Origin of the sequence: Nocardiopsis protaetiae, from assembly GCF_045446735.1 — a bacterium.
Lineage (GTDB): Bacteria > Actinomycetota > Actinomycetes > Streptosporangiales > Streptosporangiaceae > Nocardiopsis > Nocardiopsis protaetiae.
In genome coordinates this window covers 1-48411 of the sequence record NZ_JBJJBV010000035.1, presented here as the reverse complement: position 1 = coordinate 48411, position 48411 = coordinate 1, and the positions used below count along the sequence as shown (strand labels likewise).

The window sequence follows — 48411 nt, the reverse complement described above, 5'->3', positions numbered from 1 at the left end:
GGCGGCGGTCCGGGCGCTCTAGGCGGCCTTGACCGCCTCGACGGCCTTCATGATCCGCTTGTCGGACACCGGGTAGGCGGTGCGGATCGCCCCCTGGGCGAACAGGCTCACCCGGTACTCCTCCAGCATCCACCGCAGCTCGGTGACGTCGGGGTCGGCGGCCCGGCCGGGCTTGAGCGCGCCCGTGGCCCTGGCGACGGCCTGGCGCATCTGCTCGACCTTGGACATGCCGATCTGGTCGCGGCGCGGGTTCTCCGGCAGCTTCTCCAGCCGGTACTCGATGCCGCGCAGGTAGCGGTGCAGGTCGTCCAGGCGGGCCACCCCGGTGGCGGCGACGAACCCGTCGCCGACCAGGGAGCCGAGCTGGCCCTGGACGTCGTTGAGCGAGGGCAGGACGGCCAGCGACGTGGTGCCCTTGACCTTCTTGGTGATTTTGCGCCACAGCACCAGGGCCCGGGCGGCCCTGGGCAGGATCTCGGCGACGGTGTCCCCCAGGTCGGCGCGGATGCGCTCGGCCAGGGCGGCGAAGTCGTCACCGTTCCACACCGGTCCGCCCTCGCGGGCGAGCAGGTGGTCGACGGCGGCCGCCTCGGCGTCGGCGAGGAGCTTCTTGACGGACCCGTAGGGGCTGTCGGCCAGGGCGAGCTTGTCGGGGTTGTTGAGCCCCTTGCTGACCACGGCGGCCGGGGAGGGCAGGTTGAGCAGCAGCAGCCGCCGGGTGCCCAGGCGCATGGCGGCCCGCTGTTCGGCCTCGGTGTCGAAGATGCGCACGGCGACGCTGTCGCCCTCGTCGACCAGGGCCGGGTAGCCCTTGACCTTGGGGCCCAGCGCCTTGCGTTCCAGGGTGCGCTCCAGCGGACCGAAGTCCCACGTGGTGAGCCCCTTCTTCTCCACGCCCTTGGCCTCGGCGGAGATGGCCTCGCGCAGGCGCGGTTTGAGCTTGGCGCGCAGCCGCTCCAGGTCCTTGTCCTCGGCCAGGGCGCGTCCGCGGTCGTCCACGGCGCGGAAGGTGATGCGCAGGTGGTCGGGAACCCGGGTGAGGTCGAAGGCGTCGGCCCCGATCCGCTCCCCCGCCATGCGGGTCAGCTCGGCGGCCAGCGCCGCGGTGAGCGTCCCCTCGTAGGGGGTGAGCCCGCCCAGGGCGCGGTCGGCGTTGTCGGGGACGGGGACGAAGTTGCGGCGCAGCGGTTTGGGCAGGGACCGGATGAGCGCGGTGACCAGTTCGGGGCGCAGGCCCGGGATCTGCCAGTCGAAGCCGTCGGCCTCGACCTGGTTGAGGACCTTGAGCGGGATGTGGGCGGTGACGCCGTCGGAGTCGCTGCCCGGCTCGAACTGGTAGGTGAGCGGGAAAACCAGGGCGCCCTGGCGCCAGGTGTCGGGGTAGTCGTCCTCGCTGACGGTGGCGACGCCGTCGTTGATGAGGTCCTCGCGGGTGAAGTCGAGGAAGGTCGGCTGCTCGTGGCGGGTCTTCTTCCACCAGGCGTCGAAGTGGGCGGCCGAGACGACGTCGGCGGGCACGCGCGCGTCGTAGAACCGGAACAGGGTCTCGTCGTCCACGACGATGTCGCGGCGGCGGGCCCGGTGCTCCAGGTCCTCGACCTCGTCGAGCAGGGCGCGGTTGTCGCGGAAGAAGTGGTGGCGGGTGTCCCAGTCGCCCTCCACCAGGGCGCGGCGGATGAACAGGTCCCGGGACATCTCCGGGTCCACCCTGCCGTAGGACACCTTGCGCTGCACGACGATGGGCACCCCGTAGAGGGTGACGCGCTCGTAGGCCATGACGGCGCCGCGCTTGCGCTCCCAGTGGGGTTCGCTGTAGGTGCGCTTGACGATGTCCCCGGCGAGTTCCTCGGCCCACTCGGGTTCGATGCGGGCGACCATGCGCCCCCACAGTTTGGAGGTCTCGACGAGTTCGCCGGCCATGACGAAGCGGGGCTGTTTCTTGAACAGCGCCGAGCCGGGGAAGATCGCGAAGCGGGCGCCGCGGCCGCCGAGGTATTCGTGCTTCTCGGGGTCCTTGAGGCCGACGTGGGACAGCAGCCCGGCGAGCAGGGACATGTGGACGGCGCGCGGGTCGGCGGCCTCGGGCCGCAGCGGCGGCACCTCCACGTCCATCTGCCGCAGGACCTGCTTGAGCTGGCCGTGGATGTCCTGCCACTCGCGTACGCGCAGGTAGTTGAGGAACTCCTCGCGGCACATGCGGCGGAACTGGTTGCCGGACAGCTCCTTCTGCTTGTCGCGCAGGTGGTTCCACAGGTTCAGGTAGGCGAGGAAGTCCGATTCCTTGTCGGTGAACCGGGCGTGCGCCTGCTGGGCCTGCTGCTGTTTGTCGGTGGGGCGTTCGCGCGGATCCTGGATGGACAGCGCGGACGTGATGACCAGGACCTCGGCCAGGCAGTCGCGTTTCTCGGCCTCCAGGACCATGCGGCCCAGGCGCGGGTCGACCGGCAGCTGGGCCAGGCGGCGGCCCAGCGGGGTGAGGCGGCGCTTGGCGCCGGTGGGGTCGGGGTGCAGGGCGCCGAGCTCGGTGAGGAGGTTGACGCCGTCCTTGATCTGGCGGTGGTCGGGGCCGTCCACGAACGGGAAGGCGGCGACGTCGCCCAGGCCCAGGGCGGCCATCTGGAGGATGACCGAGGCGAGGTTGGTGCGCAGGATCTCGGGGTCGGTGTACTCGGGGCGGGACAGGAAGTCCTCTTCGGAGTACAGCCGGATGCAGATGCCCTCGGAGACGCGGCCGGAGCGGCCCTTGCGCTGGTTGGCGGAGGCCTGGGAGACGGCCTCGATGGGCAGGCGCTGCACCTTGGTGCGGTGGGAGTAGCGGGAGATGCGCGCGGTGCCGGGGTCGATGACGTACTTGATGCCGGGGACCGTCAGGGAGGTCTCGGCGACGTTGGTGGCCAGGACGATGCGGCGGCCGGTGTGGGAGGACCAGACGCGTTTCTGCTCGGCGACCGAGAGGCGGGCGTAGAGCGGCAGGATCTCGGTGTTGCGGAGTTTCTGCTTCTCCAGGGCCTCGGCGGTGTCGCGGATCTCGCGTTCGCCGCTGAGGAAGACCAGGACGTCGCCGGGGTCCTCGCGGGAGAGCTCGTCGACGGCGTCGAGGATGGCCTGGGTCTGGTCGCGGTCCGTGCCCACCCGTCGCCCGCCACCACCCTCAACGGACGCCTCCGGCGCGGCACCTCCCCTGGGATTCTTCTCCTCGGGGTCGAGGATGTCCTCGGAGATGGGCCGGTAGCGGACCTCGACCGGGTAGGTGCGGCCGGACACCTCGACGATGGGGGCGTCGTCGAAGTGGCGGGAGAACCGCTCGGGGTCGATGGTGGCCGAGGTGATGACGACCTTGAGGTCGGGGCGCTTGGGCAGCAGCTGCTTGAGGTAGCCCAGCAGGAAGTCGACGTTGAGGCTGCGCTCGTGGGCCTCGTCGATGATGAGCGTGTCGTAGGCGCGCAGCATCCGGTCGTGCTGGATCTCGGCCAGCAGGATGCCGTCGGTCATCAGCTTGACGAGGGTGTCCTCGCCGGAGGTGTCGGTGAAGCGCACCTTGTAGCCGACGGTGGCGCCCAGCGGGGTGCCGACCTCCTCGGCGATGCGCTCGGCGACGGTGCGGGCGGCCAGCCGGCGGGGCTGGGTGTGCCCGATGGTGCCCATGACGCCGCGGCCCAGCTCCAGGCAGATCTTGGGCAGCTGGGTGGTCTTGCCCGACCCGGTCTCGCCGGCGACGATGACGACCTGGTGGTCGCGGATGGCCGCGGCGATGTCGTCGCGGCGGGCGCTGACCGGCAGCGACTCGGGGTAGGTGAGTTCGGGGACGGCCTCGCGGCGCAGGTCCACGCGCAGGTGCGCCTCGTCGACGTCCTTGGCGATCTGCATCAGGACGGAGGCGCGGCGGCGCTCGTCGCGCATCTTGGCGAGGCCGTCGATGCGGCGGCGCAGCCGGTGCCGGTCCGCGGGCATGAGGTCGCGGAGCCGGGAACGGAGGTGGTCCGCGGCGGGCGCGGGCGTGGTGGTGCTCATCAATAGTCAAGGGTAGGAGGGGCGGCAACCGGTTTTCCCGGAGGCCGCACGGAAACGGGTACGGCGGGGGTGCCGCGTGCCCACCGGATCAACGCCGGGCCGGCCGCCGTTGTTCCTGGTCTCCGTCGGATAACGGCTCCGGTCTGTACCGCTACAAGGCCTAGCATGGGGATATGCCCCACGACACACGTACCGTGCTGTTGGCCTCGGCCACCGCCCTGCTGGACGGCGGCGGCGTCGAGGCGGTGACACTCCGGGAGGTCGGCCGACTGAGCGGGGTGTCCCACATGGCCCCCTACAAGCACTTCGAGGACAAGGAGTCCCTGTTGGCGGTGATCGCCTCCAGGGAGATGGACCGGCTGGCCGCGCTGGTCAACCGTGCCGCCGACGCCCCGAACGACCCCGGCGGGACGCTCCGCTCCGTCCTGCACGCCTACGTCTCGTGGGCGCTGGAGCACCCGGTCCGCTTCCGGTTGATCTACGGCGGCCCGTGGACCGGTCCGCGGCCCGAGCTGGAGCAGGCGGCCGGCCGCACCTCCAAGGTGATGTCGGACGTGGTGCGCCAGTGCCAGAGCCGGGGGGAGATGCCCGACCGCGACCCCGAGCGGTGCACCTGCCTGCTGCTGGCCGCGGTGCACGGCGCCGTCCAGTTGGAGCTGGCCGGGCACCTCACCACCGGGACCGACCCGGACGCCATCGTCGACGACCTGCTGGACCTGCTGCACGCCACCCGCTGACCGCGCTCCACCCGCTAGGGAGCGCGGCCGCCCCGGTCACCCTGTCAGAATCCGGCCCCCGCCGGGAACACCGTGAACGTTCCCGGCGGGGGCCTTCGCGTTCATCATCGAGGTATGAACACGCTCTCAGGCCTGGCCCCCTTCGTCGCCCGCGTCGCGGACGTGGAGCTGGAACCCGACCCCCTGGACCCGGAGCAGGTCGTGGCGGGCGACCCGCGCGTCTCCTCCTGCACGCTGTGGGAGTCGGCCGACGGCTCCCAGAGCCGGGGCGTCTGGCAGATCACCCCGGGCACGGTGACCGACACCGAGGCCGACGAGGTTTTCGTAGTGCTGAGCGGGCGCGCCACCGTGGAGGTGGAGGGCGGCCCGGTCATGGAGGTCGGCCCGGGCGACGTGTGCCTGCTGCGCGCGGGCGACCGGACCCGGTGGACGGTGCACGAGACGCTGCGCAAGGTGTACCACGTCACCGCCTCCTGACCCCGGGCGCCCACCACCGCCCGGCTCCCGCCGCGGGGGCGGCGGGGGCCGGGCACCGTCACAGGCCGCGGGCGGTGAGGTGTTCGTGGAAGAGGGCGCCGACGAGGTCGACGTGCCCCTCCAGCATGGTGAAGTGGTCGCCGGGGACGTGCAGGACCTCGTGCTCGCCCGTCCAGGTGAACGGGGCGAGCGGGTGCCCGTCCCGGTCGACGGTGGGCTGCTCCGGGCGCAGTTGGAGAACCGGGGTCTTCACCGGTTCGGGCCGCCAGTCCTGGAACAGCCGCAGGTAGGCGCCCATGGCGGTGAGGCGGACGCCGTCCATGATGCCGATCATCTCCGCGCGTTCGACCACGCCCGTCTCGATGGTGGGCAGGCCCGACACGTCCAGGTCGACGGGGTCGGGGGTGTCCATCAGGGCGGTGAGCACCGGCAGCGGGGCCTTCTTGCGGTCCCGGTCGCGGAAGAACCTGCTGCGGCCCCTCCTGCGGGTGCGGCGGGCCTCCAGACGGCGCACCACCTCGTGGGCGACCCAGCCGCCGGAGGAGCGGCTGACCAGGATGTAGGGGTCGTCTCCCGCGCATTCGGCGACGGCGTCGGCCAGGAGCTCGGCGGCGGCGTCGATGCTCTCCGGGAGCGGTTCGCCCTCGCCGAACCCGGGTTGGGCGATGACGTCCACCCGGCGGTGGCCGCGGATGTGCCCGGCGAACCGGGCGAACTCCTGGACCCCGGACACCATGAGGATCGACGGCAGGCAGATGAGCCGGGTGGCCTCACCCTCGCGGGACAGCCGGACCGGGACGCGGGGCGGCCCGTCGGCGGCGCCGGTGAAGGTGGGCCGCATCCGGGAGGCGGACCACAGCAGGTCGAGGCCGTCGGCGATGCGCCGCCTGCGGCAGGCGTCCACGAACAGGTCGACCAGTCCGTCGGCGGCGGGGCGCCCGCCCTCGTGCGGGGCCGGTTCCTCCTCGACGGTGAGCTCGGACACCAGGTGGGCGGCCAGTGCGTCGGGGGTGGGGTGGGCGAACGCCAGCCCGGCGGGCAGCCGCAGGCCGGTGGCGGCGGCGAGCCGGTTGCGCAGTTCGACGGCGGTGAGCGAGTCGAAGCCCATTTCCAGGAACGGGGTGTCGGCGGCGACCTCGGAGGCGTCGGTGTGGCCCAGGACTTCGGCGGTCATGGCCAGGACGCGGGTGAGGGCGGTCTGCGGGCGCCGTTCGGCGGGGGTGCGGGCCAGGGCGGAGCGCAGGTCGGCTGCGGCCGGTCCCGCGCCGCCGGCCCGGCGGCGCGGTGGCCGGACCAGGCCGGAGAGCATGGTGGAGACGGTGCCGGTGCGGGCGACCCGGGCGCGGGCCCCGGCCAGGTCCAGGGGGACGGGCAGCAGGTGGGGGCGGCCGGTGGCCAGGGCGGCGTCGAAGAGGGCGAGCCCGTGGCCGGTGGGCATGGGTCCGGCCAGTCCGAGGCGGGCGTAGCGGCCGATGTCGCTGTCGTCGAGGCGGGCGGTGCCGCCGCCGCGCCGGGCCCACATGCCCCAGGACAGGGACACGGCGTGCAGGCCGCGGGCGCGCCGCCGGTGGGCGATCGTGTCGGTGTAGGCGTTGGCGGCGCTGTAGTGGGCCTGGCCGGGGCTGCCCAGGGTGCCCGCGGCGGAGGAGAACAGGATGAACGCGGCGCTGTCGGGAAGGAGCTCGTCCAGGTGGTGGACGGCGTCGACCTTGGGTCGCAGGACCCGGTCGACGGCCTGGGGGGTGATCGAGGTGAGCAGGGCGTCGTCCAGGGCGGCGGCGACGTGGACGACGGCGGTGATGTCGTGGTCGGCCAGCAGGGCGGCGAGCCGGTCGCGGTCGGCGGTGTCGCAGGCGGCCAGGGTGGTGTGGGCGCCGCGGTCGGCCAGGTCGGCTTCGAGTTCGGTGGCGCCCTTGGCGTCGCGGCCGCTGCGGCTGACCAGGAGCAGGTCGCGTACGCCGTGGTGGTCGACCAGGTGGCGGGCGATCTCGCCGCCCAGGGTGCCGGTGGCACCGGTGACCAGGACGGTGCCGGTCCCCAGGTCGAGGGGGGTGCCGGTGCGGTCGGTGCGGGCCAGGCGGGGGGACAGCGCTTGCCCGGCGCGGACGGCGACCTGTTCGTGGCCGCCGGTGAGGGCGGTGACCAGGACGGGGGCGCTGCGGCCGGGGTCGTCGGTGTCCACGATGGCGAACCGGCCGGGGTGTTCCTGGGCGGCGGCGCGCACCAGCCCCCACAGGGGGGCGTGGACGGTGTCGGGGACGTCCTCGCCGTCGGCGGCGGCCACGGCCCGGTGGGTGAGGACGACCTGGCGGGCGTTCTCGGTGCGGGGATCGGCGAGCAGCCGCTGCACGGCGGTGACGGTGTCCTTGACGGCGGCGCGTACGTCGGCGGGTCCGGGGTCGGTCGGGGGGACCAGCCGGGCGAGCAGGACGCGGTCGGGGGCGGGTGCCCCGGCGTCGAGCGCGGCCAGCAGGGCGTGGGTGTCGGGGTGGGCGCGGACGGTGTGCCCGGCGGCGGTGAGCGCCGAGGCGGTGTCGAACAGGTCCTCGCCCAGGACCGCCCACACCTGCCGGCCGGGGGTCGTCGCGGCGGTGGGGGCGGGCCCCCAGGCGATGTGGAAGAGGTCGTCGGGGCCCGCCCCGCCCCTGCCCGGGGCGGCGGCGGGTGCGCGCAGGACCAGGGAGTCGACGGTGGCGACGGGTGCTCCGGCGGAGTCGGCGAGCAGCATCGCCACCTCGTCGGTGCCGGTGGGTCGGATGTGGACGCGCAGCCGGGTGGCCCCGGTGGCGTGCAGGGTGACGCCGCTCCAGGTGAAGGGCAGCCGTACCCCGTCGCGGGGCATCCAGGGTGCGCAGCCGACGGCGTGCTGGGCGGCGTCGGCCAGGGCGGGGTGCAGCCCGAACCGGGCGGCGTCGGCGTGGTGGGCCGGGGGCAGGTCGATCTCGGCCCACACCTGGTCGCCGCGGGTCCAGGCGGCGGTCAGTCCGCGGAAGGCGGGGCCGTAGGCGTAGCCGACGGCCTCCAGGGCGGGGTAGAGGTCGGCGGTGTCCGCGGGTTCGGCCCCGGCGGGCGGCCAGGCGGTGAGGTCGGCCGGTGCCGTGGCGGGTTCGGGGGCCAGGGTCCCGGCGGCGTGCCGGGTCCAGGGGCGCTCCCCCAGGTCGGGGGCACCGGGGTCGCCCGCGGGGCGGGCGTGCACGGTGACCGCCCGGTGCCCGTCGCCGTCGGCGGCCTCGACGGCGACCTGGACCTGGACGGCGCCGGTCTCGGGCAGGACCAGGGGTGCCTGGACGATGAGTTCGGCGACGTGGGGGACGCCGAGCCGGTCGCCGGCGGTGAGCGCCAGGTCGAGGAAGGCGGTGCCGGGCAGCAGCACGGTGTCGCCCGTGGCGTGGTCGGCCAGCCAGGGCTGGGCGGTGCGGGAGAGCCGCCCGGTGAACAGGACGGTGCCGGTGTCGGCGAGCGGCAGGGCGGCGCCGAGCAGCGGGTGCTCCTCGGTCTCCAGTCCGGCGGCGGACACGTCGCCGCGGGGGCCGGTGTCGGCCAGCCACAGGCGGCGGCGCTGGAAGGCGTAGGCGGGCAGGTCGACGGTGCGGGCGCCCTCGCCGAACACGGTCGTCCAGTCGGGGGCGGCGCCGTGCGCGAACGCCTCGGCCAGGGCGGTGAGCAGGCGTTCGGTGCCGCCCTCGTCGCGGCGCAGGGTGCCCTGGGCGGCGGCGTTGGCGCCGGTCTCGGCGATGGTCTCGGTGATCGGGACGGTGAGCACCGGGTGGGCGCTGACCTCGATGAACCGGGTGTGTCCGGCGGCGAGCAGGGCCTCGGTGGCCTGCTGGAAGCGCACCGTGCCGTTCAGGCCCGCGTACCAGTGCCCGGCGTCGGCGGGCCGGTCCAGGAGGCCGCCGGTGACCGGTGTGTACAGGGGGGTGTCGGGGGTGCGCGGGGTGAGGTGGGCGAGTTCGGCGAGGAGGTCGTCGCGGACCGCCTCGGTGTGGGGGGTGTGGGAGATGAGGCGGTCGGCGAACAGGCGGGCGCGCACGCCCTGTGCGCCGCACGCCTCGATGAGGCGGGCGACGGCGTCGCGGTCGCCGCCCACGACGGTGGTGCCGGGGCTGTTGACGACGGCGATGTGCAGGTCGCCGCCCGTCTCGGAGAGCAGGGGTGCCAGGTCGGCGGCGCCCTGGGAGACCACGGCCATGGCGACGTCGCCGGTGAGCCTGCCGAGCAGGCGGCTGCGCACGGCGATGACCTCGGCGGACTGTTCCAGGGTGAGGGCGCCGGCGATGTGCGCGGCGGCGACCTCGCCCTGGGAGTGGCCGATGACGGCGTCGGGGTGGATGCCGTGGGAGCGCCACAGGGCGGTGAGGGCGATCATGACCGCCCACAGCAGCTGGGGGACGATGTCGGCGCGGTCGGGGTCGGGTGCGCCGGGGCGGCCGAGCAGGACGTCGGTGAGCCGCCAGTCGTTGTGCGGGGCCAGGGCGCTCTCGCAGGCGGCGATGTGTTCGGCGAACACGGGCGACTCGGTGAGCAGGGCGCGTGCCATGCCCTCCCACTGGGAGCCCTGGCCGGGGTAGACGAACACGGTGCGGCCCTCGCGGGCGCGGCCGCGTGCGGTGCCGGGTTCGCGGGCGGCACCGGTGGTGCCCGCGGCCGTGGCGGCTCTGGAGGCCAGCGTGTCCAGACGGGAGAGCAGGGTGGGCAGGTCGGCGCCGACGACGGCGGCGCGGTGGGCGTGGGCGGTGCGGTGGGCGGCCAGGGTCCACCCGATGCCGGCCGGGTCCGCGTCGGGGTGGGCGGTGACGTGGTCGTGCAGGCGGCGGGCCTGGTCGGCGAGGGCGTCGGCGGTGTGCCCGGACAGCACCCACGGCACGGGGGCGGGGGCCGTTCCCCCGGGGAGCAGGGTGACGCCCTCCCGGGCGGGCTCGGGCTCGGGCGCCTGTTCCAGGACGGTGTGGACGTTGGTGCCGCTGGCCCCGAACGCGGAGACCCCGGCGCGGCGCGGGGCGCCGGTGTCGGGCCAGGGCCGGGCCTCGGTGAGCAGCCGGACCCCGCCGGTCTCCCAGGCGACGTGCGGGGTGGGCTCGGCGACGTGCAGGGTGGGCGGCAGCACCCCGTGGCGCAGCGCCTGGACGGCCTTGATCACCCCGGCCACCCCGGCGGCGGCGCCGGTGTGCCCGATGTTGGACTTGAGGGAGCCCAGCCACAGGGGTTCGCCGGTGCGGTCGCGGCCGTAGGTGGCCATGAGCGCCCCGGCCTCGATGGGGTCGCCCAGCCGGGTGCCGGTGCCGTGCGCCTCGACCAGGTCGACGTCGGCGGGGGTCAGCCGGGCGTCGGCCAGGGCGGCGCGGATGACCCGCTCCTGGGCGGGTCCGCTGGGCGCGGTCAGCCCGCTGGAGGCCCCGTCCTGGTTGACGGCGATCCCGCGCAGCACGGCCAGGACGCGGCGGCCGTGGCGGCGGGCGTCGGCGAGCCGTTCCAGGACGATCATGCCCGCGGCCTCGCCCCAGCCGGTGCCGTCGGCGTCGGCGGAGAACGCCTTGCAGCGGCCGTCGGCGGCCAGCACGCCGTGCCCGTCGAAGGACACCCAGGGGGTGACCTCGGTGTACACCCCCGAGCCTCCGGCCAGGGCCAGGGAGGACTCGCCCGAGCGCAGGGAGCGCACGGCCAGGGCGATGGCGGTCAGCGAGGAGGAGCAGGCGGTGTCGACGGTGACGGCGGGGCCCTGGAGCCCCAGGGTGTAGGACACCCGTCCGGCGGCGACGGCGGGCATGCCGCCGAGCATCCGGTAGCCGACCAGGCCGGGCGGCGACTCCTGGACGGGCGGGCCGTACCCCTGGCCGACCAGGCCGACGAACACCCCGGCGGGGGTGTCGCGCAGGGAGTCGGGGACGATCCCGGCGTGTTCGAGGGCCTCCCAGGCGGTCTCCAGGACGAGCCGGTGCTGGGGGTCCATGGCCAGGGCCTCGCGGGGGTTGATCCCGAAGAAGGCGGGGTCGAAGTCCCCGGCCTCGGCGAGGAAGGAGGCGGAGCGGACGTAGGTGGAGCCGGGGGCGTCGGGGTCCGGTGACAGCAGCCGTTCCAGGTCCCAGCCGCGGTCCTCGGGGAAGGGACCGAGGGTCTCGCGGCCCTCGGCCACCAGGTCCCAGAGGGCCTCGGGTCCGGCGGCTCCGGGGACGCGGCTGCCGATGCCGACGATCGCGATCGGCTCGTGGTCGCGCTCTTCCAGCTCTTCGACCCGGGTGCGGGCCTGGCGCAGGTCGACGGCCATTTTTTTGACCAGTTGGCGAAACTTGTCCTCATTCGTCATGCGTGTGCTCTCACGGTCGTCGGGTATCCGGGGTCAGGAGATACCGAACTCCTGGTCGATGAGGGCCAGGAGCTGGTCGTCGGTGGCCTGGTCCAGGTCGGTGCCGGCGCTCTCGGGCGCGGCGTCGACCCGGCGCAGCAGGCCGCGCAGCCGGTCGGCGAGTTCGCGGCGTACGCCGTCGGGGACGGGGCCCGTGTTCTGGGCGGCCGCCACCGCGCCCTCCAGCCGGGCCAGCTCGTCCAGGAGCGGCAGCGGCGGCGGGGCGGCCCGGGTTTCGAGCAGCCCGTAGACGTGCTCGGCCAGGGCGGCGGGGGTGGCCCGGTCCAGGACCACCGTCACGGGCAGGTCCAGGCCGGTCAGACCGTTGAGGCGGTTGCGCAGCCGGACGGCGCCCAGCGAGGTGCCGCCGGCGTCGAGGAACCCGCGCAGCGGTTCGACGTCCTCGGGCCCCCGGTGGCCCAGGACGGCGGCGGTCTCGGTGCGGACCAGGTCCAGGACGGCCCCGGCCCTCTCGTCCGCGGAGGAGCCGGCGGGCGGGGACCAGGTCTCCTCGGCGTCCTCGGACCCGATCGCGCCGGAGGCGGGTGCGATCGCCGCGGCGGGCGCCGCGGGGCCCCGGTCGCGCCAGTAGCGGCGGCGCTGGAAGGCGTAGGTGGGCAGGTCCACGGTCCGGGCGCCCCCGCCGAACACGGTCGTCCAGTCGGGGGCGGCACCGTGCGCGAACGCCTCGGCCAGGGCGGCCCGGAAGCGGTCGAGGCCGCCCTCGTCCCGGCGCAGGGTGGACACGGCGGCGGCGTCGCGCACCCCCTGGGCCTCGAAGGTCTCCAGCAGCGCGGGCGAGAGCACGGGGTGCGGGCCGACCTCGACGAACAGGTCGTGGCCGTCGGCGAGCAGGGCCGTGACCGCGTCGTGGAAGCGGACCGGTTCGGCGAGGTTGCGGTACCAGTAGGCGGCGTCCAGCTCCCCCTCCCCCGCCACGGTCCCGGTGAGGCAGGACAGGAACGGGATCTCCCCGGCCCGGGAGGAGATGTGGGCCAGGTCGGTGTGGATGCGCTCGCGCAGCCGGGCGACGTGCGGGGTGTGGGAGGCGTAGTCCACCGCGACCAGGCGGGTCCGCACCCCCTGCTCGTCGTACTCCTTGACCAGGTGGGCGACGGCCTCGGGCTCGCCCGCCACCACGGTGGAGGACGGCCCGTTGACGACGGCGACGTGCAGGTCGGCGCCGCGGCCCGCCAAATCGGCGCGGACCCGGTCGGCGGGCAGCGCCACCGACGCCATCGCCCCGGTCCCCGACAGTTCCAGGACGGCGCGGCTGCGCAGCGCGACCACGGCGGCGGCGTCCTCCAGGGACAGCAGTCCGGCGACGCAGGCGGCGGCGACCTCGCCCTGGGAGTGGCCGACGACGGCGTCGGGGCGCGGCCCGTGGGAGCGCCACAGGGCGGCGAGGGCGACCATGACCGCCCACAGCACCGGTTGGACGACGTCGACGCGGTCCAGGGAGGGGGCGCCGGGGGCGCGGCGCAGCACGGCGGTCAGGGACCAGTCGGTGTGCGGGGCCAGGGCGCGTTCGCAGTCGGCGATGGTGTGGGCGAACACCGGGGAGTCGGCCAGCAGGCCCGCGGCCATGTCGGCCCACTGGCCGCCCTGGCCGGGGAACACCCACACGGTGCGGCGGTCGGGGCGGGCGCGGCCGGTCACGGCGCCGGGGGCGGGGCGGCGCTCGGCCAGCGCCGACAGCGACGCCAGCAGGGTGTCGCGGTCGCCGCCGCAGGCGACGGCGCGGTGCTCGAAGGTGTCGCGGGCGGTGGCCAGGGTCCACCCGACGTCGACCGGGTCCAGGCCGGGGTCGGCGGCGACGCGGTCGCGCAGCCGGGCGGCCTGCCCGGCCAGCGCGGCGGGGGTGCGGGCCGACAGCGGCCACAGCACCGTCCCGGGGGCGGGGGTGCGCTCCGGTTCCGGGACGGCGGGGGCCTGCTCGACGACGATGTGCGCGTTGGTGCCGCTCATCCCGAACGAGGACACCGCGGCGCGGCGCGGGGCGCCGTCGGGCCAGGGCCGGGCCCGGTCCAGCAGCCGGACGGTGCCCTCGGACCAGTCGACGTGCGGGGTGGGCTCGTCGGCGTGCAGGGTGGGCGGCAGCACCCCGTGGCGCAGCGCCAGCACCAGCTTGATCAGCCCGGAGATCCCGGCGGCGGCCTGGGCATGGCCCAGGTTGGACTTGAGGGAGCCCAGCCACAGCGGCCGGTCGGGGGTGTGCGCCCGCCCGTAGGCGGCGATGAGGGCCTGCGCCTCGATGGGGTCGCCCAGCCGGGTGCCGGTGCCGTGCGCCTCGACCAGGTCGACGTCGGCGGGGGTCAGCCGGGCGTCGGCCAGGGCGGCGCGGATGACCCGCTCCTGGGAGGGGCCGTTGGGTGCGGTCAGCCCGTTGGAGGCGCCGTCCTGGTTGACGGCGCTGCCCCGGATCACGGCGAGCACGGGGTGCCCGGCCCGGCGGGCGTCGGAGAGCCGTTCCAGGACGACCATGCCGGCGCCCTCGGAGAAGCCGGCGCCGTCGGCGCCGGCCCCGAACGCCTTGCAGCGGCCGTCGGGGGCCAGACCGCGCAGGTGCGTGAACTCGGTGAGGATGCCGGGCTGCGCCATGACGGTGGCCCCGCCCGCGAGCGCGAGCGAGCACTCCCCGGTACGCAGTGCCTGCACGGCCAGGTGCACGGCCACCAGCGACGAGGAGCAGGCGGTGTCGACGGTGACGGCCGGGCCGGTCAGGCCCAGGGTGTAGGAGAGGCGGCCGGAGGCGACGCTGGTGGTGGTGCCGCTGACCGCGAACCCGTCGTCGGGGGCGTCGGTGAGGGAGGGGCCGTACTCCTGGGCGATGGCGCCCACGTAGACGCCGGTGTCGCTGCCGGCCAGCGAGGACGGGACGATGCCGGAGCGTTCCAGGGCCTCCCAGGCCGTCTCCAGCAGCAGTCGCTGCTGGGGTTCCATGGACTCGGCCTCGCGGGGGGAGATGCCGAAGAACTCGGGGTCGAAGTCGGCTGCCCCGGTCAGGAACGCGCCCCGGGACATGGCCGAGCGGGGGCGGCCGGGGTCGTCGCCCAGCAGGGACTCCAGGTCCCAGCCGCGGTCGGCGGGCAGCGGGCCCAGCACTTCGCCGCCGCGTTCGAGCAGGTCCCACAGGGCTCCGGGGCCGTCGATGCCGCCGGGCAGGCGACAGCCCAGGCCGACGACGGCGACCGGCTCGGGGGCCCGGTCCAGCTGTTCCTGGAGGCGTTCGTTCTTCTTGAGGGCCGAACGCAGGGCCGTGACGAGTTTGGCGGTCTGGTCGCTATCGGTGGCCATCAACGGTCTCCTGTTCGCCTTCGGTGAAGGGATCGTCGTCTCCGTGCAGGGCGAGGTCGAGCAGACCTTCCACGTCCATGTCGTCGATGCGGCTGTCCTCGGTGCTCTCGGGGACCTGGGAATTCCGTGGTGCGGGGGCGGGCTCCGGCTCCGCGGGGAAGAGCGCCTCCGCGACGAAGCGGGCCAGCGCCCGGGGGGTGGGGTGGTCGAAGACCGCGGTGGCGGGCAGCCGCAGGCCGCAGGCGGCCCCCAGGCGGTTGCGCAGTTCCACCCCGGTCAGGGAGTCCAGGCCCAGTTCCTTGAAGGGCCGGTCGGCGGGCACCTCGGCGGCGCCCTCCACGCCCCGGCCCAGGACGACCGCGGTGTGCTCGCGCACGGCCGCGACCAGGGTCCGCTCCCGTTCCGCGCCGGAGAGCCCGGACAGGCGGGCCGCCGACAGCGGCGGCTCGGCGGCCGCGGGTCCGGCCGCCGCCTCCTCCCGGCCGCCGGTCAGCTCGCGCAGGATCGGCAGGTCGGGGGCGGCCTCCAGGTCGAGCAGGGCGGGGGCGAGCACCGTCCGGTCCAGGTAGAGGGCGGCGTCCATGCGGGCCAGGGCGCGGTCGGTGGCCATGGGCAGCAGGCCGCCGCGGCCCAGGGTGTCCAGGTCGCCGTCGTCCAGGTGGCCGGTCATCCCGCTGGCCTCGCCCCACAGGCCCCAGGCCAGGGACAGGGCGGGCAGGCCGCGCTGGCGGCGGTGGTGGGCCAGGGCGTCACAGAACACGTTGGCGGCGGCGTAGTTGGCCTGTCCGGCCGAGCCCAGGGTGCCGGTGATCGAGGAGAACAGCAGGAACGTGCCCAGGCCGTGGCCGGCGGTGAGCTCGTGCAGGTTCCAGGCGGCGTCCACCTTGGGCCGTAGGACCGCCTCCACCCGGGTGTCGTCCAGGGACAGCACGGTGGCGTCGTCCAGGATCCCGGCGGTGTGCACGACGGCGCCCAGCGGCCGGTCCAGCGATCCGAGCAGCCGGGCCAGGGAGTCCCGGTCCGCGGCGTCGCAGGCGTGCACCTCGACGCGGGCGCCCAGGGCGCGCAGCTCCTCGGTGCGGGCGTCCTGGCCGTCGGCCCCGGCCCCGCTGCGGCTGGCCAGGACCAGGTCGCGGACGCCGTACCAGGTGGCCAGGTGGCGGGCCACCCGGTGGCCGAGGGTGCCGGTGCCGCCGGTAATGAGGACGGCGGAGCCCTCGGGGAAGGGGGCGGGGACCCGCAGCACGGTCTTGCCGATGGTCTCGCCGCGCTGGAGGGCGCGCAGCGCCCGGTGGGCGTCGCGGATGTCGTGGACGGTGGTCGGCAGCGGGCGCAGCACCCCGGAGGCGAACAGCTCCATGACGCGTTCGAGCATCTGCCCGATCCGCTCGGGCGGGACCTCCGGAAGGACGAACGAGTGGTAGCCGCGGCCGGGGTGGGCGGCGGAGACCTCCGCCTCGTCCCGGACGTCGGTGCGGCCCATCTCCACGAACCGGCCCCCGGCGCCGGCCCCGCCGCCCGGTGCGCGCAGCAGGCCCAGCGAGGCGTCGACGAACTCGCCGCTCAGGGAGTTGAGGACCACGTCGAATCCGCGTCCGCCGTTGGCGGCCCGCAGGGAGGCCGCGAAGTCCAGGGTCCGGGAGGAGGCCAGGTGCTCGTGGGGGACCCCGTATTCGACGGCGACCTTCCACTTGTGCGGGCTGGCGGTGCCGAACACCTTGGCGCCCATGTGCCGGGCGAGCTGGACGGCGGCCAGCCCCACCCCGCCCGCGGCGGCGTGGATCAGCACGCTCTCCCCGGGCCGGACGGCGGCGACGTCCACCAGGGCGTGGTAGGCGGTGAGGAAAACGACGGGCACGGCCGCCGCGTCCTCGAAGCCCCACCCCTCGGGGATGCGTCCCAGGCGCCGCCGGTCGGCGACCGCCACCGGGCCGAACGCCGAGCCGAACATCCCGGCCACGCGGTCGCCGGGGGCCAGGTCGGTGACCCCGGGGCCGACCTCCAGGACGGTCCCGGCACCCTCCAGGCCGATGCCGTGGTCGTCGGGGACCATGCCCAGGGCGACCACGACGTCACGGAAGTTGACCCCGGTGGCGCGCACGGCGACGCGGACCTGGTGCTCGCCCAGCGGGGAGGCCGCTTCGGGGGCGGGCACCGGGGCGACGGAGTCCAGGGATCCGGGGGCGGTGGCGGCCAGCCGCCACAGCGGTCCGGGCGGCACGAGGTCGCCCTCCTCGGCGGCGGGCACCAGTCGCGGCACCAGGACCCGGCCCGAGCGCAGCGCGACCTGGGGTTCGCCGAGCGCGGCGATCCGGGTGAGCACCCGGTGGGAGTCCTCCGCGCCGTCGGAGTCGACGATCACGAGGCGGTCGGGGTGCTCGCGCTGGGCGGAGCGGAGCAGGCCCCACACGGAGGAGGCGGCCAGGCCGCTGAGCTGGTCGTCGGGGTGGGTGACCACCGAGCGCCAGGTGACGAGCACGAGGCGGGCGTGGGCGGTGCGCGGGTCCGACAGCCAGGTGCGCACCGAGGCCAGGGCGGAGGACAGGCCCTCGCGGACGGCGTCGGGCAGCGGCCCGTGGTCGGTGTAGACGACGCGGGCGGGCAGTTCGGCGTAGACGACGCCGGGTACCGGGCCGTCGGGGGACAGGCCGTCCAGGGACGGCAGGTCGGTGGGGATGACACCGTCGGCGCCGGGGCCGTCGATCTCCTGCCAGTGCACCCGGTACAGGTCGGGTTCCTCCTCGGGGGCAGAGGACAGGGCGGCCGGGTCGACCGGGCGCATGGCCAGTTCCTCCACCGACAGCACCGGGGCCCCGCTGTCGTCGGCGCAGACGAGCCGGTAGCGGCCGCCGTCCAGGTGCTCCACGAGGGTGCGCAGGACGCGCGGCGGCGAGGCGAGGGGGGCGGTGCGCACCCCGCTCCAGGCGAACGGCACCAGGGGGGCGCCGCCGCCGGGGGCGTCGTGCAGCAGGACCGCGTGCAGGGCCGCGTCGAGCAGGGCCGGGTGAGGTCCGGTGAACGGTCCCGGCGCCGTGCCGTCGGGCAGGGCGGTCTCGGTGAGCAGCGCGCCGTCGAAGCGTCGCCACACCCGGCGCAGGCCCCGGAAGACCGGGCCGTAGGCGTAGCCGCGGCGCAGCAGCCCGGCGTAGGCCTCGTGCTCCTCGAACCCGGCGTCGACCACTCCCCCGCCGGGCCAGTCCCGGGCGAGTTCCGGAACCGGTGCGGAATCGGCAGAACCGGGAACGCCGGGAGTGTCGTTGGTCATTGCGGGGGCGTCCGCGGTCAGGCTCCCCGAGGCGTGGCGGGTCCACTCCCCGCCGGGTGGCCGGGTGTGCAGGGTGAACCCGCGCCGTCCGTCGGGGCCGGGTGCGGAGACGGTGGCCTGGAGGTCGGTCGTGCCGCCGCGCGGGAGCAGGACCGGGCTCTCCAGGGTGAGGTCGGCCAGGTGCGGGGTGCCGGTGCGGGCCCCGGCGTGCAGGGCCAGCTCCACCAGGGCGGTGCCGGGCAGCAGGACGCGGCCGAGCAGCCGGTGGTCGGCGGCCCAGGAGGGGGCGTCCGCGGCGGCGGCGCCGGTGAACACGGTGTCGCCGCCGGCCAGCTCCAGCCCGTCGTCCAGCAGCGCGGCGGGGGCGGCCGGGGCGGGGGCCGCGGCGGGTTCGGCCCAGTGGCGGCGGCGCCGGAACGGCAGGTCCGGGGGCGGGACCGGGGCGCCCTCGTCGGCGACGCCCTCCAGGATCAGGTGGGCGTTGGTGCCGCTGATCCCGAACGAGGACACTGCGGCACGGCGGGGGCGGCCGGTGTCGGGCCAGGGTTCGGCCTCGGTGAGCAGCCGTACGCCGCCGCCGTCCCAGTCCACGCGGGGGGTGGGCTCGTCGGCGTGCAGGGTCCGGGGCAGGTGGCCGTGGCGCAGTGCCTGCACGGTCTTGATGACCCCGGCCACCCCGGCGGCGGCCTGGGCGTGCCCGATGTTGGACTTCAGCGAGCCCAGGCGCAGGGGCTCCTCACGATCGGCCCCGTAGACGGCGATGAGCGCGGCCGCCTCGACGGGGTCGCCCAGCCGGGTGCCGGTGCCGTGCGCCTCGACGGCGTCGACCTCGCCGGGTCCGACCCCGGCCGCGGCCAGGGCTGCGCGGACGACGCGCTCCTGGGCGGCGGGGTTGGGCGCGGTGAGCCCGTTGGAGGCGCCGTCGGAGTTGACCGCGCCACCGCGGAGCAGGGCCAGCACGGGGCGGCCGCCCCGGCGGGCGTCGGAGAGCCGTTCCAGGACGATCATCCCGGCGCCCTCGGCCCAGGCGGTGCCGTCGGCCCCGGCGCCGAACGCGCGGCAGCGCCCGTCGGGGGACAGTCCGCGCTGGGCGGAGAACTCCAGGAACATGCCCGGGGTGGACATCACGGTGACGCCCCCGGCCAGCGCCATGGAGCATTCGCCCCGGCGCAGCGCCTCGGCGGCCTGGTGGATCGCCACCAGGGAGGAGGAGCAGGCGGTGTCGATGGTCAGTGCGGGGCCGTGCAGGCCCAGGACGTAGGCGATCCGCCCGGAGGCGACGCTGGCGGTGGACCCGGTGAGCCGGTACCCGCCGTCGCCGCCGGTGGCCGGGTCGGCCAGCCGGGGCCCGTAGTCGGAGGGCATCGCGCCGACGAACACGCCCACCGGTTCGCCGCGCAGCCGCTCTGCGGTGAGCCCGGCCCGGTGGACGGCCTCCCAGGAGGTCTCCAGCAGCAGCCGCTGCTGGGGGTCCATGGCGTCGGCCTCGCGGCGGGAGATCCCGAAGAAGTCGGCGTCGAACAGGTCGGCGTCGTAGAGGAACCCGCCCCGGCGGGTGTAGGTCCGCCCGGGGGTGCCGGGTTCGGGGTGGTAGAGCGCGTCCAGGTCCCAGAAGCGGTTGTCGGGGAAGTCTCCGGTGGCGTCCACGCCCTCTTCGACCAGCCGCCACAGCGCTTCGGGCGAGGACGCGCCGCCGGGCAGCCGGCAGGCCATCGCGGTGATCGCGATGGGGTCGTCCTCGACGGCCGGGGCGGGGGCCGCGGTGCGCTCCGGCGCCTGCGGACGGGACGGCTCCCGGACCGCGGGGGCGGTCCCGCCGCCCACGGTCACCTCGTCGCGGCCCAGCTCCCCGGCGAGGTGGCGGGCCAGTGCCGCCGGGGACGGCTGCTCGAACAGGGCGGCGTCGCCCAGCCGGACGCCGGTGGCCCGGTCCAGGGCGTCGCGCAGCTCCAGCAGCATGATCGAGTCGAAGCCCAGGTCGCGGAAGGCGCGGTCCTCCTCCCCCGGGGCCAGGGCCGCGCGGGACAGCACGCGGGCCGCCTGCCCGGTGACCAGTTCCAGCACGGGGGCGGTCCGCTCGGGCGGGGCCGGGGCCTCTTCGGGCCCGGTCGACCAGTCCACCGCCGTCCCGGCGTGCGCGCCGACGGCGGGCCAGAAGCGGCGGCGCTGGAAAGGGTAGGTCGGCAGGTCGGTGCGGCGCGCGCCGGTGCCCTCGAACAGCCGCGGCCAGTCGACGTCCACCCCGGCGGTGAAGGCGCGGGCGGCGGCGTTGAGCAGCTGCGTCTGGTCGCCCTCCCCCCGGCGCAGGGTGGTGAGGACGTGGCCGGACACCCCGGCGCGCTGGAGGGAGCCGCGCAGGCCGTGGGCGAGCACCGGGTGCGGGCCCACCTCCAGGAAGACCCGGTACCCGTCGGCGACCAGGGAGTCCACGGCGTCGGCGAACCGCACGGGGTTGCGCAGGCCCGCGTACCAGTAGTCGGCGTCCAGGGCCCGTCCGCCCAGCGGGGCGCCGGTGAGGGTGGAGTGGAAGGGGACCTTGGGTGCGCGGTGGCGCACCCGGCCCAGGCTCTCGGCGATCCGGCCGCGGATGAGCTCCACGTGCGGGGAGTGGGAGGCGTAGTCCACTTCGACCAGGGCGGCGTGCACGCCCCGGTCGGCGCAGTGCTCGACCGCGTCGCGCACCGAGCGGGGCGCGCCCGAGACCACCACGGAGGCGGGCCCGTTGACCACGGCCACGTGCAGGTCGGGCAGGGAGCGGGTGAGCTCCTCGGCCTCGTGCGGCGGGACGCCCAGGGAGGCCATGCCGCCGGTCCCGGCGAGCGCGGTCAGGGCCTGGCTGCGCAGGGCGACGACGCGGGCGGCCTCCTCCACCGTCAGGGCGCCCGCCACGCAGGCGGCGGCCAGCTCGCCCTGGGAGTGGCCGACCACGGCGGCCGGGCGCACGCCCAGTGTCTCCCACACCTTGGCGAGGGAGACCATGGTCGCCCACAGCACCGGCTGGATCACGTCGACGCGCGCCCGGGAGCCGGTCAGCGGCGGGGCCTGCGGCTCACCGCGCAGCACCGAGGACAGGGACCAGTCGACGTAGGGGCCCAGGGCCAGCTCGCACTCGCGGATCCGGGCGGCGAACGCCTGGGCCAGCGGCCCGTCGGCCTCCAGCAGGTCGCGGCCCATGCCGACCCACTGGCCGCCCTGGCCGGGGAAGACCAGGACCGGTCCGGGGCCGTCGACGGCGGCGACGCCCTCGGGGCGCACCGACTCCAGTTCGCGGGTGCCGCCCTCGCCGGGGGCGAACACCACCGCGCGGTGTTCGAACACGTCGCGGGTGGTGGCCAGGGAGTAGCCGACGTCGCGGGCCTTGAGGCCGGGCCGGGCGGACACGTGCGCGTGCAGGGCGGAGGCCTGGGCGCGCAGTGCCTCCTCCGAGCGCGCGGACAGCACCCAGGGGACCGGGGCCAGGGTGCGGGTGGGGTCCGGTTCGCCGGCGAACCGGGCGGCGGGGGCGGGCCCCAGCACGAGGTGGCAGTTGGTGCCGCCCATGCCGAACGAGGACACCCCGGCCAGCGGGGCGTGTCCGGGCCAGGGCTCGCGGCGGGTCTGCACCGCCAGGCCCAGGGCGTCCAGATCGATCCCGGGAGCCGGTTCGGTGAAGTTCAGGGTGGGCGGGATCTGCTGGTGTTCCAGGGCCAGGACGGTCTTGACCAGGCCGGCGATCCCGGCGGCGCCCTCCAGGTGGCCGATGTTGGTCTTGACCGAGCCGACCCGCAGGGGTTCGCGCCGCCCCGCTGCGAAGACCTCGCCCAGGGCGGCGGCCTCCACCGGGTCGCCGGTGGGGGTGCCGGTCCCGTGCAGTTCGACGTAGCCGATCCGGTCGGGCCCCTGGCCCGCGTCGGCGTGGGCGGCGCGGATGACCTCGGCCTGCCCGCGGACGGTGGGCCGGGTGAGGAAGGAGTCGCCGCCGGCGTGGTTGACGGCCCCGCCGTGCAGGACCGCGTGGACGCGGTCGCCGTCGGCCAGGGCGCGGCCCAGCGGTTTGAGGAGGACCGCGGCGCCGCCCTCACCGCGCACGTACCCGTCGGCCCCGGCGTCCAGGGCGCGGATCCGGGCCCGGGGCGAGAGGCCGCCGAACCGGGCGACCTGCTCGGTGCTCTCGGGGACCAGGATGAGGTTGACCCCGCCGGCCAGGGCGAGGTCGCTCTCGCCGCGGCGCAGGCTCTCCATGGCCAGGTGCACGCCGACCAGGGCGGAGGACTGGCCGGAGTCCACGGTGAGGCTGGGGCCGCGCAGGCCCAGGAAGTGCGAGACCCGGTTGGCGATCATGCCCCGGTGGGTGCCGGTGAGGGTGTGGTGGGTGATGGCCTCCGCCCCGCCCCGGTCGTGCAGGAGGGCGTAGTCGGAGCCGATGGCGGCGGTGAAGACGCCGACGCGGGAGTCGCGCAGGGCGCCGGGGGCGGTGCGGGAGTTCTCGACGGCCTCCCGGCCCAGTTCGAGCATGAGCCGCTGCTGGGGGTCCATCGCCAGGGCCTCACGGGGCGAGATCCCGAAGAAGTCGGCGTCGAAGTACTCGGCGTCGTGGAGGTAGCCGCCCCAGGCCGGGCCGCGTTCGGGCGATCCGCCGCCGAGCCGGTCGGGCGGCGGGGTGATGGCCTCCCGCCCCTCGCCGAGCAGGCGCCAGAAGGCGTCGGGGGTCCCGGCGCCCGGAAGGCGGCAGGCGATACCGATGATCGCGATGGGCTCCCAGGTACCGGGGTCGGGGGTCCCGGTCGGTCCGCCGTTCATCGTTGCCCTTCCCTTTCGACTGCCCTCTCCTGCCCCGGCGCCTTTCCGCGTCCCGCGACACTGCCCGTGCACCTGCACGGGAACGGTGTTGTGGGCATGGGAAATCCGGACACTGGTAGACACCGGAACCCGTAATCTCAAAGATTCACAGCAACTACCTCATGGAACGACATTCGGGGCCAAACAGGAACCAACCAGATGGAGGGTAACGCTTGCCCTTGAGCACTGACAACCAGGTGACCTTTTTCGGACAGAGGGATTCGGTCCGACATGTACGGAGTTAATGCAAACGCAACCGTTTCCGGACCATCGGAAAACGACAGGGAAAACACGTTTCGGACAGCAGAGAAGGCCCGGAGCCCTTGAGGACCCCGGGCTCTCGCTCCCGCCGCCGGACGGTCAGTCGCCGTGGCGCGCCCGCACCTCGGCGATGTACGCCAAGGCCTTCTGCTCGTCCAGCATCCAGTTCTTGTAGTCGGACGGGAAGTCCCACCCCTGGATCCAGCGGTCCGCGACCTCCTGGTACTGGACCGAGGCGGCCAGGATGTTCATGATGTGCTCGGGCAGGGACTGCTCCACCATCGTGGACGCGAACTCCGCCCACATCTGGTTGTCCTGTCCGAATTCCCAGAAGCGGTCGAAGGCCCCGACCATGAAGTCCTCGTCGAACGGCTTGTCGCCGTGCTCGATGATGCTCTCCAGGTAGGCCTCCGCGCAGCGGGTGGAGTTGTTCCAGCTCTGCCCCACGAACGGGTCCATGGTGACGACCACGTCGGCCATCCCGATGGCCAGCCCGCCGGAGGGGAGCCGCCCCACCGGGTTGCGCACCTGCGGCGTCAGGTCCTCCACGATGGTGCTGCGGCCGTCCACCAGCGCGGCGTCCTTGGACCGCTCGAAGAACTCCGGCGCGTACTTGCGCATGAGGTCCTTCATCCGGCGCAGCTGCTCCTCCGGGCCCGGCCGGTCGGGCCAGGCGTCCATCGGGCCGCCCTTCTTGTCCACCAGCAGCAGGTTGTGGGCCGGGCCCTCCTGGGTGAGGATCGGGATGAGCATGATGTTGCCCGCCTCCTCCGTCACCCCGAACCAGCCGATGTTCTCCCCCTCGCCGGGGTGCGGAGGCCACAGGTCGTAGACGTAGGCCTGGGCCAGGGCCCGCGGCCGCGTCCCGCTGAACCGGCTCGTGTCGTGGTCGAAGAGCTGGCCCAGCTCCCCGTGGCCGACCGCGACGATGATCAGGTCGAACATCCGCGAGAAGTAGTCCAGGTCGGTGACGGTGACCCCGTGGATCACCACCTTGCCGCCCCGGTCCTCGAAGAACTCCAGCCAGTCCGCCATCTTCACCCGGCGGTCGACCGCCACGGTGTAGCCGTTCCCGGGGTGGGAGCGGCCGCTGATGGCGGTGATCGGCTGCCCCTCGCGGAAGACGGCCAGCTTCTGTTCGCGGATCTGCGGGGAGAGCGCGCTCCAGAAGTCGAGGTCGAACTTGCGCTCGTACTCCAGTGCGGTGGGGAAGGTGAACTGGGTGATCGAGGGACGTCCGGTCCGGATCTCCAGCGAGGACTGCCCCGTGATCACCGTGACGTCGTAGCCATGGGTGAGGAGCCCATGGGCCAGGTGCAGGCCGGCGTGGCCCGCGCCGACGATGAGGATCTTGCGCATGTGTCGCTTACTTTCCTGGGGGATCTAGGGGAGGACCGGGGGGAGCACGCCTGGGCGGCCTCCCCGCCCGTCAGGCGACGGGCTCACTGGCGCGGTTGTGCTCCAGGGCGTACCGCAGGAGGGCCTTGAGGACCTCTCCCCCGGACAGCCGCTGGCGGGCGTCGAAGTCGATGATCGGGACCTCGGGGCTGACCTCCAGGGCTTCGCGGACCTGCTCGGCCGTGTAGTCCAGCTGCCCCTCGAACCGGTTCAGCGCCACGATGTAGGGGATGCGCTTGTTCGTCTCGAAGTAGTCGACGGCGTCGAAGGAGTCCGCCAGACGACGGCAGTCGACCACGACGACGGCGCCCACGGCACCCCTGACGAGATCGTCCCACATGAACCAGAACCGTGCCTGGCCCGGTGTCCCGAACATGTACATGACGAGTTCGTCGTCGATGGTGATGCGGCCGAAATCCATCGCGACGGTGGTGGTCGTCTTGTCGGGGGTGATCGAGGTGTCGTCGTGACCGATGCTCGCCTCGGTCATGATCGCCTCGGTGGTGACAGGCGGGATCTCCGACACCGAGCGCACCAGAGTCGTCTTGCCGGCGCCGAAGCCCCCGGCGATGACGATCTTGCTCGACATCTTCTTGCGATTGGACCGCTTGTCACTGGAAAAGTCGTTCGAGACCACGAAGAGCCCTCTCCAGAACCTGGTTTTCCGATGGACTGCTGCCGGTGATGGTCGGGTGAATGTACACCAGGTCCTGCTCGGCCAGGTCACTGACCAGGACCTGGGTGACACCCAGGGGGATGCCCAACTCGGCCGAGATCTCGGCGAGCGACCGGGTCTCCCGGCACAGCTTGTAAATACTGATCGACTCCGGCATGAGGGTGCCAGGGGGCTCCTGCCCGGGCTCGGATGTCGAGACCAGGGTCTGCACCATCAGCGGATGCCGGGACCGCGTCCGCCCACCGGTGAAGGTGAACGGGCGAACGCGGTTACTCCTTCGCCTGCGGAAGCTCATTGACGTGGCAACCTCATTCCTGCCGAACCGTAACGGGTCACCGTCGTCAGTTCTGGATGACTTCGCGCAGCTGCGAGCGCAGCTGCGGCGTGAGCACGTGGGCGACGTTCTCGACGAGCTTGGCCATCTGGAAGCCCACGATCTTCAGCTCGGTCCCGGGGGCGGTGAGCACCGCCATGCAGGAGCCGTCGCTGATCGCCATGATGAACAGGTGTCCGTGGTTGAAGCGCACGAGCAGCTGCTCGCACTCCCCGCGCTGGAAGAGGCTCGCCCCGCCCACGGCCAGGCTGTGCAGGCCGCTGGCGATGGCGGCGAGCTGCTCGGCGTGCTCCTCGGGGAAGTCGCTGGAGTGGGTCAGGACCAGACCGTCGGAGGAGACCACGACGGCGTGCTCGACACCGCGCACGTCGCGGACGAACCGGTCGATGATCCACGAGAAGTTCTCAACACTGTCGTTCACGGATTCAGTCATGCTCTACCTGCCTGGGCCGAGTGTCTTAGGGGTTCGGGGGATCTGCCCGCGCACCGGGGGGTGCGCGCCGGGGGTACGGCCGCTCATGCCTTGGCCTCTCCGCCCGTGTCGTCCGTGGTTCCGTCGAGTTGCTCGCCCTCCAAGGCGGCGCGTTCGCCTTCGAGGAAGTCTCCCAGTTCGTCCCGGATCTGCTCGGCCCGGGCCTCCCCGGTGAGTTTGGGGGGGGTGTCCTCGCGCGCCGGGGCCGCCGCGCCGGGGTCGGGGCGCGGCATCATGCGCAGCGGGGAGCCGTGCGGGGTGGCGCTGCGCCGGGGCAGGCCGGCCGCGGTGACGGCGGAGTCGCCCCGGCCGGTGCCCGTTCCGTTGCCGGTGTCCGCCGGTGCGGTGCCGTTGACGGAGGCGGGCGGAGCGGCGACGGGGGCCGGGCGGGAGGAGACGGTGCCCGACGGGATCGTCGAGGTGCGCGACTGTCCCGGGGTCCGCGGCGTGGCCACGCGCAACAGCTCCTTGGGGATGATCACGTAGGCGCTCACCCCGCGGAAGGCCCGGGATTCGAGCTTGGCCTTCAGCCCGTGCTTCTTGGCGATCCGGCTGGCGACGTAGAGGCCCATGTGCCGGGGGACCTCCTCGTCGAGCACGGGCTCGCCGGACAGGCGCTCGTTGAGTTCGGCGAGCTGCTTGTCGGGGATGCCCACGCCCTCGTCCTCGACGATGACCATGAGGCGGCCGTCGTCCATCTCCTGGCCGCTGATGACGACCTGGGAGTGCTCGGGCGAGTTGGCGGTGGCGTTGTCGAGCAGTTCCGCCAGGAGGTGGCTGATGTCGTCGGCGGCCATACCGGTGATGGAGATCTGCGGGAGCTTGCCCAGCATGACGCGGGGGTAGTCCTTGATCTCGGACACCGCGGCGCGGGAGACGTCGAGCAGCGGGACGATCTCGTCGTGGGCGTCGGATTCACCGCCGTCGTGTCCGGTGAGCACCAGGAAGTTCTCCCCGTTGCGCCGCATCCGGGTCGCGAAGTTGTCGATCTGGAAGAGCTTTTCGAGCAGGTCGGGGTCCTGGGCGTCGGACTCCAGCTCCTCGACCATCTCCAGCAGGGCGTCGACGAGGGAGAGGTCGCGCATGGCCAGACCCGCCAGCGCCTCGTTGAGCAGGCCCTCGCCGCTCTCGGACACCAGGGCCGCGGCGGTCGCGGGGTCGAGGGTCGGCACGGCCTCCCCGGCCACCGCCTCGGGTGCGGCCTCCTGCCCGGCGGGGGCGGTCTCGGCGGGCGGCGCCTCGGCCGCCGCTTCGGCGGCGGGCTCCGCGGTGACGGTGTCGGCGGCGGCCTCCCCGACGGCCGGGGCCTCCTCCTCCGGTTCGGCGCGGGTGATCGCCTTGTCCTCGCGGACCTCGGTGGCCGACGCCTGCTCGGCGAACAGGGTGGCGGCGGAGTCGGCGGTGATCACCTGCGGGGGCTGCCCGGCGGTGAAGACGATGACGTGCTGGACCGGCTGGCCGTAGGGGTTGGCCTGCCCCGGGTAGAACACCGGCTGGCCCTGGACCACGTAGCCGGGCGGCTGGAAGGGCGCCGGGTAGACGTTGGGGTAGGGCATCGGCTGCGGCACGGGGGCCGGGTACACCGGGTACGGGTAGGCCATGGGCGGCTGCGGGTAGGGGTACTCGCCCTGGGGGTGGGCGGGCGGCGGGTTGCGGTAGGCCTCCGGCCGCGGGGCGCGGGGGTCGGGCCCGTACCGGTGGTCGGCGCCGTAGGCGTCGCGCGGGGCCTCGCGGTGGTCGCGCACCGGGTAGGGCTCCCGGTAGGGGTTGCCCCGCGGGGCCCGGCGGGGCTCCCCGTAGCGGGCCTCGTCCGCACCGTACTCCGGGCGGGACGTGTAGTCGGCGCGGCCGGCGACGCGGTCGGCGTACCCCGGGTCGTAGGTGCGCCCCCGGGGCGCGGGGGCCTCGTAGCGGTCGGGTTCGGCGCGCTCGCGCCAGGCGTCCGGGCGGCGGCGCCCGTCGGGGGCGGGGCCCGGGTCGGCCGCGGCGTGCTGCTCGGCACGGGGTTCGCGGTAGGGGCCGCCGTCCTCGGAGGGGCGACCGCGGCGGTCGCTCCGGGCGGGCTCCCGGCGCGCGGGCTCGGGCAGCGGTGACTCCGCTGAGGAGGATGCAGGGGTGAATGACACAGGGGCCTCGAATTGCTCCGTGTGGGGGGGCTCCGACGCGCCACCGGCGGGGGGCGCTCCCGGTTCCTCGGACGCGGGCGGGGTCTGATGCACCGGGGCCTCCTCCTCGGACGCGGTGTGCTCCGGCGGAGCGGTGACTTCGGGTGTGCGCGGCTCGGGCTCGTCGAGGCCGACGCCGCGCCATTGGCCGACGGGGGTGGCATCGGGTGCGACGTCGTCGATCTCGACGCGCCGGACCGCAGTGTAGGGGTTGGGGGCGCCGGTACGCGGGGTCGGCCGGTAACCGTTCTCGGCGGAGCCGGAGAAGGGGCCGACGGGCCGTTCCACCGAGGGGACGTCCGCGGGGGCGCTCTCGCCTCCGCCCGCCGTCGTCTCCCCCGTCAGGGGGGAGGCGGTGTGCCGGCCGCCGTCCCGGGCCGCCGGGCGGCCGGGGTCCTGCGAGTGCGGATGCACGGGCTGATGCACGGGATTTCCTTGCTCGGTCTCCATGGAGCGGGTTTCCTGGATACGGACCATACGATAGATGGCCCGGCGGAAACGCCCCTCACGCCTGTTTGCGGGCTCCTCCTCGGCCGACGCCTTCGCCCCGTCCTCGGGGGATCGGGGGACGGAGCCGTCCGCCGGCGGCGGCGCCTGTGCCACTGTCTCGTCTCCTCGGCTCGGGTGGGCGGTCCGGCCCCGCTCTCGCGGCTCGGGGTCGGGGACCCATTGCCGGGGACGGCACCCTCGGCCCGCACAATTCCTGCACTTCCACCGGTAATCGTCGTTCGATTCGCCAGACTAACAAAGGTGGGCCGTGTTGGCAGAAGAATCGGAGAAGCACCGGAAAAGGGGTCTGTGTATCACCTGTGACCAGGGGTGATAAGAACGGTACTCATACCCGAGAGACGAAGCATTGTTTGGGTTTGTTGGGATTTGCCCAGCTCGGGACCAATGTCATTTTCCGGTCAGTGTCCTCTTGGAGAACTCCCCCGGCGAGGCCCGGGATTCACTCGGCCTCCGCGTTGACGAGGGCCACCCGGTTCCCCCAGGGCTGCACGTTCTCGTGGACGTCCTGGTGGGCCTCCCCGATCTCGTCGAACCCCACCACCGAGGTCACGCAGGGGTCCAGCATCCCACGCTCCACCAGCCCGATGACCGCCCGGCAGTCCGCGGTGGAGGCGAAGTGCGAGCCCTGGAGCCGCTTGAGCCGCATCCACAGGAAGCGCAGGTCGATCTCGGAGCGGTACCCCGACGTCGCACCGCAGGTCACGACCATGCCCTCGTTGTCGCACAGGTACATCGAGGTGGGCAGGGTGTCCGCGCCGCTGTGCTCGAAGACGATCCTGGGATCGCGCCGCTCCCCCAGGACCTCCCAGAAGCGGCGGCCGAAGGACCGCACTCCGGCGAGCCAGGCGGCGTGGGCCTCCCCGTCCCGCTCGTCCGGCATCCTCCCCCAGTGGTCGAACTCCGTGCGCAGGATGGTCCCGACCGCCCCCAGCTCCCGGCACACCCGCGCCCGCTCCTCCCCCGAGACCACCGCCACCGCCCGGCCGCCCGCGTTGCGGACCAGCTGGATCGCGAAGGAGCCCAGGCCCCCGGCACCGCCCCAGACCAGGACCGGGTCGCCGGGCCGGACGGTGTGGGGGTACCAGCCGAAGAGCTGCCGGTGGGCCGTGGCCGCGGTCGCCAGGAAGCCCCCGGCGACCGTCCAGGGCATGCCCGCCGGCTTGGGGTGGCACTGGACGTCCCGCACCAGGCAGAACTGGCCGAAGGAGCCGTGGTTGGACTCGTAGCCCCAGGCCCGCATGCTCCGCGACGCGGCCGGGTCCCGGCCGGTGCGGATGTCGTCGGCGCGTTCGTCCCAGTCCCCCGGGGACAGGATCACGTGGTCGCCCACCTCGACCCCGCGCACCCCCGGGCCCACCGCCCAGACGATGCCCGCGCCGTCGGAGCCGCCGACGTGGTAGTCCTCGGGCTCCCCCGCCTTGCGGCGGGCGGCCACGACGTCGGCGGGGCTCCCCAGCGAGGCCCACACGTTGTTGTAGTTGATGCCGGCGGTCATCGTGTAGACGAGGACGCGTCCGGGCCCCACCCGGGGCACCGGGACGACCTCACGGGCGAAGGCGCTGCGGGGCTCCCCGTAGCGCTCGGGCCGGATCGTCATGGCGTGCATGCGGGCGGGCACGTGCCCCGGCGGCGGCATCTCGCCGAGGTCGTAGAGGTCCTTGGGCTCCTGGGGCATGACGGGGGAGGCCTTCCGCGTCCGGGGGCTGGGTCGTGCGGGACCGGCGACGGCCGCCCCGGACCCGGGGAGCGCGGACCTCCGGCGTCTCAGGAAGATAACCCGCAAAAGCCGCTTTTCGGGGACGAGGTTCCTTTCGTGATCAAGCTCAGGACCTTGGTCCCGGCGTTCCGGACGAGCCGAAAACGGGGCGGGCCCTCAAGGGCCCGCCCCGGGTGTCCCGGTGGTCACTCCCGCCCCGGGACGAACGGCTACTCGACCGGCCGCAGGTCACCCTGGATCAGCGACAGGATGACGTGGTTGTCCATGTAGATCTGGTTCTGCGCCGCCGGGTGGGCGTCGTCGAACTTGTCCACGCGGACCCCCTCCAGGGCGGGGGCCAGGTACTTGTAGGTCCAGATCGGGATGCGCGGCAGCAGCTCGTTGAAGACGATCGCCATCGTCCGCACCGCCTCGACCTGCTCCTCCTCGGTCTGCGCGGTCTTGGCGACCTGCACCAACTCCTCCAGGTCGACCTCGCCCTGGCTGGGGCTGTCCACCTTGAGGTCGAAGTCCTGGCCCGGGGTGTCCCCGGTGCGCGCGTTCTCCACCAGGAAGTTCATCTGGAAGGCGCCCCAGTAGGACGGGATCTCCGGGTTGCCCCAGTGGCGCACGGCGACCTCGAAGTCACCGGCCGACCAGATGCCCCACGGGTTGTCGGCGGGGACGTTGGACGCGGTGGTCTTGATGCCGAAGTCGTTCCACGCCTCCTCGACCTGGGTGGCGGTGAGCTCGAAGTCGCCCCAGCCGACCACGCCGACGACCTCGAAGCCGGCCTCCTCGCCGTCGGGCAGGTGCCAGGTCCCGTTCTCCAGGGTCCAGCCCGCGTCCTCCAGCAGCTCCTTGGCCTTGTCGTGGTCCAGGTCGTAGGTCTCGAACTCCGCCAGCTCCTCGGCGCTGAAGACCTGCTCGGCCTGCATGTCCACCAGGCCCGCGTAGTAGTTGACGCGGCTGTAGGCCTCGCCGCGCGCCACCTGGCCGACCTGGTCGCTGTCCAGCAGGTGGGCCAGCGCCTTGCGGACGCGCACGTCCTTCAGCTCCGGCTTCTTCTGGTAGTTGAACATCAGGCCGCAGCCGTCGTAGCCGGGGTGCTCGATCCAGCGCAGGCCGTCCACGCTCTGGAACGCCTGCTGGTCGGCGGCCGAGGTGGCCAGGGTCGAGTAGTCGACCTCGCCCTGCTGGATGAGCAGGGAGGCCTGCCGGTTGTCGCCCTTGTGGACGACGATCTCGTCGAAGCCGACCTCGGTGCCCTGGTAGCCCTCCTCGTTGCGGACCAGGGTGATGCGCGCGTCGGCGACCTGGGCCGGGTCGAACTTGTACGGGCCGCTGCAGATGATCTCGTCGGGGTTGAACGCGATGAACTCGGCGTTGAACTCGGTGTGCTCGTCGTCGCCCTGGCGGACGCCGTCGGCGACCAGCGCGATGGCGCGCTCACCGAAGTCGCCGTAGGTGGACTTGGAGAAGATCCGGTGGTCGATGACCTGGAACTCGATGCCCGGGAACGGGTTGTCGAAGCGGGCGCGGACGGTGAGGTCGTCCACCTTCTCCAGCTCGGTGATCTGCGGGAAGCCGATGGACCAGGAGGGGGCCTCCAGGACGCGGATGGCGAAGTTCTGGTGCAGGTCGTCCGCGTTGAGGTCGGTGCCGTCGCTCCACTTCAGGCCGGGGCGCAGGCTGACGAAGAGGTCGTCGCCCTCCCAGGCGGCGTTCTCCACGAGCAGGTAGTCCCACTCGTGGGTCTCCCAGTTGTAGAACCCGCCCGCGGGCAGGAACAGGTCGGCGTAGACCGAGTTCATCAGCAGCGCGCCGTCCTCCACGGCCACGTTGCGGGTCTGGGCGTCGATGTCGTAGTCGTACACGCCGGTGAACTGGCCGGTGGTCGCGTTGGCCGCGTTGTCCCCGCCGGCACAGCCGGCCAGGACGCTCGCGCCCGCGACGCCGACGGCGCCGAAGCCCACGGTCTTGAGGAGTCTCCTGCGGCTGAAGTCCCGCAGGAGCGTGTTGCGGTCGGGAGTGGGGGTCATTCCTGGCGCTTCCTTTCGATGAGGACGGCGAGCAGTCCGAGGGAGAGCACGGTCAGGCCGATCACGACGGTGAGGACACTGATCACGAACTCGGCTGTGCCGGGGGGATTGAGCAGGGCCGTGAGGCCCGCGGCCAAGGTGAGGAAGGCTCCGACGAAGAGGCCGAACCGGCCGATGAGGAGCATCCGTTCACCCCTGGCCGACCACGTGGCAGGCGAGCAGTCGGTCATGGCCGCGCACCAGTGGCGGTCGGTGGGTGTCGCACGCCCCCTGGGTGTAGAGGGGGCAGCGCGGGTGGAAGTCGCAGCCGGGGGGCAGGGCGGTCAGGTCGGGGATGTCGGCGCTGCGCAGCCGGACTCGTTCCTTGGTCCGGGCCAGGTCGGGGTCGGGTTCGCAGACCGCGGAGATGAGCGCCCGCGTGTAGGGGTGCCGCGGGTCGTTGACCACCCGGGGCGTGGGGCCGTGTTCGACGACCTTGCCCAGGTACATGACGGCGATCTCGCCGTCCCAGGCGAAGTACTTGGCCACCGCCAGGTCGTGGGTGATGAACAGGAAGCCCACGCCCAGGTCGTCGCGCAGCCGCCCCAAGGTGTTGAGCAGGCTGACCCGGATGGAGACGTCGAGCATGGAGGTGGACTCGTCGGCGATGATCACCTCCGGGTTCATCGCCAGGGCGCGGGCGATGGCGACGCGCTGGCGCTGGCCGCCGGACATCTGGTGCGGGTACTTGTCGAGGAAGTCCGCGGCCGGGGTGAGGTCGACCCGCTCCAGGAGTTCGGTGGCGACCCTGCGGGCCTCCTTGTGGTCGGCGACCATGCGGTGGCGGCGCAGCCCGGCGGAGACCGTGGAGTAGACGGTGCGCACCGGGTTGAGGGAGGCGTAGGGGTCCTGGTGGATGTACTGGACCGAGCGCCGGAACACGGAGCGCTCCTTCTTGTCCATGGCGGTGATGTCGCGGCCGCGGAACAGCACCGACCCGGAGGTGGGGTCGGCCAGTCCGGCGGCCATCCGGGCGGTGGTGGTCTTGCCGCAGCCGGACTCCCCCACCAGGCACAGGGCCTTGCCGGGGCGCACCTCCAGGTCGACCCCGGCGACGGCGGGCACGTCGCCGCGCGGGCCGGAGAAGACCTGGTGCACGCCGCGCAGGCTCAGCACCGGCGCGGGGTCGGGGGCGGGGGCGGCCGCCGCGACGGCCGGGGCGGGCACGGGTACGGAGCGGTCGATCACGGGTTGGCCCCCTCGGCGGCGAGTTCACGGGAACGCAGGCAGGCGGCGGCGTGGCTGAGGCCGTCGCCGCGGGTGTGCAGGACCTCCAGCTCCGGGCGGATCTCGCGGCAGGGCTCGGCGGCGTGCCCGCAGCGGGGGGCGAAGGAGCAGCCCGGGGGCAGGGAGGACAGCCCGGGCGGGCCGCCGGGCAGGGATTCGGGGATGACGAGGTCGCCGCTGACCGGGGGCACGGAGTTGATCAGCGCCGAGGTGTAGGGGTGGCGCGACCGGTAGAAGATGTCGCGGGTGGTGCCGGTCTCGATGAGGCGGCCCGCGTACATCGTGCCGACGCGGTCGGCGAGTTCGGCGGCCAGGCCGAGGTCGTGGGTGATGAAGACCATGGAGAAGCGCAGTTCCTCGCGCAGCTCGGACAGGCGCTCGACGATGGCCCGCTGGGTGAGCAGGTCCAGGGCCGTGGTGGGCTCGTCCAGGATGAGCAGCTGCGGTTCCAGGGCCAGGGCCAGGGCGATGAGGACGCGCTGGCGCATGCCGCCGGACAGCTCGTGCGGGAAGGCGTCGAGGACCCGGGCCGGGTCCAGCCGGACCATCTCCAGCAGGGCGGCCGACTGCTCGCGGATCTCACCGCGGCGGCGGGGGCGGCCGGTCTCGTGGGCGCGGAAGGTGTCGAGGAAGTGGTCCTCGATCCGCAGCACCGGGTTGAAGGCGTTCATCGCGCCCTGGAAGACCATGGCGGCCTCGCTCCAGCGGAACCGGCGCAGCTCCTCCTTGGCCAGGGAGCGGACGTCGACGGTGCGCCCGTCCTTGCGGTGGAAGAGGATCTCCCCGGCCGAGACGACGCCGGTGCGCGGCAGCAGCCGCAACAGGCCCAGGCCCAGGGTGGTCTTGCCGCAGCCGGACTCGCCCACCAGGGCCATGGACTGGCCGGGGTAGAGGTCGAAGGAGACGTCGTGGACGGCGGTCACCTGGGTGCGGCGCCCGGTGCGGTAGCCGACGTCGACGCCGCGGACGGAGAGCAGGGGCCCCTCGGCCGGGGACGGTGCTGTACGGGGAACGGTCACGCGGCTCACCTGTCCCGGAGTCGTGGGTTGAGGGCCTGCTCCAGGGAGCGGGTCATGGTGACCAGGCCGATCTGGAAGAGCATGATCATCACCATCGGGGCGACCAGGAAGGGTGCGGCGGTGGGGACGAGGAAGGCGTTGTTGTCCCAGGCCTGCTGGATCATCAGCCCCCAGTTGGCGGCGGTGCTGGGCAGCAGGCCCAGCAGGTACATGCCGACGACCGCGTAGATGGCGTTGGTGATGGCGATGATGAAGTTGATGAAGATGTAGCCGGCCATGTTGGGCAGCACCTCGGAGAAGAGGATGCGCGCGGTGCCCAGGTCCTGGAGCCGGGCGGCCTCGACGAACTCGCGTTCGCGCAGGGTGAGCACCTGGGCCCGGATGGACCGCATGAGGTAGGGCCAGGTGACCAGGCCGATGATGAACGCGACGACCATGGGCGACGCGGTGCGGTAGAAGGACGCCACGACCAGCATCAGGACGATGAACGGGATGGTCATCGTGATGTCGGTGAGCTGGAGCAGGAAGTGGTCGATGCGGCCGCGCACGTATCCGGCGATCCCGCCCAGGGCGACGGCGATGGCGACGGTGATCACGGCGGCGACGATGCCCACCCAGATGGGTTCGCGGCCGCCCAGGACCAGCTGGACGAAGGTGTCCTTGCCCTCGTGGTTGGTGCCGAGCCAGTGCTCGGAGGTGGCCGGGCCCCAGATCTTGGTGACGTCGGTGGGGTTGTGGGTGTCGATGAAGAAGGGGCCGACGAAGGCGAAGAGCAGGACGCCGACGACGATGCACAGACCGATGAATCCGCTGGTGCTGCGGGTGATGCCGTGCCAGATGGCGCCCCAGACCCCGGCTCCGCCGGGGGCGACGGTGCTGACTGCCATGGTCTCCTACTTCCGGATGCGCGGGTCGAGCCTGCTGTAGAGCAGGTCGGCGATGAGGTTGGCGGCCACCACGCAGGTGGTGAGGACGACCAGGAGGCCCTGTAGGAGCGGGTAGTCGCGGTAGTTGACCGCGTCCAGCAGCAGGCCGCCGACGCCCTTGTAGACCAGGACCTGTTCGACGAAGATCGCGCCGCCGACGAGGGTGCCGAAGCAGATGGCGATCTGGGCTACCAGCGGCAGGATGGCGTTGCGCCCGACGTAGGAGGTGGCGATGCGGCGGTCGCGCAGGCCCCGGGCCCGGGCGACGGTCACGTAGTCCTCGCTCAGGACCTCGGTGGTGGAGGCCTTCATGATGAGCATCCAGGTGCCGATGATGGCGAGCACGTAGGTGAAGATCGGCAGTCCGGCGTGGTAGAGGGCGTCGCCGATGAACTCCACGTTGAACCCGGGCTGGACGCCGGGGCTGAGGGTGCCGCGCAGCGCGATGGGGTTGAACCAGCTCAGGTACATGCCGCCGCCGACGACGAGCAGCATCGCGATGAGGTAGTTGGGGATGGCGCCCAGCACGGAGGCGACGACGCTCAGGACGTGGTCCAGGAGGCGGTTGCGGCGGTAGGCCATCACCATGCCCAGGGCCAGGCCCAGGACGATGGAGATGACGGTGCCGACGCCGATGCTGAACAGGGTCCAGGGCAGGTAGGCGGCGATGGACTCGGAGACGGAGAACCCGGGCCGGTTGATGGTCATGCCCATGTCGAAGGTGACCAGGCCGACGATGAAGTCCCACCACTGCGCCCACAGGGGGGCGTCGGGGTCGTAGGCCAGGGAGTTGGCGGCGATGATGCGCGCCTCCTCCAGGCTCATCCCGCCCTGGGTGAGGCGGCCGGCCATGACGTCGATGGGGTCGCCGGGCATGGCGCGGCCGAGGAAGAAGGTCACGTTGGCGACGACGAAGACGACGACGACCGCCTTGCGGACCTTGACCAGGGCGTAGTGGTTCCAGATCCGGAGGGGCACGGGGAGGGGGGCGCCGTCGCGGGGCGGTGCGGGGGTCCCGGCTTCCGGCGGCGGTGGCGATGCCGCTATTTCGGTGGCCACGAGTCTCCTTCGAGCGGGAGGTGGGGCTGTCGGAGGGGAGCGGGGGCTCGGTGGGGGGAGGGGCGGGGAGGACGGGGGCGGGGTCGGCGGGGGTGTGCGCTGTGCGTCCGATTTGTTCTATTAGGAAACTTTCCTAATAGAACGACAAGGTAACGCGTGGAGTGTGGCGGACACCACCCCCGTGACCAAACGGCGTCCTACGCGCGACGTGATCGGCATAGCAAACGTCATGAAAAGTACAGACGGGGATGAATCTCCGTTCATCACCTGACCGGATCAGGCCACTCCCCGCCATATATGACTTTCGTGGGTGTTCCGCTCGAACGGGATATACGTACGGTTACCGGGCCGATGCACGACCGACCCCCCGGTGCCGCTCCCCCGCGGCCCGGGACGGAACAGCAAAGGAACCCCCGTGCGCAGAGCACACCGACCGATCGTCGCGGGCGCCCTGGTGTCCGCACTGACCCTGTCGCTCGCCGCGGCCGCGGCCCCCGCCGCCGCCGAGCCCGCCGACCCCCTCGCCGCGTTCCACGGGCAGGAGGTCGAATGGGCCCCCTGCGAGGAACGGCTCCTGGAGGGACTGGAGTGCGCCTGGATCGAGGTGCCCCTGGACTACGCCGACCCCGGCGGTGAGCGGGCCTCCATCGCGATCAGCCGCCACCGCGCCACCGACCCCGACCGGCGGCGCGGCATCCTCCTGACCAACCCGGGCGGCCCCGGGGGCTCGGGCCGCTACATGCCCATCGAGCCCCGCCCCGACCTCGGGTTCGACTACGGGCTGGGCGACCAGCGCGTCGCCGAGGTCTACGACGTCATCGGGATGGACCCGCGCGGCAGCGGCGCCTCCACCCCCTACCTCGACTGCGGCGCGGACATGCCCCTGCCGCCCCCGCGCCCCGCCGACGACGAGTTCTCGACCGTCACCCGGACGGCCATCGCCGTCCAGCGGTCCTGCGAGAGCAACCACGGCGACCTCATCCCGTTCATGACCACGGCCGACACGGCACGGGACATGGACGTGATCCGCGCCGCCCTGGGCGAGGAGCGGACCTCCTACTACGGGGTGTCCTACGGCACCTACCTGGGAGCGGTCTACGGGAGCCTGTTCCCCGAGCGGCTGGACCGCAGCGTCCTGGACTCCTCCGTGCTGCCCGACGGCATGTGGCGGGAGCTCTTCCAGACCCAGAAGGACGGCTACAGGGCCAACGTGGACCGGTACACCGCGTGGGTCGCCGAGCGCCACGACGTGTACGGGTTCGGGTCGACCCCCGAGGAGGTGCTGGCCACCTTCGACGCGACCGGCGCCCGGCTGGAGGACGCGCCCCGGGACGACGTCCCCGGCCTGCCGGAGGACAAGCTCTTCACCGCCGGCGACTTCGACTTCTACGTCGGCATGGCGGCCCGGAACCAGAGCGTCTGGGACCTGGTCTCGATCGACCTCTGGTACTTCGTGAACGACGTGCCCTTCCCCGCGGTCGAGCTCCCCGAGCCCCCCGACCTCGAAGTGGAGATCTCCAACGACTCCCTGCTCCTGGCGGTGAGCTGCGAGGTCGAGTGGCCCTCGCGCCTGTCGGGCTACTACGCGGACATGCGCCGGGCGCGCGAGTACAGCCCGTACGGGGTCGGGGCGTTCTGGGACGCCCCGCAGCCCTGCACGTTCGCCTCGCAGGACCCGGTCGCGCCGCTGGTGGAGCTGGAGCGCGACGGCTACGCGCCGGGGCTGGTGATCGCCGCCGAGTTCGACGCCAACACCGTCTACGAGGGCGGGCCGCTCATGGCCGACCGGCTCGGCAACGCGCTCGTCACCGTCACCGACGAGGGCGGGCACGGCTTCTACGGGATCCCCGGCCACGACTGCGTGACGGCGGCCGTGGACGCCTACCTGGTGGACGGCGCCGACCCGCGGGACGCGACCTGCGCCGGGCTGCCCCGGCCGGAGGATGTCCCGCGGGACGCCCTGTCGGCCGAGACGGCGCGGGAGGAGGCCGGCGAGGTCCTCGCCGAGGTCATGTCCGAGCGGGAGGACCCGTTGCCGGTCCACCGGCCCGGGCACGGCTGACCCCCCGCACGGGAACGGCCCGCACCGCCGGTGGGCGGTGCGGGCCGTACACCCGGGGGAGGCGGACCCGTCTTACAGGTTGCTGCCTTCCAGGGTTCCGGTCGTGTCGCTCAGCGGGTCGTACACCAGGCACAGGACCTCGCGGTCGCCGTACTCCCACCCGTCCGCGGTCGGGTAGAGCGAGGTGAGGTAGAGGGAGGACTCGTAGTAGTCGGTGCCGATGAAGGGCTCGAAGGCCGCCTCGCACAGCACGTCGGCCGAGTCGGAGACCGACTCCTCACCGGGGTAGTCGCCGGAATCGGCGATGTTCTCGACGTGGTAGACCTCGTAGACGTGCGGCTCCGCGCAGTCGATCTTGGGCACCGACGAGATCGAGTCGCCGCCCGAGCCGAACTCGGTCAGGCAGTCACCGAGGTAGATGTCGAAGACATCGGTGTCCTCGGGGTCCAGGGGGACCTCCTCCTCGGGGGTCTCCTCCTCGGGAGTCTCGACGGGGGTCTCCACCGCCTCCGGGGAGGGGGCCACCTCCGCGCCCGGACGCAGCGCCGGAGGCAGCAGCATCTCGGGGCTGCACGCCGTCAGCGACAGGGCCGCGCCGACGACCACGGGGCCGAGCACGAGGCGGCCGTACGGCGAACGGCGCATTTGCGACAACATGGCGACTCCAACAGGGGTTCAAGTACCTGTCGCCGACGGACCCGGCGACACTTATCCAGATGCGCGGGGCATGTCCATGGTTCCCGGTCCGGATGGAAAAATACCGGTCCGGCCGGTATCGGCCGGACCGGTCAGGGCCCTAGCGGGCGGCGCCGGCGAGGGTGCCGGTGACCATCTCGTCCGAGTAGACGTAGCAGGCGATCTCGCGGTCGCCGGCGGCCCAGCCCTCCGCGATCGGCGTGAAGTAGGAGACGTAGAGGCTCGACTCCTCCGGGGCGATCCCGACGAACTCCTCGAACTTCGGCCCGCAGATCTCGTCCGCGCTGGCGGAGACGGCCTCCGCGCCCGGGAAGTCGCCGTCGGGCAGGTCCTCGGTGTGGTAGAGCTCCGAGTCGTGCTCCTCGGAGCAGTCGACGGTCGGGACGCTCGACACCTCTTCGCCGTCGAAGGAACCGCCCATCGCGGACTCGGTGAAGCAGTCGCCGACCGCGAGCGCGAAGACGTCGTCCTCGGCCGGGGCGCCGGCGGCGCCGAGCACGCCGTTGAGGATGGAGCCGCAGCCCGTGAGGGACACGACGGCGGCAGCGGCCGCCGCGGACAGGGCGAGGGCGCGGAAGGGGGACAGGGACATGGGGATACTCCGGAGGCGGTGTCAGGGGAAGGGCCGGTCCGAACGGGCGGCGAGACAACATCTCACCAGGTGGGGACCGGTGTCAATCCATTTGTGAGGTAGGGCCGGGAAGGTGGGGGTCCGGTAGCGGGTGTCCGGTCCACCGGACTTCCGGGCCTGTGGGGATGCGGTACAGCAGAGCACGGGGGAACGACATTTCCCGTGCTCCCCCGGGTCGGGGTCGCGGGGCCCCGGGGACGCGCAAGGCCCCCGGTCCGTGACCGGGGGCCTTGCCGCAGTGTGCGTCATCAGGGACTCGAACCCCGAACCCGCTGATTAAGAGTCAGCTGCTCTGCCAATTGAGCTAATGACGCCGGTCGTCCGCGCCGCGCGCGTGTCGACCTGGTCGATCCTACCCGACCCGCAAGGGGTTCCCGCGCCGTCCGGCCCGTGATCCGGGCCACCGCGGCGCGGCCGTGAGGACCGCGACGTGATCGACCCCGGTGGAAGGTCGGACCTTCTGCCGGGGCCGTTCGCCGTGCGTCATCAGGGACTCGAACCCCGAACCCGCTGATTAAGAGTCAGCTGCTCTGCCAATTGAGCTAATGACGCCAGTCTTGCCTGGGGACCCGGCCCTGTGGGCCTCGCTCCCCGGCGACGTCGTTAACTCTAGCAGGACTCACGGAGTGGTCGCGAACCGTTTGTCCGATAGCGGGCGCGGGTCAGGAGAAGGCCAGGACCAGCGCGACGATGACCGCGATGGCCGCGATCACACCGACGCCCGCGAGGACGATCGGCAGGACGGGGCGACGTTCGGGCGCCTCCGGTTCGGGGTTGTCGTCGACGAACCGCTGGAAGTGCTGTGTGGCTCCAGCGGGGTCCTGACTCGGATCGTTGTTCTGTGTCATGGGGTCGACACTAGCGACTCATGTGACCCGTGAGCACCGTTGCAAACGAATTCGGCCGATTTCACAAGCCCTGCGACCGTTCACTTCGGTGAAAGGCGAACGTAAGAGGCCACCGCCAGACTCGTCCCGGCGGGCCGGAACGACCGGTACTTCCCCGCGGCCGAGGCGGCCCTCCCGGGCCCGGCGCGCGAGTGCGCGGTGTCACCGCGCACGGGCCGTGTGCCGGGTCCGCCCGCGCCCCGCCCCCGCGTCGGTGCCCCTCCCGCTCCCCTGTCGCCCCCTCCCGCCCCGCCCGGCGGCCGCGCCGAGCGCCGCCGCCAGCGCCTTCTCCCACTTCAGAGCGGGGAACCCGAGGTCCGGGGGCTTTGGTACTTGCCGCGGAGCCGGGCGCTTGGAATCCTGGATTCTCCCGCTTTTTCCCTTCCGCGCGTTGACTCTGCACCAAGACCGAAAGAAACTTTCCTCCATGGCGCACATTCCGAAGCCCACGGAAGGCCGGGTGGAATCGGGGATTCCACAGGTCCCCACCACCGTGCTCCGCATCCGTTCGCTGCTGCCCTCGCTGGCACCGGCCGAACGCCGGGTCGCCCAGCGCATCATCGACGACCCGGAGCGGGCGGCGGCCTCCTCCATCACACAACTGGCGAAGGACTGCGCGACCTCCGAAGCCACCGTCATCCGCTTCTGCCGGACCATCGACTTCAGCGGGTACCGCGAGCTGCGGCTGGCCCTGGCCACCGAGGCCGGGCAGGCCCGCGGGGCCCGCACCACCGGGGCGCCCGAACCCGACGGCGACATCAACCCCGACGACACCCTGGTGACGGTGGTCCAGAAGATCGCCTACACCGACGCCCGCGCGGTCGAGGAGACCGGCGCGGCCCTGGACGTCGACGTGCTGCGCACCGTCATCGACACGATGGCGGCGGCCCGGCGGATCGACGTGTACGGGGTGGGTGCCAGCGCGTTCGTCGGCGCCGACCTCCAGCAGAAGCTGCACCGGATCGGGCTCACCTCGTTCGCCTGGTCGGACGCGCACGTGATGCTCACCAGCGCGGCCCTGCTGGACGAGCGCGACGTGGCCATCGGCATCTCGCACAGCGGCGCCACCATCGACACCGTGCAGGCGCTGACCGAGGCCGGGCGCCGGGGCGCGCGCACCGTGGCCATCACCAACTTCCCGCGCTCGGCCATCGGGTTCGCCGACCACGTGCTGACCACCGCGGCCCGGGAGACCACCTTCCGGTCCGGGGCGACCGCCAGCCGGCTGGCCCAGCTGACCGTGGTGGACTGCCTGTTCGTGGGGCTGGCCCAGAGCCGGTACGCCGACAGCCGGGCGGCCCTGGAGACCACCGCCGAGGCGGTGCGCGGGCTGCGCATCAACGACGACCGCAAACGTCGCCGGGGACGTCCCGACGACAAGACCAACGAGGACTGACGGCGAGGCGCCGGCGGGGTTCTGGAGGCCTGGAGTGGATATCCGAGGAACGAGGATCTCCACGTAGGGCCGAAGGTTCCCGCCCTCAAAGGCGCCGAGCACGGCCCCCGGCGCAAGGCCGGGGACCGGACGGGAAAGGAACGGCAGCGGGTGCGGACCGAACAGGAGAGCGCTGTGGAGCACTACGGCGGGGATCGGACCCCGGTCGGCCCGTCGGACTCCGGGGCACCCCCGGGGGAGACGGTGATCGTGCGCGCCCCGACCGAGGCCCGCAACCCCCACACGCTGGACATCGACCGGCTGTCGGTCCTGGAGGTCCTGCGCCGGATCAACGCCGAGGACGCCACCGTGCCAGCCACGGTGGAGACGGCCCTGCCGGAGCTGGCGCGGGCCGTGGAGCTGGGGGTGGCCGCCCTGGAGAGCGGGGCGGCCATCCACTACTTCGGCGCGGGCACCTCCGGGCGCATCGCCGCCCAGGACGCCGCCGAGCTGCCGCCCACCTACGGGGTGCCCCCCGAGTGGGTGGTGGCCCACCACGCGGGCGGCGGGGCGGCCCTGGTCCGCGCCGTGGAGGGCATCGAGGACGACTGGGAGTCCGGGCGCTCGGACGCCTCGGGGCTGGCCCCCGGGTCGCTGGCGGTCGGGCTGGCGGCCAGCGGCCGCACCCCGTACGTGGGCGGCGCGCTGGAGGCGGCCCGGGAGCGGTCCGCCGCGACCGTGCTCATCAGCGCCAACCCCCGGGCGCCGCTGGCGGAGCGGGTGGACGTGCACGTGGGCATGGACACCGGTGCCGAGGTGATCGCCGGGTCGACGCGGATGAAGGCGGGGACGGCGCAGAAGCTGGCGCTGAACGCGTTCTCGACCGCGGTGATGGTCCGGATGGGTTACACCTACTCCAACCTCATGGTGGGCGTGGACGCCACCAACGGGAAGCTGCGCGGCCGGGTGGTGACGATCCTGGCCCAGGCGACCGACGCCGACGAGGAGGCCTGCGCGCGGGCGCTGACCGCCGCCGGGGGCGACACCCGCACGGCCCTGGTGTCGCTGCTGGCCGGGGTGCCGGTCGACCGGGCGCGGACGGCGCTGGCCGGGGCCCGCGGCCGGGTCCGCGACGCCCTGGCCGCGCTGGACTGAGCGCGCCGGCCTGACCGGGCTGTACCGAGTGCTCCCCTACTCCCCGCCTTCCCGGGCGGCGGCGAGGGCGTCGTCGACGGCGGTCTCGTAGTCGCCCAGGAAGGTGGGGTCGGGCCGGAGGATCGCGGTGCCCAGCGCGGACACCGCCGCGGGGATCTCCCGCACCCAGCCGTAGCGGGTGGCCCAGACCCGCTCCCCCGAGGCGTCGTCGGCGACGCCGACCGCGTCGATGCCCGCGGCCCGGCACAGGCCCACCGCGCGGGGCAGGTGGAAGTCCTGGGTGACCACGGTCGCCTCGGTCACCCCGAACACCTCGCGGGCGCGCACGCACGACTCCCACGTGGAGAACCCGGCGTAGTCGCCCGCGATCCGCTCGGCCGGGACACCGGCGGCCACGAGGTGTTCGCGCATGGTGTCGGTCTCGTTGTAGTGCTCCACGCTGTTGTCGCCGCTCACCAGCACGACCTCGACCCTGCCCGCGGTGTACAGCTCGGCGGCCAGTTCCAGCCGCCGGGCCAGCACCCGGGTGGGCTGCCCGTCGGGGCGCACCCCGGCGCCCAGGACCAGGGCCACCGGGCGTTCGGGCACGTCGGCGACGGCGGTGTGGCGGTACCCGGAGGTCCCGGCGACCACCCACACGAACGGGGCGAACGCCGCCACCAGGGCGAGGACGAGCAGCGGGAGCAGCAGGCGGCGCCGGCGGCGGCGCGGCCGCTCCGCGGCGGTCGCGGGGGTGCTCTCGGCGGAGGGCTCGGCGGGTGCTTCTTCGGAGGTCGTCACACCCGGGGAGACGACCGGGGACGGCCCGGGGTTCCGCCCTTCGCGGACCGGTCGTTATCGGTGTGCGCGCGGTGGCGGCCGTCACTAGGGTCGGGGGCATGTCACACCCCGAGAACCACGAACTCCCGGCCCGGCTGCGGGCCCTGGCCGACCTCATGCCCGGCGCCATGCGCGACGGCGCGGGCATGCACGAGTACGACGGCCGCATCGCCGACCTCTCCCCCGCGGGCGTGGAGGCCGCCCTGGGGACGCTGGGCGGCGCGGCGCTGGACGATCCCCACGACGAGGCGCACCTGGCCGCGTTCGAGGCCGACGCCCGGTACGCGCTGGGCGAGGCGCTGCTGCACCGGTCCAACCCCCTGTACCACCTGGAAGAGCTCGACGTCTCCGGCTACGACCGGGACTACGCCCCCGAGGCCGACCGCCGCAAGGCCCGCGACGCCCACCTGGCGCAGTGGCCGGCGGGGGTGGACAACGCGGTCGCCGCCCTGGACCGGGTGCCCGCGCCGGTGGCGCGCTCCCTCGTCGGCGCCGTCCGCGGACTGGCCGAGGGGCTGCCCGGGGACGTTCCCGCGGACCTGCGCGAGACCGCGCTGGCCGCGCACGCCCGCCTGGTCGCCCACGTGGAGCGGGCCGCCCTGGAGGGTCCCGAGAACGCCTCGCTGGGCGCCGAGGGGCTGGCCCGGCTCATGGGCACCGGGGAGGCGCTGGAGGTCGACCCGGCGGAGCTGGCCGGGCGGGCGCGGGCCGAGCGCGACCGGCTGCGGGCGCGGCTGGCCGAGGCGGTCGGCCGGATCTCCCCCGGCGCGGACACGATGGCGGCGGTGCGGGAGCTGACCGCGCAGGGCCCGAACGGCGAGGAGGTGCTCGACGCCGCCCGCCGCTGGACGGCGCTGGCGCTGGAGTTCACCGCCGCGCACGGCCTGGCGCCCTACGACGACGGCGAGTGCCGGGTGGACCTGTCCCCGCCCGCCCACCGCTGGGCGACCGCGATGATGTCCTGGTCCGGGCCGTGGGAGGCGGACACCCCGTCGTTCTACTACATCACCCCGCCCGACTCCGCCTGGGACGCGGCGGAGACCGCCGAGTGGCTGGAGATGTTCAGCGACACCACGCTGCCCGCGGTGAGCGTGCACGAGGTGGCCCCGGGCCACTTCTCGCACGGGCGGGCGCTGCGGCGGGCCCCCGGGCCGGTGCGGCGGGCGCTGCACTCGATGGCGTTCGCCGAGGGCTGGGCGCACTACGTCGAGGAGATGATGCTGGAGGAGGGGTTCGGGGCCTACGCCGCCGAGCGCTCCGGCGTCGGGGGGTGGACCGCCGACCACTACGAGGTGGGGGTGTGGGTGGAGGCCCTCATCCGGGTGACCCGGCTGTCGGTGGCCATCGGCATGCACACCGGGACGATGACGGTGGAGGAGGCGGCGGCGCTGTTCTCCGAGGACACCCCGCTCGCGGGCCCGGCGGCGCTGTCGGAGGCGCGGCGGGCCACGTTCGACCCCACGTACGGCCGGTACACGTGGGGCAAGCTGGAGATCCTGGAGCTGCGGGAGCGGGCCCGCGAGCGGTGGGGGGCGGAGTTCTCCCTGGGCCGGTTCCACAAGGCCCTGCTGGACCTGGGCTCGCCGCCGCTGGGGCTGATCGGCACCGCCCTCGAACGCGGCTGAGCGAACGGGGCCATGCCCTTTCAGGGCCTCCGCTCCTCCCACCCGCCAAGAATCAGAAGGTCCTCAACGGACGGCCTGCGGCCGACGGTTCTTCTCCTCGAAGACGTTCGCTCCGGGCCTCCAGAACCCCGCCGGCGCCCTCACCCCCGGGGGCGGTGGCAGCCGCCCCCGGGGACCGGACACGGCTCCGGTCCGGAAGGGGTCTCACGGCTCCCGCCCACCGGGAGCCGTGAGACGGCCGGGGCGTCCTCGCTCCGGCCATGCCGGGTTCGACGGGGGCGGCCGCGCCGCGGTTCCCGTGGAATCCGGCGCGGGTCAGCGGCCGCCGCCGAACAAGCGCCCGAACAGCCCGCCCGGCGGCTCGGGGCTGGCGGCGGGGGCCTGCGGCTCCACCACCTCGGGCTCCAGCTCCACGCCCACCGAGGTGCGGAACCCCTCGGGGTCCTCCGGCAGCCCCCAGGCCGCCAGGGTCTCCCGGAACTCCGTGTCCTCCCAGGCCTGGGCGGGCAGCTCCGCGATCGCCCACAGCACCTTGAGGGTCTCCTCGTCGTACTCGGCGTTGAGGTGGTCCTCGGCGGTGAACCCCTGGCTGCGCGGGCCCAGGACCAGCTCCAGCCCGGCCGCGGTGACCAGGGCGCGCGAGTCCTCCTCGCCCTTGATCAGCCCGGGCAGGATGTCCAGGCGCAGGCGTCGGGCCCGGCCGCCCGCCCGGCCCAGCGCCAGGAAGCCCAGGACCTGCGGCGAGCGCTCGCCGCAGTGCGGCCACGACTCGTTGAACAGGCCCTCGTAGCCGCTGGAGGTGCCGCCGCCGCGGCCGATCCGGCGCAGCGCCTCGCGCGGGGTGTTGCGGCCGTGGATCATCACCAGCGCCACCGACGCGGCGAAGGAGTTGTACAGGTTGCCGCCGGCCATCTGGTGGGTGAGGGCGACGGTGAGGTCGATGTCGTCCGGCCCGGCCAGCGCGCCCAGCGCGAACAGCTCCGCGGGCAGCGGCTCGGAGCCGCCGACCAGGGCCTGGTCCATCATGTCGCGCAGGCTGGAGGGCGCCTGGCGGGTGGGGCGCAGATCCTTGGCGAGGAGCATCTGGGAGGCCCCGGTGATGCCCGCGACGATCCGGTCGGCGTCGGGATTGAAGAAGGCCAGCAGGTAGGAGACCCACTCCCCGGCCCGGTCCATGCCGCCGCGGTTGGCCGCGCCCTTGAGGAGTTCCAGCAGGTCGGGGACGCGGGCGCGGATCGCCTCGTAGGTGTCCAGCTCGGCCTGGAGCAGGGCGGGGCCGTCGGGCAGCTCCAGGACGGCGAGCCGGTTGCTCATCCGGCGGCGCTGCTGCTCGTCGGGGGCCTCCTCCACCCAGGTCCGGTACTGCCCGATGACCTTCTCGACGTCGGTGGAGGTGATCCAGGCCACCTCGTCGCGCCACTGCGCGAGGTCGCGGGGCTCGGGGAACTGATCCTCGGCGTGCGCGGAGACCAGTTCCAGCAGCAGGCTCAGCGGCCGCCAGCGGTCGGTGGCGGGGGTCTGCTCGGAGCAGGCGGCGTCGACGAGGAAGTCCACCGCCCTGGGGGCCGCCGGGTGGCCGGGGGCGGGGAACTCGATGATGTCGTGCAGTGCGGACAGGGCGGTGTCGCTGCGGGTGGCCTCGGCGAGCAGGGCGGGGATGCGCTCGCCGCCCTCGGGGGCCAGGGCCGTCCAGTCCACACTCGCGGGGTCGGCGTGCGCGTCGTTCGGGGTCGCGTTCATGCCCCCAGTATCGCCGGGTTCAGGGGCCGGTCCGGGCGGGGGCGGGGCGCAGGACGGCGTCGCGCAGGGCCTTGACCGCGGCTCCGGCCTCGCGGGCGTAGCCGATGACGGTGGAGCGGCGGCGGGCGCCCATGCTGGGGTCGCCCACGCCCACGGCGTCGATCCCGGCGGCCCGGGCCAGGGCGATGGTGCGGGGCAGGTGGAAGGACTGGGTGACCATGGTGGCGGCGCGGACCCCGAACAGGTCGCGGACCCGCACGCAGGTGTCCCAGGTGCGGTAGCCGTGGGGGTCGGCGTCGATCCGGTCGGCCGGAACCCCGTGGGCGACGAGGTAGGCGGTCATGGTGTCGGTCTCGCGGCGCGACACCTCGCGGTTGTCGCCGGAGACGATGACGCGTTCGACCCGGTCGTCGAGGTACAGGCGCACGGCCAGGTCCAGGCGGCGGGCCAGCAGCGGCGAGGGGCCCTCGGCCCAGGCGGCCGCGCCCAGGACGACGGCGACGGGCCGGTGGGGGACGGTCTCCGTCCTGCGCAGGCGCCCGGCGGAGGCGGCCGCCAGCCAGATGTAGGGGCTCAGCGCGGCCGCGCACACCCCGGCCGCCACGATCCACACCGTCACCGCTCGTCCCCCGTCCGCTCCGGCGCCCCG

At 73.7% G+C, this 48411-nt stretch carries 28 protein-coding genes and 2 tRNA genes; 6 read left to right on the top strand and 24 right to left on the bottom strand.

What is annotated here, in order from left to right:
- Positions 1-18: 18 nt before the first annotated feature.
- On the bottom strand, positions 19-4011 hold the full coding sequence (gene hrpA, locus ACJOT3_RS08495; protein ID WP_406970593.1) for an ATP-dependent RNA helicase HrpA: 3993 nt from the start codon (positions 4009-4011) through the stop codon (positions 19-21).
- Between the two features lie 173 nt (positions 4012-4184).
- Here hrpA and ACJOT3_RS08490 point away from each other — a divergent pair, with 173 nt between their 5' ends.
- Positions 4185-4748, top strand: a complete 564-nt coding sequence (locus ACJOT3_RS08490; RefSeq protein ID WP_406970591.1) for a TetR/AcrR family transcriptional regulator — start codon at positions 4185-4187, stop codon at positions 4746-4748.
- Positions 4749-4862: 114 nt separating this feature from the next.
- Entirely contained in the window at positions 4863-5225 is a 363-nt protein-coding gene (locus ACJOT3_RS08485; RefSeq protein WP_406970589.1) for a cupin domain-containing protein, read from the top strand.
- A gap of 58 nt (positions 5226-5283) precedes the next feature.
- On the opposite strand, the gene ACJOT3_RS08480 is transcribed toward ACJOT3_RS08485, so the two are convergent.
- The 15 genes from ACJOT3_RS08480 to ACJOT3_RS08410 all read right to left on the bottom strand — a co-directional run bounded on the left by ACJOT3_RS08480 (position 5284) and on the right by ACJOT3_RS08410 (position 36772).
- Complete coding sequence (locus ACJOT3_RS08480) at positions 5284-11529, bottom strand: type I polyketide synthase (RefSeq protein ID WP_406970587.1); 6246 nt, start codon at positions 11527-11529, stop codon at positions 5284-5286.
- A 33-nt stretch (positions 11530-11562) separates the two neighbouring features.
- Positions 11563-14865 carry a type I polyketide synthase gene (locus ACJOT3_RS08475; protein WP_406970585.1) on the bottom strand — a complete coding sequence of 1101 codons (3303 nt, stop codon included), beginning with the start codon at positions 14863-14865 and terminating at the stop codon, positions 11563-11565.
- Positions 14852-22909 (bottom strand): SDR family NAD(P)-dependent oxidoreductase, encoded by an 8058-nt coding sequence (locus tag ACJOT3_RS08470; RefSeq protein ID WP_406970583.1) that lies wholly within the window; start codon positions 22907-22909, stop codon positions 14852-14854. Before ACJOT3_RS08470 ends, ACJOT3_RS08475 begins: the two co-directional genes overlap by 14 nt.
- A 399-nt stretch (positions 22910-23308) precedes the next feature.
- On the bottom strand, positions 23309-24568 hold the full coding sequence (locus tag ACJOT3_RS08465) for a styrene monooxygenase/indole monooxygenase family protein (protein WP_406970581.1): 1260 nt from the start codon (positions 24566-24568) through the stop codon (positions 23309-23311).
- 70 nt (positions 24569-24638) lie between these two features.
- Positions 24639-25196, bottom strand: a complete 558-nt coding sequence (locus ACJOT3_RS08460) for a GTP-binding protein (RefSeq protein WP_260697157.1) — start codon at positions 25194-25196, stop codon at positions 24639-24641.
- Between the two features lie 22 nt (positions 25197-25218).
- The gene (locus tag ACJOT3_RS08455) at positions 25219-25578 is read right to left on the bottom strand and encodes a DUF742 domain-containing protein (RefSeq protein WP_220562849.1); all 360 of its coding nucleotides are present in this window, start codon (positions 25576-25578) and stop codon (positions 25219-25221) included.
- A gap of 46 nt (positions 25579-25624) precedes the next feature.
- Complete coding sequence (locus ACJOT3_RS08450) at positions 25625-26050, bottom strand: roadblock/LC7 domain-containing protein (RefSeq protein WP_406970578.1); 426 nt, start codon at positions 26048-26050, stop codon at positions 25625-25627.
- An 83-nt stretch (positions 26051-26133) separates the two neighbouring features.
- Positions 26134-28680: a sensor histidine kinase gene (locus tag ACJOT3_RS08445; RefSeq protein ID WP_406970576.1), complete on the bottom strand. Its 2547-nt coding sequence runs from the start codon at positions 28678-28680 to the stop codon at positions 26134-26136.
- Between the two features lie 523 nt (positions 28681-29203).
- Complete coding sequence (gene ccrA, locus ACJOT3_RS08440) at positions 29204-30439, bottom strand: crotonyl-CoA carboxylase/reductase (RefSeq protein ID WP_406970574.1); 1236 nt, start codon at positions 30437-30439, stop codon at positions 29204-29206.
- Positions 30440-30690: 251 nt separating this feature from the next.
- Positions 30691-32502 (bottom strand): ABC transporter substrate-binding protein, encoded by a 1812-nt coding sequence (locus tag ACJOT3_RS08435; RefSeq protein ID WP_406970572.1) that lies wholly within the window; start codon positions 32500-32502, stop codon positions 30691-30693.
- Entirely contained in the window at positions 32499-32687 is a 189-nt protein-coding gene (locus tag ACJOT3_RS08430) for a hypothetical protein (RefSeq protein WP_406970570.1), read from the bottom strand. Before ACJOT3_RS08430 ends, ACJOT3_RS08435 begins: the two co-directional genes overlap by 4 nt.
- 4 nt (positions 32688-32691) lie before the next feature.
- Positions 32692-33708 carry an ABC transporter ATP-binding protein gene (locus ACJOT3_RS08425; RefSeq protein WP_406970597.1) on the bottom strand — a complete coding sequence of 339 codons (1017 nt, stop codon included), beginning with the start codon at positions 33706-33708 and terminating at the stop codon, positions 32692-32694.
- 17 nt (positions 33709-33725) lie between these two features.
- A complete protein-coding gene (locus tag ACJOT3_RS08420; protein WP_406970568.1) occupies positions 33726-34796 on the bottom strand; it encodes an ABC transporter ATP-binding protein in 1071 nt (356 codons plus the stop codon).
- Positions 34793-35674 carry an ABC transporter permease gene (locus ACJOT3_RS08415; RefSeq protein ID WP_406970566.1) on the bottom strand — a complete coding sequence of 294 codons (882 nt, stop codon included), beginning with the start codon at positions 35672-35674 and terminating at the stop codon, positions 34793-34795. Before ACJOT3_RS08415 ends, ACJOT3_RS08420 begins: the two co-directional genes overlap by 4 nt.
- Positions 35675-35680: 6 nt before the next feature.
- A complete protein-coding gene (locus ACJOT3_RS08410; protein ID WP_406970564.1) occupies positions 35681-36772 on the bottom strand; it encodes an ABC transporter permease in 1092 nt (363 codons plus the stop codon).
- A gap of 415 nt (positions 36773-37187) precedes the next feature.
- Here ACJOT3_RS08410 and ACJOT3_RS08405 point away from each other — a divergent pair, with 415 nt between their 5' ends.
- A complete protein-coding gene (locus ACJOT3_RS08405; RefSeq protein WP_406970562.1) occupies positions 37188-38834 on the top strand; it encodes an alpha/beta hydrolase in 1647 nt (548 codons plus the stop codon).
- 72 nt (positions 38835-38906) lie between these two features.
- On the opposite strand, the gene ACJOT3_RS08400 is transcribed toward ACJOT3_RS08405, so the two are convergent.
- The 5 genes from ACJOT3_RS08400 to ACJOT3_RS08380 all read right to left on the bottom strand — a co-directional run bounded on the left by ACJOT3_RS08400 (position 38907) and on the right by ACJOT3_RS08380 (position 41009).
- Positions 38907-39479: a septum formation family protein gene (locus tag ACJOT3_RS08400; protein WP_406970560.1), complete on the bottom strand. Its 573-nt coding sequence runs from the start codon at positions 39477-39479 to the stop codon at positions 38907-38909.
- A gap of 151 nt (positions 39480-39630) precedes the next feature.
- Complete coding sequence (locus ACJOT3_RS08395; RefSeq protein WP_406970558.1) at positions 39631-40122, bottom strand: septum formation family protein; 492 nt, start codon at positions 40120-40122, stop codon at positions 39631-39633.
- Between the two features lie 280 nt (positions 40123-40402).
- Positions 40403-40475 (bottom strand) — tRNA-Lys (locus ACJOT3_RS08390).
- A gap of 165 nt (positions 40476-40640) precedes the next feature.
- Positions 40641-40713 (bottom strand) — tRNA-Lys (locus ACJOT3_RS08385).
- A gap of 110 nt (positions 40714-40823) precedes the next feature.
- A complete protein-coding gene (locus ACJOT3_RS08380; RefSeq protein WP_406970556.1) occupies positions 40824-41009 on the bottom strand; it encodes a hypothetical protein in 186 nt (61 codons plus the stop codon).
- A gap of 466 nt (positions 41010-41475) precedes the next feature.
- Between ACJOT3_RS08380 and ACJOT3_RS08375 the strand changes: the two genes are divergently transcribed.
- Together ACJOT3_RS08375 and ACJOT3_RS08370 are read left to right on the top strand one after the other, a co-directional pair.
- Positions 41476-42444: a MurR/RpiR family transcriptional regulator gene (locus ACJOT3_RS08375; RefSeq protein WP_406970554.1), complete on the top strand. Its 969-nt coding sequence runs from the start codon at positions 41476-41478 to the stop codon at positions 42442-42444.
- 150 nt (positions 42445-42594) lie between these two features.
- Complete coding sequence (locus ACJOT3_RS08370) at positions 42595-43578, top strand: N-acetylmuramic acid 6-phosphate etherase (RefSeq protein ID WP_406970553.1); 984 nt, start codon at positions 42595-42597, stop codon at positions 43576-43578.
- A 36-nt stretch (positions 43579-43614) separates the two neighbouring features.
- Here the strand turns inward: ACJOT3_RS08370 and ACJOT3_RS08365 are convergent, their stop codons facing one another.
- On the bottom strand, positions 43615-44358 hold the full coding sequence (locus ACJOT3_RS08365) for a SanA/YdcF family protein (RefSeq protein WP_406970551.1): 744 nt from the start codon (positions 44356-44358) through the stop codon (positions 43615-43617).
- Positions 44359-44456: 98 nt separating this feature from the next.
- Between ACJOT3_RS08365 and ACJOT3_RS08360 the strand changes: the two genes are divergently transcribed.
- Entirely contained in the window at positions 44457-46022 is a 1566-nt protein-coding gene (locus tag ACJOT3_RS08360; RefSeq protein WP_406970549.1) for a DUF885 family protein, read from the top strand.
- Between the two features lie 315 nt (positions 46023-46337).
- Here ACJOT3_RS08360 and ACJOT3_RS08355 read toward each other — a convergent pair whose 3' ends face one another.
- Both ACJOT3_RS08355 and ACJOT3_RS08350 read right to left on the bottom strand, forming a co-directional pair.
- Positions 46338-47762 carry a hypothetical protein gene (locus ACJOT3_RS08355; RefSeq protein WP_406970547.1) on the bottom strand — a complete coding sequence of 475 codons (1425 nt, stop codon included), beginning with the start codon at positions 47760-47762 and terminating at the stop codon, positions 46338-46340.
- A gap of 19 nt (positions 47763-47781) precedes the next feature.
- Positions 47782-48381 carry a SanA/YdcF family protein gene (locus ACJOT3_RS08350; protein ID WP_406970595.1) on the bottom strand — a complete coding sequence of 200 codons (600 nt, stop codon included), beginning with the start codon at positions 48379-48381 and terminating at the stop codon, positions 47782-47784.
- Positions 48382-48411: the final 30 nt, after the last annotated feature.

What these genes read in the sequence shown, in the direction of transcription:
- ACJOT3_RS08400 (WP_406970560.1), bottom strand. Translation starts at nt 39,479, where the DNA reads ATGCGCCGTTCGCCGTACGGCCGCCTCGTGCTCGGCCCCGTGGTCGTC.
- ACJOT3_RS08460 (WP_260697157.1), bottom strand. Translation starts at nt 25,196, where the DNA reads ATGTCGAGCAAGATCGTCATCGCCGGGGGCTTCGGCGCCGGCAAGACG.
- hrpA (WP_406970593.1), bottom strand. Translation starts at nt 4,011, where the DNA reads ATGAGCACCACCACGCCCGCGCCCGCCGCGGACCACCTCCGTTCCCGG.
- ACJOT3_RS08415 (WP_406970566.1), bottom strand. Translation starts at nt 35,674, where the DNA reads ATGGCAGTCAGCACCGTCGCCCCCGGCGGAGCCGGGGTCTGGGGCGCC.
- ACJOT3_RS08480 (WP_406970587.1), bottom strand. Translation starts at nt 11,529, where the DNA reads ATGACGAATGAGGACAAGTTTCGCCAACTGGTCAAAAAAATGGCCGTC.
- ACJOT3_RS08435 (WP_406970572.1), bottom strand. Translation starts at nt 32,502, where the DNA reads ATGACCCCCACTCCCGACCGCAACACGCTCCTGCGGGACTTCAGCCGC.
- ACJOT3_RS08465 (WP_406970581.1), bottom strand. Translation starts at nt 24,568, where the DNA reads ATGCGCAAGATCCTCATCGTCGGCGCGGGCCACGCCGGCCTGCACCTG.
- ACJOT3_RS08485 (WP_406970589.1), top strand. Translation starts at nt 4,863, where the DNA reads ATGAACACGCTCTCAGGCCTGGCCCCCTTCGTCGCCCGCGTCGCGGAC.
- ACJOT3_RS08380 (WP_406970556.1), bottom strand. Translation starts at nt 41,009, where the DNA reads ATGACACAGAACAACGATCCGAGTCAGGACCCCGCTGGAGCCACACAG.
- ccrA (WP_406970574.1), bottom strand. Translation starts at nt 30,439, where the DNA reads ATGCCCCAGGAGCCCAAGGACCTCTACGACCTCGGCGAGATGCCGCCG.
- ACJOT3_RS08375 (WP_406970554.1), top strand. Translation starts at nt 41,476, where the DNA reads ATGGCGCACATTCCGAAGCCCACGGAAGGCCGGGTGGAATCGGGGATT.
- ACJOT3_RS08430 (WP_406970570.1), bottom strand. Translation starts at nt 32,687, where the DNA reads ATGCTCCTCATCGGCCGGTTCGGCCTCTTCGTCGGAGCCTTCCTCACC.
- ACJOT3_RS08470 (WP_406970583.1), bottom strand. Translation starts at nt 22,909, where the DNA reads ATGAACGGCGGACCGACCGGGACCCCCGACCCCGGTACCTGGGAGCCC.
- ACJOT3_RS08360 (WP_406970549.1), top strand. Translation starts at nt 44,457, where the DNA reads ATGTCACACCCCGAGAACCACGAACTCCCGGCCCGGCTGCGGGCCCTG.
- ACJOT3_RS08355 (WP_406970547.1), bottom strand. Translation starts at nt 47,762, where the DNA reads ATGAACGCGACCCCGAACGACGCGCACGCCGACCCCGCGAGTGTGGAC.
- ACJOT3_RS08395 (WP_406970558.1), bottom strand. Translation starts at nt 40,122, where the DNA reads ATGTCCCTGTCCCCCTTCCGCGCCCTCGCCCTGTCCGCGGCGGCCGCT.
- ACJOT3_RS08475 (WP_406970585.1), bottom strand. Translation starts at nt 14,865, where the DNA reads ATGGCCACCGATAGCGACCAGACCGCCAAACTCGTCACGGCCCTGCGT.
- ACJOT3_RS08490 (WP_406970591.1), top strand. Translation starts at nt 4,185, where the DNA reads ATGCCCCACGACACACGTACCGTGCTGTTGGCCTCGGCCACCGCCCTG.
- ACJOT3_RS08450 (WP_406970578.1), bottom strand. Translation starts at nt 26,050, where the DNA reads ATGACTGAATCCGTGAACGACAGTGTTGAGAACTTCTCGTGGATCATC.
- ACJOT3_RS08455 (WP_220562849.1), bottom strand. Translation starts at nt 25,578, where the DNA reads ATGAGCTTCCGCAGGCGAAGGAGTAACCGCGTTCGCCCGTTCACCTTC.